Origin of the sequence: Xanthomonas dyei (assembly GCF_002939865.1) — a bacterium.
Taxonomy (GTDB): domain Bacteria; phylum Pseudomonadota; class Gammaproteobacteria; order Xanthomonadales; family Xanthomonadaceae; genus Xanthomonas; species Xanthomonas dyei.
This window is the reverse complement of record NZ_MDEE01000035.1, coordinates 1-52,922: the sequence shown is the minus strand read 5'-3', so window position 1 is coordinate 52,922 and position 52,922 is coordinate 1. Positions and strand designations below refer to the sequence as shown.

Sequence of the window (52,922 nt, the reverse complement as noted above, 5' to 3'; positions counted from 1 at the left end):
CGCATCAGGCACTGAAGATGATGACGCCTGACCAAGCCTATGCCGCTACATTAACCACCTGACCTGTGCAGAAACCGATGGGTCATTACAGTTGTTCAGAGGTTACTTAGATAGTTTGAAGTCAGCACAAGGGCGGCCGCGCCGATGCCAGCGATGATAAACACTTCGAAGTGCGCGTTGAAGGTTTGTGGTTTCATGATTTTGATCCTGTGGGTAGGTGTCTCACCGGTATAGCTGGCCGTCGTCTCAGTGTCTGAAATAGCGGCCCCGTGGCGACTGGTTCATCCACGCAGCTGCGCGGGATGCTGGGGTAGTGCGCACATAGCTGCCAAAAGTGCCATTTGGATCGATCAACCGCCCCAAAAAAACATCTCATTCTTATTCGGGCCGCTTCGCTTATGTCAATCAGATTTCGGATGTCCTGGTGAGCACCAGCTCCTCGAGCCTCATAATATGGTGGAAAGCAACTTGAACAACTATCGACATGACAATCCTAAAAACTGGGTCATGTATGGCTGCGGAGTATGCGCAGCTTGCTTTCGGGAAGGACTCCGGAACTCAGCAGACCCTCAACAATGCATCGCAAGACCGCCAGTCCAGCGCCCGGCCTGGAAGAGAGGGCATTCTCGCCGGCCTGAGGAAAACACTCATCTATTTTGCCAATGTCGAGAAATTCCCGATCGTTAGCAATTTCACAAGCCGAAGGCATGGACATGAAACCTACTTCTACGCCGGCAGCCAGTACCGCATCCACCTCATCAGTAAATGAATTGGCTAGGCGGTCAAGTCAATCCGCCCCAGAACGCGTTCTGAGGCAGCAAGACGCCGGCCCACTGACTGGTTTGCGCAATTTTCATCGTAGCTCCACGCAAGCACGTTCGCTGGAACGTCTGAGCGAGGGGCAAGTGAACCTGTTAAATCGCGTACATGAGAAGAAGGGGGAAGTGCAAAAAGTCGCAGCGAGTTACGAAAAGCTTTGCAAGGGGGCAACGATTGATTCATCCCTTCCGGCGAGCGAGCATTTTTTATTTACTAAAAATAGCGACATCGAAAATCGCTTTTCCGCCGGCCAACCAGCGTTCGTACGCTCATTGAGGTACACATCCGATGAAGAGGCTCTTACGAAATCGAGCGATGGCGGCAAGACCCTTGCCAAGCGCGAAATTGATACATTGATGAATAATGTACCGGGCATTGACATCGTGGCAACACCATCGACGCTGATTGGCTCACGATTCAAATCAAGCATCATTTCCCGGATGGAAAAGCCATATCGTCCAAAGTGGAAGGGGCTTCCGTCAGTTGTATACTTGCCGCCTGCAGTGGATGAATCATCTGGGCAAAGTCCTTTGCTAGCCAAAGGCTTGCGACGACCAGGATTCGGGGACATTTATACATATCAAACGAGCAAGGCCTTCCATTTAAATGGCTACCTCGACCGTGCTCCAAGCCTCAGTCACGCCGAAAGATTCACCGTTATTGAGGAAAACTCAAAGCGGTTCATAAAACCGGATCCGCTGCGTCCGCGGGAAGGCTTTTCTCACTCGGCTCAGGACTTGGCAAATGATCTGTCTACCCGGCAAGCAGCAGAGCCTTCCCGGATCCTGACTCACAACGAGTTCTTCGCAAAATTAGAAATTTGGGATGCAAAGGCCGTTGAAATTGGTGATGCCAAAGACGTTGCGATTGCAACGCTCCTTGAATTCAACATTGAGATGGCATTGTTGGAACGTTCCCTTTCGAGTGACGGAGCGAATGGGGAAACGTTGACGGATCATCTGCGACGACAGCTTGCATGGCCTGCCGACCCGTCAGAGACACCCCTAGGTTTGGAAAGCGTCGAAAGCCGGCTATCGACGCTCGGTGATAGTGAAAAACAGGCCTACCTTGATGGCGTGTTAGACCAACTTCGGGAACGGGTTACTCTTTGCACATACCAATATAATGAGACTGGCAGTGCGCTCCTTACCCTTGCGTTTAGCGATTTTAGTAGGGAGGACATCTTGGCAGGGATCAAGCGATATCTTGGTGCGAGGCTGCCGAACTTGTCGAGTAGGTGGCAATTGGATTTTTCTTTCGAACTCGCCAGTGGGCCAGATTGAATTGGGGCCACGACGACGCCGGCGCATGTGAGGCGTTTGCGTAGGGGCTCTGCCCCTACACCCCCAGATCAGCGCCCCCTGCTTGTTTGGATTTTTTTCGGCCAATTTTGCGGCCAAGCTCGAACAGCGAGAGGATGGCTTGGCACGCATTTTTTTCTCGCTTCGCCAGCCCAGCGCGATCGCCTAGAACCTGCCCCCGAGCTGCGCGCGCGATCCAAAGGTGATCTGCCTCGGGGAATGCGTTTCCAAGTAGGGGTTCAGCCGACATACGTGTGAAAAAAGCTCACACGATCGTATTTCATCCATTGTATCAGCGAGTTAGCGCATTTTTTGCTGTTTTTTTCCACGAATCCCCGCCGACCCTGGACAATGGCCAGTGGCTGGAACGCCATACCCGCCTGGAGCGGGAACTGACGCAGACACGCCAGCGGGCCGACGCCCAGCAGCGCGAGCGCGACGCGCTGCGCCTGACAGCCGCCGAGCACCAAGGCCTGCAGGTGCGATGGACCATAGATGTCCAAGCGCTGGAAGGCGTGCGCGCCGAACTGGCTGCGGCGCGGACCGATCTGGTCGAAGAGCGCCAGCGCCGGGAACACGCCGAGGTGGAGACCTTGCGGGCCACGGTACGCCTGAGCACGTTGGAACAACTCCTGGCGCAGCTGCGGCCACCGCGCCCCGTTGACGAACACGAAAAGACCATCGCAGCCAGTACATCGCCAGGAGGCTGATGCTCAGCCTGTTGGGGAAGGTATGGGTCATCCTCCGCCTCAATGCCTTCGTCGTCACAGCTATGACTTCGGTGAGGTGAGGCGAAGCAGCGCGCTCTCCGCCAAACTGGCTTCTACAGTCACCTATATGTGGATGATTGCAAATGCCAAACACAATATCTAGTTCAATTGCACCATCGGCCGGCAGCGAGTGGATGAAGAGTGCCGACTCCGCTGAGAGTATTCATGAGGAGGTTGTATCAAACCACGTTCATCAAGCGGTTCCCGCAGAGCTCGCTGATTTACCAAGCCGGCAACCACCTCGGTCGAAAGCAGCGCTTCAGGAAGATAACTCTATGACCTCTGGACTGGTGACGTCGTCGCTTGATTCACCAATCCTGAAGAAAGCACCCAAGAAAAGAGTAATAAAAGAAAATATAGCCGTTTTGCACACCCCGGCGTTAGAGCGAGTCCAACAGAAAAAATTACTAGTTCAGAATTTAGCGCAGTTGCAGAGAGGGATGGCTGAAATAAATAATAGAGTCGAACTCAAAGAGCTCATTGATGGATCTTCAGTCAAGGAATTGCTAATAAAAAGAAATTCACAGATTACTGAAGAGTATGGGAAAGGAAAGCCTTTAATGATTCGATCTTTACGATTTTCAAACCCACAAGAGGTGGCTAGTAAATTTGGTGCGGAAGGAAAGACGCCAGCCAAAAGAGAAGTTGATACAATTTGCAATAAATCCACGCTGCATGACATTGTCATGACGCCTGCCTCCCTTGTAAAAAAGGAAGTGCGGATGAATTTGATATCTGAAGTCCCCCGAGCAAAGGATAAACAAAAATACAGAGGCCTCCCTTCAGTCGTATATGGCCAAAGCAACCGCCGTAGTGAATCAGACTATCTGGCGTCTCGAAATGGTTTTGGCGACGTGCATTCTTTCAAATCCAACAATGCATTTAATTCCAGATACGAAAAAATATGTGGGTCGCTTAGTCATGCCGAAAAGTTGGGATTGATTGAGAGGAATCTTACTCCCTTCATAAGGCATGATCCAGATAGGATTTCCAACGATTTTGTTCACTACATTGAAGAATTGGCTGAACACCAGGTGCTGTTGCAATCAAGAAAACCTGCTAGTACTTTGAGACATAATGAATATTGTACCAAGCTTGAACTGTGGGACGCCAAAGCTATAGCAGTCGGTGAATCTCGTCCCTTGGCGGTCGCTACCTTGATTGAATTTAATTTGGAGATGTTGTCGATAGCGCAAGAGATCGATGATGACGGGCACAGGAATAAAATGGTCGCGGATTTTATCGAGCGCCAACTATCATGGCTTGGCCCACAAGTCGCATTGGATAGAAAGTCAACGCTTGAAAGGGTTTCAGCATTTAGCGCACAAGAAAGGGAATTTGTAGCTAATGAAATTAGCCAATCGTTGCGTCTGGGTGTTTCACTTTGCACTTACGATAGAGATGAAGCAGGAAGTTATATTCGCGAGATGAGTTTATTGGATTTTAGAATTGAAGAAATAATGGAGGGTATAAATATTTTTCTTTCCTCCAAGCTTTTACACGTCACAGATGGAGTCTGAATCACTCACCTGTATATCGGGGTTCAGCCGACATACGTGTAAAAATAGCTCACATGAGCGCGTTTCACCCATTGCATCAGTGAGTTAGCGGATATTTTGAGGCAACAAAACTACACCGCCAACGCCAGTTCAGTCTCATACGGTTCCAGGATCGACTCCACTTCAATGAGGTAATCCCCGAAGCGCTTGACATGGCTGGTCACGTACGGGCTGAGGACGAGGGTCGGCAGGGATTCGTGTAAAAAAAACAGCAATCTGCTACTGATAAAGATTGCGCTCCCGCCGCTTTCACGCCGCTTTCAAGGGGGCGCAGCCGGTGCCGCCTGCTCTTCAACCAAAGGAAATGCTCATGTTGCGATTGAACGGGTTACGCGTGTTGCTACGGACGCTGGCAGCAACCAGCGCTTTGCTGACAACGGCATCGGCGTCGGCCGCTTGCGCCGACATGCTCGCGGTGTCTCTGCCGTCCACCACAATCAGCAGCGCTACCGACGTACCCGCCGGTGCCTTTACGGCGCCGGACGGCACCGTGCTCGACGCACTGCCGGCATTCTGTCGTGTCGTCGGTGTGTCGCGGCCGACCAGCGATTCGGACATCGGGTTCGAGGTGTGGATTCCGTCCGCGGGCTGGAATCAAAACTACCTGCAGGTCGGTACGGTCGTTTTCGCCGGCAACATTAAATACAGGTCGCTTGGTTTCGCCTTGCGCCGCGGCTATGCGACCGCAACCACCGATGGCGGCCACCGGGCCTCGATTGGCGATGCCAGCTTTGCGCTCGGCCACCCGCAGAAAATCGTCGACTGGGGCTATCAGGCGCTGGCCACGACGATCTCCAACGGCAAGGCGCTGGTTTCCGTCTATACGCATCGTGCGCCGCGCTATTCCTACTTTTTCGGCGCCTCCAATGGTGGCCGCGATGCGCTGATCGCGGCGCAGCGCTATCCGGGCGCCTTCGATGGCATCATCGTCGATGCGCCGTCCAGCGCCTGGGTCCACACCGCGTTTTCCTGGCTGTGGTCGGAGGATGCCCAGTTCGGCAGTCCGGCGGCGACTATCGCGGCGGCCAAGCTGCCGGCCATCCAGGCCGCCGCGCTCGCCCAATGCGATGCGACGGACCACACGGCCGACGGCGTGGTCAACGACCCACGCCGGTGCCGCTTCGATCCCCGCGTGCTGTTGTGCAGCGGGGCCGAGTCCGACGCGTGCCTCACTGCGCCGCAGCTGCAGACGCTCGCTGCCATCCTTGCCGGCCCGGTCAACCCACGCACCGGCGAGCGCATCTACTACGGTTTCGAGCCGTTTGCGGTCGCCACGCCGGGGACATGGGACCAGTGGATCACCGGCAACGCCGCCGTTCCCGGCGGCGGCCATGCGGTGCTCGCCAACCAGTTCTTCGCCAACATGGTGTTCGATACCGCCAGCGCCGGGTTCGACCATACGCAGGTGAACTTCGATACCGATGTCGCCCGCGCTGAACGCAAGCCAGTTGCCGGCCAGCCGCTGGCCAGCGTCATCGATGCCACCTCCGCGGATCTGAGCGGATTTCGCGCGCGCAACGGCAAGATGATCCTGTATATCGGCTGGGAAGATCCGGTGGTTCCACCGCGAGGCGCGATCACCTATTACGAATCGGTCGTGGCCAGGCAATGGCTGGACAACCCGCAGATCCGCAGGGCCGAGGATGCGCTTGCCCAGACCCAGCAGTTCTTCCGCCTGTTCATGGTGCCCGGCATGGGCCACTTCACCGGCGGGCCCGGCACGTCGGCCTTTGGCGCGCTGTATGGGCCGCCCGCATTGGCCATGGATCCCCAGCACGACGTGTTGGCGGCGATGGAGGCGTGGGTCGAGCAAGGCATCGCACCGGAGCGCATCGTCGCAGCAAAATATACCAATGACGACCCGGCCAAGGGTGTGGTCCGCACCCGGCCGCTCTGCCACTATCCGCAATCGGCGTTATGGATCGGCCAGGGCAGCGCCGACGATGCGCAAAACTTCCTCTGTGTGGACAGTCCGCGCGGTGCCTACCTCGACGTTGCTGCGTCTGCGCGCGCACCGTTGCCAAGCGCGGCCCAAGGCCGATGAGTCGGGCGCTCGCACGCGTGAGCTTGCAAGCCGCTCGCCCGGTGGTAATGACCCACGAAGTAAATATCCCCCGGCTTTGCCGGGGGGATGAGGATGTAAGTCGGAACCCCACCCGTTGGCTGAGCTGGATGGCGCAAAGGTCGCCACTATGCAGGTGATGCGGTATCCGTAGTGGCTCCCGCTCCGACACCCTGCTACCCGAGTCGGCGGGAAAACAGTGCGGGTGGATCATAGACGGTCGGCGCGAGGCCGTGCGCCGATACACCAGGACGGAAGGTGCCATAGCGCCGCGCTCAATGCGCGTCCGGCGATGCGGCCCGTCTATTACCCACCCCCAATTTCGAGTAGCGCCTCAGCCCGTACGTGACCAGCCATGTAAAGCGTCGTCCCTGAAAAAATCCTTTTCAGTCACCAATTGTCAGCAGTGATCGGTCCACGGCGCCCCAGGATGAGGGTCGGCAGGGATTCATGTAAAAAACCTTTGCTGCCAGTGAGTTAGCTCACTTTTGGCTGTTTTTTACATGAATCCCTGCCGACCCTCAGGTTGCCCCTTGGCGGACCCCCTGGCGGGCGTCGACGATCGTCGGTTGGCACAGGATTTAAGTCGTCTGACCCCGCTTGCACGCGGCGCGGATGTATTGCGATGCCTGAGCGGGCCTGCTATCGCTAAGCGTCTATCGGGGTCCGTTCTATGTATCTTCCCCGTTTAGGGCGTGCCTGCAAGGCTCGTCATCGGATTGCGGGCCGGAACTCCTCGGCTCGGACATGACTAGTTTGCTCTGTCGAGATGCAAGCCACTTGCCAAATCGCAGGCACGACAGAAAGCGGCCACGGGCCGCCTTGCGTCTCAGCACCAGAACCGCTTACTTCATGCGGTAGGTAATACGGCCTTTGGTCAGGTCGTACGGAGTCATCTCAACCTTGACCCGATCGCCGGTCAGAATGCGGATGTAGTTCTTGCGCATACGGCCGGAGATGTGGGCGATGATTTCATGCCCGTTTTCCAGCTTGACCCGGAACGTGGTGTTGGGAAGCGTCTCGCTGACGCTGCCTTCGAATTCAATGGAGTCGTCTTTCGACATGTAATCCTGTGCAATCAAAGCTGGCCCGGAAGGGCCGTAAGGGACGGCATTTTACGCTCCATCTCCCCGTGGTGCAAATTTTATGTTAAGTGGGCTTCACCCAGCGCCGTGACGGGCCGCTCACCGTAGCGTTCGGACCAGCTACCGGCCGGTTCCACTAGGGCTACCTGGCGCTGCACGTTTTGCACAAACTCCGCGCGTGGCATGTGCTGCGCGCCCAGGCCGAGCAGGTGCGGGTTTTCCACCTGCGCATCGAGCAGCGGCCAGCCACGCGTATGCAGGTCGGCGGCCAGCGCGGCTAACGCCACTTTCGAGCCGCCGCTGGTTGCGCTGAACATACTTTCCCCGAAGAACATCTGGCCGATCGCCACGCCGTAGATGCCGCCCACCAGGCGCGCGCCGTCGAACACTTCCAGCGAGTGCGCGTGGCCGCGATGGTGCAAGTCGACATAGGCCTCCTGCATCTGCGCGGTGATCCAGGTGCCGTCCTGTCCGGGACGCGAGCTGGACGCGCACGCGGCAATGACCTGTGCAAATGCGGTATCGGCTCGCAGGGTCCAGTTGCAGTTGCGCAGCTGCCGTTTGAAGCGCGACGACAGGCGCACGCCATCGGTGCGGAATACCATGCGCGGGTCCGGGCTCCACCACAGAATCGGTTGCCCTTCCGAAAACCACGGAAAGATGCCGTGCGCATACGCGTTGAGCAGGCGTTGCGGGTGCAGGTCGCCGCCCAGGGCGAGCAGGCCGTCGGGCTCGCGCAAGGCGCGCTCGACCGGCGGAAACGGGCTGGCAGGGTCCGGTGACAGCAGGTGGGGCAGGGCGCGCGACATGGAGTGAGTCTAGCGGTGCTGCGTGCGGGCGGTGCGCATTGGGTCAGTCGCGAAACGGGCTGTGGTCTGCCAGTTCGACCGCGTGCCGCGCGACGGCCTCGCGTTCGTCGGCGCACCATTGCGCCAGCGGTTCGCGGAAGCCGGGATCGGCGATCCAGTGACGGCTGCGCACTACTGTCGGCAGAAAGCCGCGCGCAATCTTGTGCTCGCCTTGTGCGCCAGGCTCGAAGCGGCTCAGACCTTCGCGCAGGCAGTATTCGATGCCCTGGTAATAGCAGGTTTCGAAGTGCAGCCCGGGCAGGGCTTCGCCGCCCCAGTAACGGCCGTAGAGCGTGTCGTGGCCGCGCAGGCATAGCGCACCGGCAATCGCTTGCCCATCGAGGTCGGCCAGGAACATCACCAGCTGACGCGCCAGGTGTTGCGCCAGGTGGCGCAGGAATTCGGGAGTCAGTGCCGGCGAATTGCCGTACTCGTTGAAGGTCTTGAGATAGAACCCGTACATGGCGTCCAGGTCCGCCTCGCTGGCCTCATCGCCATGCACCACGCGCAGCTGCACGCCGGCGCGCTGCACCTTGGCGCGTTCCTGGCGGATGTTCTTGCGGCGTTTGTGGTCCATCGCCGCCAGAAACGTTTCGAAGTCGCTCCAGCCGCTGGCGTTGTGCCAGTGGTATTGCAGATCGTTGCGTTCCAGCCAGTCGGCATCGAATGCGGCATCTTCATCGGCCAGATGAAAATTCACATGCGCCGAAGACAAGCCGCTGCGCTCCACCAGCTCGCGCATCGCGGCCAACAAGTGCCCACGCCACTTGGGCGCGCCGAGCAGGCGCGGGCCGGTGACGGGCGAGTAGGGCACGCCGCACAGCCACTTCGGGAAATACTCCTGCCCGTAGCGTGCATACGCATGCGCCCAGGCATGGTCGAACACGAACTCGCCGTGCGAATTGTTTTTCAGGTAACCCGGCGCGGCGGCGACCAGCGTGTCGCCGGTCCACAAGGTCAGGTGCAGCGGATTCCAGCCCCAATCCGGACGCAGGCAGCCTTCGCGTTCCAGGCCTTGCAGAAATGCATCGCTGACGAAGGGATGGCGGCCGTCGTGCAGCGCATCCCAGGCACCGGCAGGAAGCTCGTCCAGCCGGCGACACCAGCGGGCCGTCACGCTCATGCGCGCGGCCCGTTGGTGCTGTCCGCGCGGCGCGGCCGGCGGTCAGCAGCCATCTCAGGCGCTCTTGTCGAGATAACGCTCGGCATCCAGCGCGGCCATGCAGCCGAAACCGGACGAGGTGATGGCCTGGCGGTAGTGCTGGTCGGCCACGTCGCCGGCGGCGAATACGCCGGCCACCGAGGTCTCGGTCGCTGCGCCGTTCAGGCCGGAGCGGATTTCCAGGTAGCCGTTGTTCATGGCCAGCTGGCCGTCGAACAGCTGCGTATTGGGGTGGTGGCCGATGGCGACGAAGAAGCCGTGCGCGTCGATATCGCGGGTGCTGCCGTCGAGGGTGGACTTGACCCGCACGCCGGTCACGCCGGCATCGTTGCCCAGCACTTCGTCGATGGCGTGGTGCCAGACGGTTTCGATCTTGCCGGCGGCGACCTTGGCGAACAGCTTGTCCTGCATGATCTTTTCCGCGCGCAGGGTGTCGCGGCGGTGCACCAGGTACACCTTGCGCGCGATGTTGGACAGGTACAGCGCTTCTTCGACCGCGGTGTTGCCGCCGCCGACCACCACCACGTCCTGGTCCTTGTAGAAGAACCCGTCGCAGGTGGCGCAGGCGGAAACGCCCCGGCCCTTGAAGGCCTCTTCGCTGGGGATGCCCAGGTACTTGGCGGTGGCGCCGGTGGCGATGATCAGCCCGTCGCAGGTGTACTCGGCGCTATCGCCGATCAGCCGGAACGGCCGCTGCGACAGATCGGCAGTGTGGATGTGGTCGAAGATGACCTCGGTCTCGAAGCGCTCGGCATGCGCCTGCATGCGGTTCATCAAGTCCGGGCCCATCAAGCCGTGGGGGTCGCCCGGCCAGTTGTCCACCTCGGTGGTGGTCATCAGCTGGCCGCCTTGCTGCAAGCCGGTGATCACCACCGGCTTGAGATTGGCGCGGGCGGCGTAGACTGCGGCGGTCCAGCCCGCCGGGCCGGAGCCCAGGATCAGCAGGCGGGAATGCTTGGCGGGACTGGCAGATGAGGCGCTCATGTATACTCGCGATCTAGGAGTGGTAGGGACGGCGCCGGTGAATTGCGCCCCCGTGGCGGCATAGAGTGGCGGTCCCCACCCGGTGAATCAAGGCGGCGCGATGGAACTGCTTGAACCGCAGATGGCATGGTCCGCCCTGATTGCATGTTCGACGCCGCCTTGTGCGGCGTTTTTCGTTGGCGGCCGGGCGCCCCGGCAGCCGGTGCTCATTCAACTGCTGAAACCGTGGCCTCAGTCGTTTATTATCAACCACTAACAGCATTTTTCTAAGGTCTGGCTACAGGTGGCAAAGCAGGTTCCCGAACGCAGCAAGCCCGCAGAGGGCAAATCGTCGTCGCGCAAGACGGCGGTGGCGGACAATCCGCGTCGGCAAAAGCTCTGGCGCGATCTGGCATTGATCGCGGTGGCGCCGTTGTTGCTGTACCTGCTGGCCAGCCTGTTTACCTATTCGGCAACCGATCCTGGCTGGTCGCGCACCGGCAATCTGGTCGCGCCGATCCACAACATGGGCGGCAGATTCGGCGCGATGGCGGCGGATGTGTTGCTGCAGCTGTTCGGTTACGTGGCCTTCCTGCTGCCGGTGATCCTGGGCGCGGTGGCCTGGATCGCACTGATCGGCGAGCGCGAGGAGCAGAGCCAGAGCGATCTGGGGCCGGCGTTGCGGCTGGTCGGCATGGTGGGCTTTCTGATTTCTTCGACCGGCTTTTTGCATCTGCGGCTGTTCCAGGGTGAGGTCGCCGAGGCCGGCGGCATTCTCGGCAAGCTGGTCAGCGGGTCGCTCAGCTCCGGCTTTGGTGCGCTGGGCGCCAATCTGTTCGTGGTAGTGCTGCTGCTGGTCTCGATCACATTGGCGACCGGGTTGTCGTGGTTTGCGGTGATGGAGCGCATCGGCAGGTGGGTGCTGGCGCTGGGCCCGTTGATGCAGCGCAAGACCCACCAGGCCACCGAGTGGCGGCAAACCCGCGTGATGCGCGAAGAACGCGAGGAAGTGCGCAAGGTCGATGCAGTCAAGCAGGCCAAGCGCGAGCCGGTCAAGATCGAACCTCCGCCGGCACCGGTGGTGGAAAAGAGCGAGCGCGCCAAGCGCGACACCCAGATTCCGATGTTCCAGGGCGTGAGCACCGATGGCTCGGATCTGCCGCCGCTGGCATTGCTGGACGATCCGAAGCCCCAGACCAAGGGCTATTCGGAAGAGACGCTGGAAACGCTGTCGCGGCAGATCGAATTCAAGCTCAAGGATTTCCGCATCGAGGCGCAGGTGGTCGGGGCCTATCCCGGTCCGGTGATCACCCGCTTCGAGATCGAGCCGGCGCCGGGCATCAAGGTCAGCCAGATCAGCTCGCTGGACAAGGACATCGCGCGCGGGCTGTCGGTCAAGTCGGTGCGTGTGGTGGACGTGATTCCGGGCAAGTCGGTGGTGGGTCTGGAGATCCCCAACGTCACCCGCGAGATGATCTTTCTGTCCGAGCTGCTGCGTTCCAAGGAATACGACAAGTCGGCCAGCCCACTTACGCTTGCGCTGGGCAAGGACATCGCCGGGCGCCCGACCGTGGCCGATCTGGCGCGCATGCCGCACTTGCTGGTGGCCGGTACCACCGGCTCGGGCAAGTCGGTGGCGGTCAACGCGATGGTGCTGAGCCTGTTGTTCAAGGCCTCGCACAAGGAACTGCGGATGCTGATGATCGACCCGAAGATGCTCGAATTGAGCGTCTATCAGGGCATCCCGCATCTGTTGGCGCCGGTGGTCACCGACATGAAGGAGGCCGCCAACGGCCTGCGCTGGTGCGTGGCGGAGATGGAACGCCGTTACAAGCTGATGAGTGCGGTGGGCGTGCGCAACCTGGCCGGCTTCAACAAGAAGATCAAGGACGCCATCGACGCCGGCCAGCCGATGATGGACCCGCTGTTCAAGCCGAATCCGGAGCTGGGCGAGGCGCCGCGGCCGCTGGAGACGCTGCCGTTCATCGTTATCTTCATCGACGAATTCGCCGACATGATGATGATCGTCGGCAAGAAGGTCGAAGAGCTCATCGCACGCCTGGCGCAGAAGGCGCGTGCGGCCGGCATTCACTTGATCCTGGCAACGCAGCGGCCGTCGGTGGACGTGATCACTGGTCTGATCAAGGCCAATATCCCGACCCGCGTCGCGTTCCAGGTCAGCTCCAAGATCGACTCGCGCACCATCCTGGACCAGTCCGGCGCCGAGGCGTTGTTGGGCAATGGCGACATGCTGTATCTGCCGCCTGGCACTGCGTTGCCGGACCGTGTGCACGGCGCTTTCGTCAGCGACGAAGAAGTGCATCGGGTGGTCGAGCATCTGAAGGCCAGCGGGCCGGTGTCGTACGTCGAAGGCGTGCTCGACGAAGTGCAGACCATGGGCGATGGCACCGTGGTGGGCGCAACCGGCTTGCCGGAGAGCAGTGGCGGCGGTGGGGATGAGTCCGACCCGCTGTACGACGAGGCACTGCGCATCGTCACCGAAACCCGGCGCGCATCGATTTCCGGTGTGCAGCGTCGCCTGAAGATCGGCTACAACCGTGCTGCGCGCTTGATCGAGGCGATGGAAGCGGCTGGCGTGGTCAGCCAGCCCGAGCACAACGGCGATCGCACGGTATTGGCGCCGCCGCCGCCCAAGTAGCGACGGTTGCTGTTGTCGCTGCGCGTTGCGGTGGAGCCAGTGGGGCGAAAGGGCCAGTGCCTGGGTGCGACTAGTCGCAGGGCGCTTTTGTCGCAAGACGCTTTTCGATCTCCCCGCATCGGCATACACACTCCAGTGCGAAACGACGCATGCCGCATCCACCTCGCGGAGTCGCCGCAACGAGCGCTGCCATCCCTACCGATGCAGCATTGTTGGAAGTCGATACCTGTCATTGCCGGGCACACCGGCTACCCTAGCGGACAAGTGCCGCTCCGGCCCGTCGTGATCGAGACCCATGCTGCGTCGTCCCTTGTTGCTGCTCGTGCTGTTGATCTCCGCTCCGCTGCTTGCCTACGCGCAACAGCGACCCGCGCCTGCTGCGGCGGCGCGTACCCAGGCCGATACCAATTACAGCTTTGCGCGTTATCGCGCCGACTATGAAGTGCGCGCCGATGCCAGCAGCGTGGAAACCGACGAGTACGAGATCCTGCTCAAGACCAAGTCGGCGATTGAGCAGTTCAGCCAGGTGCGGTTGAGCTATAGCGAAAAGATGGAGACGCTCGACGTGCTGGAGGCGTACACCGTCACCGCCGAAGGGCTGCGCCAGGACGTGGCCGCCGACAAGATCTACACCCAGGAAAGCTATTCCAGCGCCTCGGCGGCGATGTACGCCGACCGCAAGGTCAAGGTGGTGGTGTTCCCGAATCTGGCGCCGGGTGCGCGCATCGTCTATCGCGTGCGACGCGCACAGAACACGCCGTACTTCCCAGGTTATTTCAGTCTGTGGGAAACCTTCAGCGTGTTCGCGCAGTACGACGATGCGGTGGTCACCTTGGTTGCGCCCAAGTCGTTGCCGATGCATTTGTCCGCACGTGGTCTGCAGGGCAGCACCAAGCCGGTGGTGCGTGGCGATCAGGCGCGCTGGGAATGGCGCTACCAGCGCGCTACGCCGATGAAGAACCAGAACTGGAGCGCGGCGACCTGGGAATTCAGCCCCACGCTGATGGCCAGCACCTTCGACAGCTGGTCGCAGATGGGCCTGGCGTATCACGTCAAGGGTGGGCGCGCCGCCGCAGTCACACCGGCGATCCAGACATTGGCCGACCAGGTGACCAAGGGAATCGATGAGCCGCGGGCACAGGCGGCGGCGTTGTATGCCTGGGTCGCGCGCAATATCCGCTACGTGGCGGTGTACCTGGGCAATGGCGGTCTGGAGCCCAACAGTGCCGACAGCATCCTGGCCAATCACTATGGCGACTGCAAGGACCACACCGTGATCCTGGAAGCGCTGCTGGCGGCCAAGGGCATCGCCAGCACACCGGTGCTGATCGGCGCGGAGGGCGGGCCGACATTGCCGGCAATCCCGGTGCTGGGGCGCTTCAATCACGCCATCACCTACATCCCGGCATTCGATCTTTACGTCGATTCGACCAACCCGTACGCGCGCTTCGGCCAGCTGCCGGCCAGCGATCTTGGCGCGCCGGTGGTGCATACGCGCGACGGCAAGGTCACCCAGACGCCGCCGAACGATCGCAAGGTCAACCGCTACGTCGCCCGGACCGAGTACCGCTTCACGCCACAGGGCGGATTGCAGGGCCTGACGACCCTGGACAGCGGCCAGACCGGCGAGGTGGGGCTGCGCGCGATGTTCGTGCAACTCAATGCGCAGAACCGCAACCGCATCGAGGAATCGATCATTGCCCAGTCCGGTTTCGTCGGGACCGGCGATCTGCTGATTCAGGGCGATCCGTTGGATCTGGAGACGCCGTTCAACTATCGCTACAGCTTCCAGGCCAACGATGCTGTGGATTTTTCGGTGGTCGGCGGCATGACCTTGCCCGACATGCCCGGTGCCGAATCGACGCGCGGGATCTACACCACCACCTCGGCCGAAGACAATCTGACCCCGTTCTACTGCAACGACAGCGTGCGTGAGGAAACCTACGTAGTGACCTTCCCCGACACGGTGCCGATCATTGCCATCCCGCGTAGCAGCAGGTTTCGCAACACGGCTGGCGAATACGCAGTGGCCTGGTCGCGCCAGGGACAGACGGTCACTGCAGTCCATCGCCTGCAACGCGCGGCGGTGCACGGGCCGCAGGCCTTGTGCCAGCCACAGGATTACCGTGCGTTTCGCGAGCTGTATCAGCAGGTGCGACGCGGCTTTCGTGGGCAGATCGTTTACGGCGATCTGTCAAATGTGCAGACCGCGCACTGAGCCAGGCCGCCGCCGCTGCATGAACGCGTCCTTGCGATAACGCTCGCCCATTCATCTATGAAGCTTCAGAATTGGCGCACTCCTTTCTGGAAGACCGCGATGCATCGCCAGCTCCGTTATGCCGTCCTCGCCACCGCTCTGTTTGCCGGCACCGCGTTTGCCGGTGCGCGCCAGGAGCTGGACACGTTCACCCGTGGCCTCAAGGGCCTGGATGGGCAGTTCGATCAGCAGGTCACCGATGCCAACGGCCGGGTCAAGGAGCGTTCGAGCGGGCGGGTCGCATTGTCGCAACCGCGCCAGTTCCGCTGGGAATACGCCAAGCCGTACAAGCAATTGATCGTGGCCGACGGCAAGAAGGTGTGGGTGTTCGACCCCGACCTGGAGCAGGTGACCGTGCGCGCGCAGGGCAACGAAGAGCAGAACAGCCCGCTGGTGGCGTTGATCGACCCCGCACGTCTGGACAAGCAATACGACGTCAGCGAAGAGGCGGCGCCGCGCGATGGCCTGCAGTGGCTGTCGTTGACGCCCAAGGTCGACACCGAAGCCAGCTTCCAGATGGCCTCGCTCGGTTTCGGCAAGGACGGCCTGGCCAAGATGGAGGTGGTCGATGCGGTGGGGCAGCGCACTGCGATCAGCTTCAGCGGCTGGAAGCGCAACCCCGCGTTTGCGGCCGACACCTTCCGCTACACCCCGGCCAAAGGCGTGGATGTGGTGGGAGACGCGCAGTAAGCGTAACCGCGGCATGCCTGGTGGCGCCATTCATGGTGCCCTGCAGTACTGTCACGCTGCGGAAGCAGCGCCTTCCCTACGCGGGGCTGCAGTAGTGCTACGGGACCGGTTCATAAGGCGTCCATTGGCCGATCGTACGCATCGCCTCGGCCGATTGGTTGGTCTGGCGCTTGACGAAGAAATCGATCCCGCGTTCGCGGTGGTGTTTTCCCTTTTCGCGCAGGATGAGGATGGTCGGTTCCCAAATGCCTGGGTCGCCGATCAGTTCATCGAAGGCGCGATCGGTGTCGGCAGCTTGCGTTTCGCATCCGGCGGCTCGCAACAACTGGGACTGCGCACGCAACGCATCGAGGCGGGGCGCTGCCTCCGCCTGTAGCGCCCAGTCTACGATTAGCGAGGCGAACTTGTTGTCCTGCATGTAGATGCGGACCCTGTCCACGAAGTCCTTCAATTGGCGCTCTGCCACCATGTACAGCCGCTGGTCGTCGACGATGCCTTGCAGTTTGGAGATCCCGTAGTTGACCCATAACTGCCAGTTCCGCCGCACTTCGCGTTCGAATGTAGCGAAGCTAAAGAATTCGATGCCGCGATCGGTACGGACAGGATCGATTTCATTATTGAACATCCACAAGGTAGAGAATGTCGTGCTGCCGGCCGAGTGCAGTTCTCTGCTGTAGCCGAGGTCGAGCATGGACGTGGACAGCCGCGCGACGGGCGTGGGCGACGCATTGCCGCCGCTGGGGCGCGTCCACTGCTGGGCCACGATGCTGGCCGATGCGCGCGCCGCGATTTCGACCCTGGATTGCGCACTCGAATCCTTCAACACCATTGTCATGTAGCCTTCGATCGGCGTCTGCGAACGAGAGGTCTCCCGTTTTGCCTTGAGGCCGATCGAAACACCCAACGTCGCGCGCCGCGGTTGACCGTCCATGTTCCCCACACGCACACCCGCGGCGACGCCGATGCTGGATTCGGTTACCGAGGAGTTCCGCTCGGCATGTCCGATCAGGCCGGTGGTGATGCTCGGGTGGTGCGCCAGCAATTCCGCTAGAAAGTCGCGCTCGGCTAGCGGGACGCCATCGCTGCCGGATTGCTCGGCAAGCCGCAGCAGGTGCTCGAACATGGCGAGGAATTGAGCACGCTGCTCTAGTTCATGACCCTTGCCACGCCGTGGAACGCGGATCTGAATGCCGTGCTCGATGCCTGATTCCTTTTTGATGCGCCAGTCCGCCGATCCGGTGATACCCACCGGTGCGTTTTCGGTGCCGGGCAGCATGACGCCCGCACTGATGCCTGTCGTGGCCTGAAACTGCCGTGTCTTCTGCCGTCCGATCTGCAGCGACAGCCCGGTACGTCCCATGTAAATTTCCAACGTACGATCAGAACTGGTTTGACCACCCGCAGACAATTTCAGCCCTAGCCCGCTCGGGATGACCGCAAGCGCGGCGGACAGCGGCGTTGTATTGAGTCCTATCACACGTTGCTCGGTGATACGCAGCTTGTCGCGCCACTCCAGTCGTTCCATCAGGTTGCGCAGGCACTCAAACAGCGCACGTGGCGACCTGACGCGGGATGAGTCACCCTCATGCAGAAAGCGACTGGCGCTACCAACGGCCTGATGAAAATTGTGACGCGCGGCTACCGCCAGCGCCTCATGCAAGGGCGCCGTGCCGACAGGGATAACGAGCGGATGCGCAGGGTGGTCGAGCAGGCCGCGTTGGATCAAGCGCAGCGTTTCGGGTAGACGCATGCGGCCCGTGCGTAGCGCAGCCCAGGCGGAGGCGATCCCAGGATGGCAGGCCGCCAGTTGCAGATCGTGGGTCTCGCTCACGGAGGCAGCAGCCGATCGCTGGAGATGCAGGGCGCGCTGCTCGATCTTGCCCAGCACCTTGCTAGTGAAGATCAAGTCGGTTGCGTCCTGTTCGTGCGGGAGCCATTGCACGTATTCGGAAAGCGCCTGCATCGCCAGCTCATCTTGCGACGGTAGCTGCCCGTATGCCTGCTGTATCTCGCGGCGCGCTGCGAGCCAGCTGGTCAAGTGGCCTGCGGCCTCACGAAAGGCTTCGTTGGCGCGCCGCCTAGCAGTCGGCAGCGATTCGGAGGCGCCAACCTTCATTCCCAGCCCGAGTGCGTTGAAGGGATTGAGGGTGCGATCGCCTCGCATAGCGCTGCCAGCCCCGGCCCATTGCGCGAACATCTGCAGGCACGCATTGGCGCGTGCATAAGGCGAACCCGCACGGGTGGTTTCGAAGCCGTTTCGGAATGCGTGGAATGCACTGCGTTGGGCATCGGTCGCGTACTGCAAGCCCTGCTGCGGCGAGGCGCCATGCACGGCATGCCGCGCTCCCATCTGCGCATCGCCCAACCAGGCCTGTTCGGCTTGTTCTGTTTCCGGCGTCAGTGAAAGCCGGTGGCTGGCGCGCAGATGCACTTGCGCCGCCTCTAGCCATTCTTTGGATGGGGGCGTCGGCTCTTCGTGCAGCATCTGCGACAGGACCTGCATGCCGCGCGGCACGCTGACCAACAAGCCCAGGCAGGCGGCGACGGCATCCATGGACGGAACCGTCTCGGCAGCGATGGAGACCTCTGGCGGCGGAATCAGCTCGCGCAACTGCAGCGCGCTCAGGCGTTGCAGTACGGCTGCCGCTGCCGTGGCATCGCCCGCGCTGGCGATAGATAAGGCCTGCAGGGCGATGCTCAATGTGTCGAAAGGCTGCATGGCGTCGACTCCGAACGCCGCGCTGCGGACATGCAGAGTGTCTGCCCAGGCGTGTATGACGTGCCGACTCATGTGGTTGATCGTCTCGACGCGGAAGCCGGGTAGGGCATCGAGCAGGTTCGCCAGGGCTGCGGTGGCGGCATCGGGGTGAGCGGACTGAGTTTCATCGTTTGGCGACTGCATGTGCGGCGGTTGTGCGGATGCGTTTTCCACCGCGCGCTGCATTTCGTCGTGCGCGGCTTCCAGCGCGCTGACCGTCTGTTCCTGTTGCCACAGCTCGGTTGTATTGACCTGCGACGAATGCAGTGCCTGTTTCAGTTTTGCGTCGATCTGGGCGATGCGCTCCTGCAGGCGCCGCGCATGCCGCTGGCAACGCTCTGCATGCGCGCGTTGCAGGGACAGCATATTTTCGTCGCGCTTGAGCTGCATGCGCTGTGCCTCGATTTCCTGTTTGCGCTCGGCGAGAAGATGAGACGCAAGCGAGCGACGCGGCGGCGCAACTGCAGAGCTGCTTGCGTGATCTGCCTGTGCCGAGCCGTGGCCGAAGAAGACCGCCTTGGACGGTGCATCGCCGCGCGCGCGCGCTGCTTGCAGCTCGTTCTCAATGCGAGCGCCGGCGAGCTCCAGCGGCGAGGCTTTGGCCTCTTGGCGTCCGCTGGCGGGCGATGGCTCGGGGTCGGCTGCGACAGCGAGCGACTGGGGATCGCCTGGTGGCACGTCAAGCGCGGCGCGCGCAGCGGCGATCTTCGACTCGAGCTCGCGCATAGCTGCCACTACCCCGTCGGCTTGCCCGTTGCATCTATGCAGCTGTTTTAGCAACTCGGCGCCTTCGCGCGTCAGCGCGCTGATGCTGTCGCTGAGATTGCAGGCGCGCCGGGCTCCCAGCGCCAGCTTCTCTCGCGCGGCCTGTAGCGTACGTGCATGCGCATAATTTAATTCGTCGTAGCGACGCTGGGAAATGCGAGCGGCCAGGCCTCGATTTGACTGATTCAGGCGGGATATCAGTGCGGCGTTGAGATCACGTGTGGCATTCGGTAACGGTGAGGAAGGCATCGGATGATTGGCGCTGCGTTCCGGCCGAACGGTTGGCCCGTCCCGTTCGAGTTGCACCGAGGAATAGCGCAGCAAGGTTGCGTGCGGTTCCGGGGCGCCGCTAGTTATGCCCAATAGCTCTGCGGCTTTCCGGAAGGGACGCAGGAGTTTGTGTTTGCGTCTGGGAGCGGCTTTCAATCTGGGTTCGACGATACTTGCTTGCGTCGCCTGCTCCAGCAGCGCCGCAGACCAAACCAACGGGTCGTCCTGGGCCTGGATCAATTCGGCTTCGAAGGCGCATGGATCGGGGGTCGCCAACTTGTTGTGCGTCTGCCGCTTTGCCGAGGGCTTGGATGGATGAGCGATGGTCTCGGCCATTCCTGGAAGACAGGCAGCGATGGCAGAGGGTCGGAGCGAAATGCGGGGCATGTTGGAAATCCGTGCGCTGAACGTTTTGATTGCGCGAGCGCCGCTCGCGGCAGATGCAGGGTGCAGGCTAGCTATGGCTGCGCGCGCTTGCTCGTTATTAAGTAACACTATGATGCTGCTTGTTCGATGCCTTGCGGGCGCGCGAAGTAGTCGCTTGGAAAGAGAACGTCGGCGTGTGTGCAGGCGATCGTCGAACACTGCGTTGTGGAGCGGGCAGCCGACGTAGGCGGTAGAATGCAAAGGTGAGCAAACGCAAACGTCCCGACTTGGGTACTCCCGATCTCCTGCATGCTGATCGCAGCGCGATGGGGCCGCTGGCGGAGCGGATGCGGCCGCACACTTTGGACGAGATGGTGGGGCAGAAGCGTTTGCTGGCTCCTGCTAGCGCATTGCGGCGGGCAGTCGAATCCGGCCGCGTGCATTCGATGATCCTGTGGGGCCCCCCGGGCTGCGGCAAGACCACGCTTGCCTTGCTGCTGGCGCATTACGCCGATGCCGAATTCAAGGCCATTTCTGCAGTGTTGTCCGGGCTGCCCGAGGTGCGTCAGGTATTGGCCGAGGCCGCGCAACGGTTTGCCAGCGGCCGACGCACAGTGTTGTTCGTCGATGAGGTGCATCGCTTCAACAAGGCGCAGCAGGATGCATTTTTGCCGCACATCGAGCGCGGCACCATCCTGTTCGTCGGCGCGACTACGGAAAATCCGTCTTTCGAATTGAACTCCGCATTGCTGTCGCGTTGCCGCGTGCACGTGCTCGAATCGGTGTCGCCGCAGGACATTGTCGAAGCGCTGCAACGCGCATTGCACGATTCCGAGCGCGGGCTGGGACAGGAGACGATCCAGGTCAGCGACGCGTCGTTGTTGGAAATCGCCAGCGCGGCCGATGGCGATGTGCGGCGTGCGTTGACCCTGCTGGAAATCGCCGCCGAGCTGGCAGGCGGCGAGGGCGGGGAGATCACGCCGCAGACGCTGCTGCAGGTGCTGGCCGACCGCACCCGCCGTTTCGACAAGAACGGCGAACAGTTCTACGACCAGATCTCGGCACTGCATAAATCGGTGCGCAGCTCCAATCCGGATGCGGCGCTGTACTGGCTCACCCGCATGCTCGACGGCGGTTGCGACCCGTCTTACCTGGCGCGGCGCCTGACCCGCATGGCGATCGAGGATATCGGTTTGGCCGACCCGCGCGCGCAGAGCATGGCGCTTGAAGCCTGGGATATTTACGAGCGCCTAGGCAGCCCGGAAGGCGAGCTGGCGTTTGCACAGTTGGTGCTGTACCTGGCCAGCACCGCCAAATCCAACGCAGGCTACGCGGCCTTCAATCAAGCCAGGGCCGAGGTGCGCGCCACCGGCACCCAAGAGGTGCCGCTGCACCTACGTAATGCGCCGACCAAGCTGATGAAGACGCTCGGTTACGGTCAGGACTATCAATACGACCACGATGCCGAGGGCGGCATCGCGCTCGACCAGACCGGCTTTCCGGACGCGATGGGCGAGCAGGTGTATTACAGGCCGGTGCCACGTGGACTGGAAATCAAGCTCAAGGAAAAGCTCGACCGGCTGCGCGAGGCGCGTGCGCAGGCACGGGCTGACAAGGCAGGAAAGCCCACGGCATAATCGGCGATACGGGAGATGGCATTCCTCCTTGAACCGCACGCAGTCTGCGCGCTGATGATGCCTGTCCACCCCCGCCGGGGCGGCAGGCCTGTGCCCCGGCATCGCTTCTCGACTCAGGATTGATGATGCCGAACACGCATACGTTTTTTTCGAAGACCCCACTGGGCGGTTGTGGAGTACGTCCATGAACGCACCGGTGTGGTGGCAGCAATTAGTGTTGGCGATGACCGGCGGCGCATTGGGCTCCGGGCTGCGTTTTACGATCGGTGCAGCGCTGCTGCAGCGCTTTGGCGCCGGCTTCCCGTGGGGAACGTTGACGGTGAATCTGCTTGGCTCGTTCGTCGCCGGCGTGCTGCTGGTCTGGCTGGACGCACGCGGTCCGTCGAGCTGGCCACTGCGGGCGCTGCTGATCGTCGGCGTGATGGGCGGGCTGACCACCTTTTCCTCGCTGATGATGGAGTGTCTGGTGTTTGCGCGCACCGATCGCTCCACGATGATCGGCGTGTATCTGGCAGTGACGCTGGTGGCCGGGCTGGCGCTGATGTTTGCCGGTGCGCGTGCAGGCCAGTGGCTGGTGGCACGCTAGACCGCCACGTTGGCTGCAAGATTTTTATAGCGATTGAATAGTGCGGGCGTCGGTTTCTGCCCGCTGCGCTGCGCATTGCGCGCGGCGATCCTGTCCGGATGTGCGTCCTGGATCGTGCGGTAGTTCCCGCGATCGCGCCAAGAGCGTCCGCTCAACGTTCGCACGGGTGCGTATAAGCGGTGCGTTCACCGGGTGCATCGACTGGCGAATACGAATTCGCATGCGATCCAGATCCGGCCGACGGCGGTTTTCAGCCGCCCAGAAAGAAGGCGTGCTCGCGCACGCCTTCGGTCGGCTCTTCATCGCGTTCGCGAGATCGGCGCGGTGGCCGATCCCGGACGAAAACGACTTACAGCGCTTCGATGATGCCCGCCGCACCCATGCCGGTGCCGATGCACATGGTGACCATGCCGTACTTTTGCTGACGACGACGCAGGCCGTGCACCAGCGTGGCCGCTCGGATCGCGCCGGTCGCACCGAGCGGATGACCGAGTGCGATCGCGCCACCTAGCGGATTGACCTTGGACGGGTCCAGCCCGCTGTCGCGGATCACCGCCAACGCCTGTGCGGCGAAGGCTTCGTTGAGTTCGATCCAGTCGATCTGGTCCTTGGTCAGGCCGGCCTGCTTGAGTGCCTTGGGAATTGCCGCGATCGGGCCGATGCCCATCACTTCCGGGCGCACGCCTGCCACCGAGAAGCTGACAAACCGCGCAAGCGGAGTCAGCCCGTAATCCTTGATCGCCTGCTCGGAGGCCAGCAGCACCGCGCCGGCGCCGTCGCTCATCTGCGAGGAGTTGCCCGCGGTGACGCTGCCGCCGAACTGCCCGTTACGGAACACCGGACGCAGCTTGGCCAGGCCTTCCAGCGAACTGTCCGGACGCGGGCCTTCATCGGTGTCGACCAGACGCTTACGCAGCGCGATGACGTTGCCGGTCAGGTCGGGCTGGTGCGAGAGGATTTCGTAAGGGGTGATTTCATCGCGGAACTCGCCTGCGGCAATGGCCGCAATCGCCTTCTGATGCGAGGCCAGCGCGAACGCGTCCTGATCTTCGCGCGAGACCTTCCATTCTTCGGCGACCTTTTCGGCGGTGATGCCCATGCCATAGGCAATGGCCACGTGGTCGTCGGCGAAGACGTTCGGCGACATCGCCACCTTGTTGCCCATCATCGGCACCATCGACATCGACTCGGTACCGCCGGCCAGCATCAGGTCGGCATTGCCCAGGCGGATCTGGTCGGCCGCCATCGCCACGGCCTGGATGCCGGACGAACAGAAGCGATTGATGGTCTGGCCAGCCACGGTATCGGGCAGGCCGGCCAGGAGCACGCCGATGCGCGCCACGTTCATGCCTTGCTCGCCCTCGGGCATCGCGCAGCCGATGATGGCGTCGTCGATCCGCGACAGATCGATACCCGGCGCCTGCGCTACCACCGCACGCAGCACGTGCGCCAGCATGTCGTCGGGACGGGTGTTGCGGAACACGCCCTTCGGCGCCTTGCCGACCGGCGTACGGGTGGCGGCAACGATGTAGGCTTCTTGAATCTGCTTGCTCATTGAATAAGGTCTCGAATGGCGGGAAGTTAGCGGTTCGGGACCGGGGACCGGGGACCGGGGACCCGGAAAAGTCAAAAGCGCGCGCTGGCTGCTCCTGCTTTCCCGAGTCCCTGGTCCCGGGTCCCCGGTCCCGGCTTCAATCAGTTCCTCAACGGCTTGCCCGTCTTGAGCATGTGGCCGATGCGCGCCTGGGTTTTTTCCTGCTGGGCCAGTTCGACGAAGTGCTTGCGCTCCAGCCTGAGCAGCCATTCTTCGTCCACCAGCGCGCCGCGATCGACTTCGCCGCCGCACATCACCGTGGCGATACGGGTGGCGATTTCATAGTCGTATTCGCTGATGAAGCGGCCTTCCAGCATGTTGACCAACAGCATCTTGAAGGTGGCGATACCGACGTCGCCGGCGACCTGGATGCGACGTGCCGGCAGCGGGGCGCGGTAGCCGCCCTCCGCCAGTGCACGCGCTTCGGCCTTGGCGATGTGCAGCGCCTCGAAGCTGTTGAACACGATCTTGTCGGTGGCGCGCAACAGGCCCAGTTCCTGGGCGTTGACCGCCGAATTGGAAACCTTGGCCATCGCGATGGTTTCGAAGGTCTTCTTCAGTTCGGCGAACACGTCGCCGCCCGGACCTGCAGCGATCGAGGCACGCACCGCGATCTCCTTCAACCCGCCGCCGGCCGGCAGCAGGCCGACGCCGGCTTCGACCAGGCCGATATAGCTTTCCAGCGACGCGACGGTCTTGGCGCTGTGCATCTGGAACTCGCAACCGCCGCCCAGTGCCAGGCCGCGCACGGCCGAAATCACCGGTACCTGCGCATACTTGATGCGCTGGCTGGTGGCCTGGAAGTTGGCGACCAGCGCTTCGAACGCGTCCACCTTGCCGGCCTGCAACAGGCCCAGCGCGCCAGCCAGATCGGCACCGGCGGAGAAGGGCTCCTTCTGCTGCCAGATCACCAGACCGGCGAAGTCCTTCTCGGCGCGGCCGACGACTTCCTGCAAGCCGTTGAGCACGTGGTCGGACACGGTGTTCATCTTGGTCTTGAAGCTGACCACCGCGATGTCGTCGCCGTCATGCCACATGCGCACGCCGTCGTTTTCGAATACGGTCTCGCCCGGCGAGAACTGCTCGCCCAGCAGCGGATCGGGGAAACGCTGGCGCTTGTAGACCGGCAGTGCCGAACGCGGCAGCTTGGCGTCGTGTGCCGGGCTGTACGAGCCTTCAGCACCATGCACGCCGTCGCGGCCATCGAACACCCAATTCGGCAACGGCGCGCTGCTCATGCTCGTGCCGTTGGAGATGTCTTCGGCAATCCACTGCGCCACCTGCTTCCAGCCGGCGGCCTGCCAGGTTTCGAACGGCCCCAGCGACCAGCCGTAGCCCCAGCGGATCGCCAGATCCACATCGCGCGCGGTCTCGGCGATGTCGGCCAGGTGATAAGCGCTGTAGTGGAACAGGTCGCGGAACGTGGCCCACAGGAATTGCGCCTGCGGGTGCTGGCTTTCGCGCAACTTGGCGAACTTCTCGGCCGGGTTCTTGATCTTGAGAATCTCGACTACGTCCGGTGCGGCAGTGCGATCAGCGGTTCTGTAATCCTGTTTCTGCAGGTCCAGCACCACGATGTCCTTGCCGACCTTGCGGAAGATGCCGGCGCCGACCTTCTGGCCGAGCGCGCCCTTGCCGATCAGCGCGTCCAGCCACTTCGGCGACTTGAAATACTGGTGCCACGGGTCGTCCGGCAGCGTGTCGCCCATGGTCTTGATCACGTGCGCCATGGTGTCCAGGCCGACCACATCGGAGGTGCGGTAGGTTGCCGACTTCGGGCGGCCGACCAGCGGGCCGGTCAGGCCGTCCACTTCATCGAAGCCCAGGCCGAATTCCTGGGTGTGATGGATGGTAGCCAGGATCGAGAACACGCCGATGCGGTTGCCGATGAAGTTGGGGGTGTCCTTGGCGTACACCACACCCTTGCCGAGCGTGGTGACCAGGAACGCTTCCAGGCCTTCCAGCACGGCCTTGTCGGTGCCCTTGGCCGGAATCAGCTCCGCCAGGTGCATATAGCGCGGCGGGTTGAAGAAATGCACGCCGCAGAAACGGTGGCGCAATTGCTCCGGCAGCACGTCGGAGAGCTTGTTGATGCCCAGGCCCGACGTATTGGAGGCAAGTACGGCGTGATCGGCCACGAACGGGGCGATCTTCTTGTACAGGTCCTGCTTCCAGTCCATCCGCTCGGCGATCGCTTCGATGATCAGGTCGCAATCGCGCAACTGTTCCAGGCCGCTCTCGTAGTTGGCCGGCGTGATCGCCTCGGCCAGCGCCTTGCTGGCGAGCGGGGCAGGGCTGAGCTTGCCGAGATTGGCGATGGCCTTGAGCACGACACCGTCGGCCGGACCTTCCTTGGCAGGCAGGTCGAACAGGACGGTGTCGACGCCGGCATTGGTGAGGTGCGCGGCGATCTGCGCGCCCATGACGCCGGCACCGAGCACGGCGGCGCGACGAACTAGCAACGGATTGGACATAGCAATTAGCCTCTTGTGGAGCGTTTACGGTGTGGAATGAGCGCGGAAACCAGGTTCCGCGAAACGAATGAGTTCGCGCGCGGCACGCGCACGGTGGTCGGCCTCGCTGACGCCGGCCGGGCGCTTGATTAGCCCGAAGTCGGCCATGGCGTAGGTGAGCGCACCGGCCAGGAAGTCCAACCGCCAATAGAGCTCCTCCTTGCTCAGGCCCGGTACGCAGCCGGCGATGGCCTTGCCGAATTCGCGCAGGACATGGCCGTAGTGGTCGGACAGGAATTTGCGCAGGTTGTCGTTCTTTTCCGCGTAGGCGCGTGCGATCACCCGCACGAAGGCGCCGCCGTTCTGGCGGTCCTGCGCCATCGCCAGCGCCGGCTCGACGAAAGCGGCCAGCACCGCGGTGAGTTCGCCGGGCTGCGATTTCTTCGCCGCCTCCAGCTGTTGCAGGCGCGCAGCGGTCATTTCGTCCATGCGACGGCGGAACACCTCGTTGACCAGGTTTTCCTTGGAGCCGAAGTGGTAGTTGACTGCGGCGATGTTGACGTCGGCCTGGGTGGTCAGCTGCCGCAGCGAGGTGCCGGCAAACCCGTGCTGGGCGAACAGCTCCTCGGCGGCACCGAGGATGCGGTCCTTGGTGGAGAAGTGGGCGGGCTTGGGCATGCGCTGGGGTCGGACTCAATCAAACGATTGTTTGAGTCTACGGGTTTGGTTGCGAGCCGGTCATGCGGCAATGCAGCACGATTCAGGGGGTGGTGTGCAAACACGGTGGCGAAGAGATAGAATTGGCTATCGCAAAGAAGCCTAAGCCCGCGTTTTGACGCGGGTTTTTTTCATGATAACCTCGGGTCTTCAGTGGCCCGCCCAACGGAGAATTCCCAATGGCGCTGGAGCGCACCCTGTCCATCATCAAGCCCGACGCCGTCGCCAAGAACGTCATCGGTGAAATCTACAGCCGCTTCGAGAAGGCTGGCCTGAAGGTCGTGGCCGCCAAGTACAAGCAGCTGTCGCGCCGCGAAGCCGAAGGCTTCTACGCCGTGCACCGTGAGCGTCCGTTCTTCAACGCGCTGGTCGAGTTCATGATCTCCGGCCCGGTGATGATCCAGGCGCTGGAAGGCGAAAACGCCGTTGCCGCACACCGCGACCTGCTGGGCGCGACCAATCCCAAGGACGCTGCGCCGGGTACCATCCGCGCCGACTTCGCCGATTCGATCGATGCCAATGCCGCCCACGGCTCGGACTCGGTCGAGAACGCTGCCAACGAAGTCGCGTATTTCTTTGCCGCCACCGAAGTGGTCTCGCGCTGAGGCCGAGAGAGTCGAATCGTGAATGAGGTCGTGATCCCCTCCGTGTTACAGGACGTTTCTGTCCGTACCACGGAACTGCGCAAGCAGAACCTGCTCGACCTCGATCGCGAGGGACTGGAGCGCTTCTTCGCCGACACGCTCGGCGAAGCGCGTTACCGTGCCCATCAGGTGATGAAGTGGATTCACCATCGCTACGTCACCGATTTCGACCAGATGACCGACCTCGGCAAGGCATTGCGTGCGAAGTTGCACCAGCATGCCGAGGTACTGGTTCCAAATGTCGTCTTCGACAAGCCGTCCACCGATGGGACTCATAAATGGCTATTGGCCATGGGCACCGACGGCAAGAACGCCATCGAAACGGTCTACATCCCCGACAAGGGCCGCGGCACGCTGTGCGTGTCCTCCCAGGTCGGCTGCGGGTTGAACTGCACGTTTTGTTCGACCGCCACCCAGGGCTTCAATCGCAACCTCACCACCGCCGAGATCGTCGGGCAGGTCTGGGTGGCGGCGCGCCATCTGGGTAACGTTCCGCACCAGCAGCGCCGCCTCACCAACGTGGTGATGATGGGGATGGGCGAGCCGTTGATGAATTTCGACAACGTCGTGCGCGCGATGAGCGTGATGCGCGACGATCTGGGCTACGGCCTGGCCAGCAAGCGGGTGACGCTGTCGACCTCCGGCCTGGTGCCGATGATCGACCGGCTATCCACCGAAAGCGATGTCTCGCTGGCGGTCTCGTTGCACGCCGCCAACGACACGCTGCGCGAGAGCCTGGTGCCGTTGAACAAGAAGTACCCGATCGCCGAGTTGATGGAGTCCTGCGCGCGCTATCTGCGTGGCAACAAGAAGCGCGACTCGGTGACCTTCGAATACACCTTGATGAAGGGCATCAACGACCAGCCGGAGCACGCGCGCCAGTTGGCCAGGCTGATGCGGCAGTTCGACAATGCGGTGCAGTCCAAGGACGCCGGCAAGGTCAACCTGATTCCGTTCAACCCGTTCCCCGGTACGCGCTACGAGCGCTCGGGGGAAACGGAGATCCGCGCATTCCAGAAGATTCTGCTCGACGCGCAGGTGCTGACGATGGTTCGCCGTACGCGTGGCGACGACATCGATGCGGCGTGCGGGCAGCTCAAGGGGCAGGTCATGGACCGCACCCGTCGCCAGGCGGAATTCCGCCGCACATTGGAAGGGCAGGCCGATCGAGATGCGGCAGCGTGAACTTGCGTTAATGGCGGCCGTGGCGATCGCGTTGTGCGCGGTCGGCTGCGGTGGTCGCAATGCCAAGGGCGGTTCGGCCAAGCGCGTGGAAGAAGTCGCTCCGGTCTATTCGTTCCGCGACAACAAGGCCACCAAGGATCGCCTGGCGGTGCAGGAAAAGCTTGGCTTGGCCAGTAACCGCATGCAGACCGGCGACTATGCCGGCGCCGAAGAGCAGATCCGCGCCGCGCTGAAGAAAGATCCGCAATCGGTGGACGCCATCGGTATGTTGGCTCTGATCCAGGGTGGTCGCGGCGATGTCGCAGGCTCGGGCGCGTCCTATCGCCGTGCCGCCGAGCTGGCGCCGCAGCGCGGAGATGTGTTGAACAATTATGGCGCGTGGGTATGCGCCAATGGGTCGCCCGCCGAATCGCTGATCTGGTTCGATCGCGCACTGGCAGACCGCACCTACGCATCGCCAGCGTCTGCACTTGGCAATGCAGGTGGTTGCGCACTCAAGGCGGGGCAGCCCGAGCGAGCGGCGAGCGATTTACGCAAAGCGCTCGAGATGGATCCGAGTAATCCCTATGCCTTGGAGTCGATGGCGCGGCTGGAAGCCGGGCGTCGCAATTATTTCGAAGCACGCGCTTTTATCGAACGACGGCTTGCGGCTGCACCGGCAACGGCTTCCGTGTTACAACTCGCCATTCAGATTGAGCAAGGGCTAGGCGACAAGGTAGCTGCCAGCCGTTACCAACAGCGGTTGGTCAAGGAATTTCCTGACGCAGCGACCGCTAACCCCGGGGCTAATGCATTGTGATCAGTGATTCCAATCCGAACCCTTTCGAGCAGGAAAAGGGCTGCGGGCCGCAGTTACGCGACGCACGCGAAGCGGCAGGCCTGAGCATCGACGATGTCGCCGGCAAGCTGCGTATGCCGGTGCACGTGGTGCGATCGCTGGAGCAGGAAGACTGGCAGCGCCTGGGCGCTCCGGTTTTTGTGCGCGGTCAGTTGCGCAGTTATGCGCGGCTGCTGCATATCGATCTGGAGCCGTCGCTGCAGCAGGCCAGCATCGCGCCGATCGAACCGGTGAAGCTGGTCAGCCACAACCACACCCCGCGTGCACGCCGCATTCTCGAAAGCACTGCACGTAAGGCGATGTATGTCGTGATCACCGGCGTGTTTGCAGTGCCTGTCTGGTATGCGACACGTTCGCATCTGGACGGCAAGGGGCCGAGCACGGTGTCGCTGGACAGCATGCCGGTCGCGGCGAAGACCGGCGCGCCGACCAACCCTGCAGCGCAGCCGGCCGTAGCGCCGCGCGAGCAGCCGGCACCGTACATTGCGTCGATGACGCCGGTGCCGCGTGCAACGCCGGAAGCCGAGGCAGCACCGGCAGTGGCGGGCGCCGGCAAAAGCCTTTCGCTGAGTTTCAGTGGCGACAGCTGGGTGCAGATCCTGGCACCGGATGGCAGTGCGGTGGAAAAAGCGCTGATCCGCGCCGGCGAGCGCCGCAACTATTCGCCAGGGCAGGTGGGCCGCATCGTACTGGGCAATGCGTCGGCGGTAGAGGTTCAGCAAGGCGGCAGTATCGTCGATGTGAAACCGTTCCAGCGCGCTAACGTGGCACGTTTTGCGGTATCCTCCGACGGCTCCGTGGTACCTGCTTCCGAGTGAAGCGGACTGCGGTTTTTCATTTTTCCCTTTTGATGTTCCGCGCCTCCGGGACGACGGAGCGAGAGTACGCATGGCGATCGACGATCTGCTGGACGAACACGAACAAGGCGAACGCGTTCGTTCCTGGTTGAGAAAGAATGGCGCGGGACTGGTGGGGGGCGTCCTGCTCGGACTGGCCCTGATTCTGGGCTGGCAGTGGTGGCAGAAGCACACCAACACCGAATTGGTTGAAGCCAACGCGCGTTACGAAGCGGTGGTGAAGTCGATCCAGGGCAAGGACCTGGACAAGGCGGCCAAGGACATCGTGGCGCTCGACGACGGCAAGGGCGGTATCTACGCCGAGTTGGCCGCACTACGTCTTGCCAAGGCACAGGTCGATGCCGGCAAGAATGCCGAAGCGATCAAGACGCTACGCGACGTGCCTGCACAAGGCGAGCTCAAGCACATCGTGCAGCAGCGTCTGGCGCGCGTGCTGACCGAAAGCGGCAAGCCCGACGAGGCGATCAAGCTTCTGGCCGATGCGCAGGATCACACCAGCCTGGAGATCCGCGCCGATGCGCTGGTCGTGCAGGGCAAGACCGACGAAGCGCGTGCGTTGTACGCCAAGGCATTGACCACGGTGGATGTGGCCTCGCCGCAGCGCCGGTTGCTGGAAACCAAGCTGATGGATGTGGGCGGCAAAGCGCCCGATCCGGTGGAGCAGATTTGATGAAGCAGGACACCATGTACAAGCGCATTGCGTTGATCGCCCTGATGGGCATGTCGTTAGCTGGTTGCAGCACCGTCAAGGGCTGGTTTGCCGGTAAGGATGCTGCTGCCAAGAAGGCGCAGGAACCTGCCGAGCTGGTCAAGTTCGAGCCGTCGGTCAAGGTCGACAAGATCTGGTCCACCGGCATCGGCAAGGGTGAAGGCCATATCGGCGTGCGTCAGCGCCCGGCCGTGGCCGATGGCAAGGTGTATGCCGCAGCGATCACCGGCGGCGTGCAGGCGCTGGACCTGCAGACCGGCAAGCGCGTGTGGGAGTACAAGCCCAAGAAAGAAGAACGTAACGATCGCAAGTTCAAGCAGCGCCTGTCCGGTGGCCCAGGTGTTGGCGAAGGCCTGGTGGTGATCGGGACGCTGTCTGGCGACGTGATTGCGTTGAACCAGGCCGACGGTACCGAGAAGTGGCGCGCCAAGGTGCCCAACGAGGTGATCGCCGCGCCTGCCATTGCACAGAGTCTGGTACTGGTGCGCAGCAACGACGGTCGCGTCAGCGCCTTCGATGCGGCGACCGGCGAGCGTCGCTGGTTTCATGCCGAAGAAGGCCCGACCCTGTCGGTCCGTGGCAATGCGCCGATCGTGACCGGCCCGGGCGTGGTGTTCGTCGGCAACGATAGCGGCACCTTGAGTGCGCTGGCGCTGCAGGATGGTCGCCCGTTGTGGGAGCAGGCCATTGGCGTGCCGGAAGGCCGCACCGAGCTGGAGCGCATGTCCGACGTGGACGGCGCACCGGTGGTAGACGGCACTACGCTCTACGCCACCAGCTTCAAGAACGAAACCCTCGCCCTGGAGGGCCCGAGCGGCCGTCCGCTATGGACGCGCGATCACGGCGGCGCCGGTGGCGTCGGTGTGTCGTCGGCGGTGGTGGTGGTCTCGGACAACGCCGGTTCGGTGTGGGGCCTGGACAAGAGTACTGGCGCGGCGATGTGGTCGCAGGCTGCCTTGGCGCGTCGCTCGCTGACCGGCGTGGCCATCCAGGGCGATTACGCGGTGGTTGGCGATTACAAAGGGTATCTGCACTGGCTGAAACTCAGCGATGGTGCACTGGCCGCGCGCGCTCGCGCTGGACGCGACACGCTGCTGGCGCAGCCGATAGTCGTCGATGGCATTCTGCTGGTACAAAACACCGACGGCGATCTCACCGCCTTCCGGTTGGCACAATAAGGACCTTGCGATGCTGCCCCTGGTCGCCCTGGTTGGACGGCCCAATGTCGGCAAGTCCACCATTTTCAATGCGCTGACGCGCACCCGTGACGCGCTGGTCCACGACCAGCCCGGCGTCACCCGCGACCGCAACTACGGCGTCTGCCGTCTCGACGAGGAGCGCCCCTTCATCGTTGTCGATACCGGTGGTATCGCCGGCGACGAGGAAGGTCTGGCCGGTGCGACTGCGCGTCAGGCACGCGCTGCCGCAGGCGAAGCGGATCTGGTGCTGTTCGTGGTCGATGGCCGCGAAGGCGCCTCATCGCTGGACGATGAAATCCTGGCCTGGTTGCGCAAGCTTGCGCGGCCGACCGTGTTGGTCATCAACAAGATCGACGGCACCGACGAAGAGACCGTGCGCTCGGAATTTGCGCGCTACGGCTTCTCCGATGTGGTCGCGCTGTCTGCTGCGCACCGCCAGGGCATCGACGAGTTGCTCGAGGAAGTCGGTGCGCGTCTGCCTGCGGAAGGTGCCGGCGAGTTGCTGGATACCGATCCGGCACGCGTGCGTATCGCCTTTGTCGGTCGCCCGAACGTGGGCAAGTCGACGCTGGTCAATCGCCTGCTCGGCGAAGAGCGCATGATCGCCTCGGAAGTGCCGGGCACTACGCGCGATTCGATCGCGGTAGATATGGATCGCGACGGTCGCCAATACCGCTTGATCGACACGGCAGGCTTGCGTCGCAGGGGCAAGGTCGAAGAGGCGGTGGAGAAATTCAGCGCGTTCAAGACGCTGCAGGCGATCGAACAATGCCAGGTCGCAGTGCTGATGCTCGATGCCGGCGAAGGCGTCACCGATCAGGACGCGACCATTCTTGGTGCAATCCTGGACGCTGGCCGTGCGCTGGTCGTGGCGATCAACAAGTGGGATGGGCAGAGCGACTATCAGCGTGCGCAGGCCGAAGACCTGTTGTCGCGCAAGCTGGGCTTTGTCAGCTGGGCCGAGGCGGTGCGGATTTCCGCGCTGCATGGCTCGGGCATGCGCGAGCTGTTCCAGGCGATCCACCGTGCGCATGCATCGGCCACGCATGAGTTCAGCACCAGCGAAGTGAATCAGGCGCTGGAAATCGCCTACGAAACCAATCCGCCACCGAGCATTCGTGGTCACGTGTCCAAGTTGCGCTATGTGCATCCGGGTGGCGCAAATCCGCCGACCTTCATCGTGCACGGCACGCGCTTGAAGGTGCTGCCGGAATCCTACAAGCGCTATCTGGAAAACTTCTTCCGCAAGCGCTTCAAACTGGTGGGGACGCCGGTGCGTTTCATCTTCCGCGAAGGCGCCAATCCGTACGAGGGCAAGAAGAACACGCTTTCGGACCGTCAGGTTGCGCGCAAGCGGCGTTTGATGCGGCACGTCAAGGGCAAGTAAGTCTTTGCCGTATGCCATGGCGCCTGGGCGCCGTGGCATCGATGGATTGCAGCAGCATGTGTTGGGTAGCGAGCGGCGGGTAATGCGCCCGCATGCGGCATCTGGATGACAGGCCTACGCGGTAGGCCCCGAGCAGTGATGGCACGCTGGTATCCTTCATGCCATGAACGACTATCCCACCCGTATTGCTTACGCGCAGGCGTTGCAGATTCTGCACGCCGTCGCCGGTGCCAATCGTCCGCCCGACGAAACCATTGCCACCGCGCGTGCCGATGGTCGCATCTGTGCCGCCGACCTGATTGCGCCACTGGCGTTGCCGCCATTCGCCAACAGTGCGATGGATGGCTTTGCGTTGCGGCATGCCGATCTGGCTGGCGCGCAAACGCGCCTGCAGCTTGTCGGCGAGCAGTTTGCCGGCGAACACTGGGACGGCACGCTTGCCGAAGGGCAGTGCCTGCGGATCACCACCGGTGCTCTCCTGCCGGCGGGCGCCGATACTGTGGTACCCAAGGAGGACACTGAGGAGCGCGACGGCTTCGTGACGATCCGGTCGGCGCCGAGTGCGGGTGCATCGGTGCGCTTGGCCGGCAGCGATGTGCGTGCAGGCGATCTGGTGATCCAGACCGGGCAGGTGCTGACTCCCGCACGTATCGGCCTGGCCGCGGCGCTGGGCATGTCGCGGCTGGCGGTAGCGCCGCGGCCGACCATCGCGGTGCTGGCCACCGGCGATGAGTTGGTGGAGCCGGGTATGCCGCTCGGCCCCGGCCAGATCTACAACAGCAACCGCGACATGCTGATGGCGCAGCTGCGGGCGCTGGGCTATGCGCCGACCGCGTGGCCGACCTTGCCGGACGATCCGCAGCGCATCCTCACCATGCTGGAAGATGTGGCGGCCGCCTTCGATGTGGTGATTACCTGCGGCGGTGTGTCGGCCGGCGAAAAGGATTACCTGCCGGGACTGATCCAGGAACTGGGGCAGATCCATTTCTGGCGCGTGCGCATGCGCCCTGGCATGCCGGCGGTGTTGGGGCAGATCGGCCGCTGCCTGGTGTTGGGCCTGCCCGGTAATCCGGTGTCGGTCCTGGCAACGTTGATCGCCTACGGTGTGCCGTTGCTGGATGGACTGCAGGGGCGCAGCGAGCCGCGCCCGGTGTGGCACGCCGCGCTGGCCAGTCCCTGGGAAAAACGTCACGAACGGCTGGAATTCCTGCGCGGCCGATTGGAATGTGGTGCCGATGGACGCCTGAGCGCGCAGCCGCATCGTGGCGACGCCTCGCATCTGCTGCGTGGCGCGGCCGATAGCAATGCCCTGATCGTCTTGCCGGAGCAGGCGCGTCGCTTCGAGGCGGGCGAGATCGTGCGGGTGATTCCGTACGCGCTGTAGGCATATGACCAAGAGCGGCTAACAAAACCTGGCGAGCAGTCGTCAAGTGTGTGTAGACGGCGCGCTCAGAATCCGTGTGTACGAGTGATTCCGAGCATGCGCCGCGCCTGTCTGGCGGCTGCAACGTCGTTTTCTGGCTGCTCTAAATGACTCGTCTGCGCGGCGACGCTGCTGTCGCGAGGGCAAGAAGTAAGCGGCGCGGAGCACGTGTGCCGCTCACTTCTCCGTGCTGGAAAAGCAGCCTTGGTACGCAGGAGCTTCAGGCGGATCCGCGCGATGAGCTAGCGTTTCAACCGACGTTGATTGGCCGCCGAGTCGCGCCGGCGGATTAGCGTCGCTATCGCGATCAGGGCGCTGATCGGACGTTGCAGACCTGCAATGTCGCTTCGAAAGATTCACTCAACCGACTGCGCTGCCGCAAAAAGACGCGTAGTCCGCATAGCCGGGAAATGCGACACCCGGCGCGCACACCGGGCAGTGCGGATCTGGCGGCAGACGGATCTCGCGAAACCGCATCGATAGCGCATCGAAGCTGAGCAGGCGGCCGCTCAGGCCGTCGCCGATGCCGAGCAGCAACTTGAGCGCTTCGGTGGCTTGCAATAGCCCGATCACCCCGGGCAGGACGCCGAGCACGCCGGCTTCCGCGCAGCTGGGCGCGAATTCCGGCGGCGGCGGTTCGGGGAACAGGCAGCGGTAGCAGGGCGCCTGCCCGCGATGGCGGCCGGCATCGAATACGCTCACCTGACCTTCGAATTGTTGCACCGCCCCGTACACCAGCGGCTTGCCGAGTTTGACGCAGGCATCGTTGAGCAGATAGCGCGCCACAAAGTTGTCGGCGCCATCGACCACCACATCGACATCCTGCAACAACGCTTCCACGTTGTCGGCGGCGACGCGTGCCTGTACCGCCTCGACGTGTACGCGCGGATTGAGCGCGCCGATGCGCTGCGCCGCCGAGTCGACCTTGGCAATGCCGACGCTGTCTTCGGTGTGCAGGATCTGGCGCTGCAGATTGCTGCGATCGACGACATCGTCGTCGGCCAGGCGCAGGTGGCCGACACCTGCGGCAGCGAGATAAAACGCAGCCGGCGAGCCCAGCCCGCCAGCGCCGATCAGCAGCACGCGCGCACGTGCCAGCCGCTGCTGGCCTTGCAGGCCGACCTGCGGCAAGCGCAAATGCCGCGAATAGCGCTCAAGGAAATCCTGCTCGTCCGCCGGCAGGGTCGGGCGCACCAGCGGCAGGCCATGGCTCGTCCATGCCGTGGTCCCGCCCAGTACCGATGCAACCTGGGTGTATCCCTGTGCACGCAAGACCTCTGCCGTGTGCGCGGAGCGTCTGCCGCTCTGGCAGATCAACAGGATTTCGCGTGCATGGTCGGGCAAATGCTCGGTGGGTGCGGTTTCAAGATCGTGTTGGGCAATCGCCAACGCGCCTTCGGCCTGGCCACTGGCGCGCTCATGCAGTTGCCGGATATCGATCAGCAGGGCGCCTTGCAGGGCGCGCGCGCGCGCGTCGGCGGGGGGAAGGTCGTGGCTGCTCATGGCGCTATTGTCGCGCAAATATCGGGGTTTTGATGCGTGTTGGCTGACTGTGGAATTGGACGCATGCAGGCCGATCCTGCCGCCGTTAAGCCCCGTCACCAAGCGCGTCTTACAACGTTGACTTGCGTATGACCGTCCGACGACCGCCCGCAGTTGGCGCGGAGACTGTGTGGGGAGCCCTGATAATTTCGGAGGGCATGTCAGGGCAGAGCACCCAGACTCACGAAGTGGCTGGAGGTGACGTGCAATAACGAGCTCAACAAGACAGCGCTGCTTTGCGAGGCGGCCAAACGGCGGTGAGCTTCGACCAACAACCACGTCCTGTCCTGGTCGTGGAGATGTCAGGTGCGAGATCGCATTGCCGGCACGGCTTCGCACCCTGGTTTTCGTTCGCGCCTATGACGTTGCATGGGAGCATTTGTCATCGGCCTCACCGAGGCAGCGGTAGCGTGCAGGCATGGCGATGCGGTGGATGCGCCTCAGCCGGTGTGGCCGATCTCTGAAATGCGCGTGATTGCGTCAACGTCAACGCCGTTTGGTCTTACTTGATCCTGGACGCGCAGAGCGTGAAGAACGCGGACACGGCGGGTCAGAAGGGCGATGACGCAGGCAAGAAGGTGTCGGGGATCAAGCGGCATATCGCGGTAGACACCCAGGGTCTGCCACACGCCATTACGGTAACGACGGCATAGGTGGCCGATCGACGTCCACCGCCTTGAGCAGCGGAGCCTCTTCAAGGTCGGCCAGCGTGGCCACGGCCCCGCTGCCTTCGCAAAGGCGCGTGCCGTATCCAGCCCGCTGCCTGAGCCGGCGCCGGTGACGAGGGTGACCTGTCCCGTGAAATCGTAGGTAACGCTCATGACTGCCTCCTTGGAAGTCAGGCCGCCAATGAAGCGTTGTCGATCACGAAGCGGTACTTCACGTCGCCTCTGAGCAGGCGTTCGTAGGCTTCGTTGATTTCATCGGCGCGGATCATTTCGATGTCCGAGACGATCCCGTGCTGGGCGCAGAAATCGAGCATCGCCTGGGTCTCGGCGATGCCGCCGATCATTGAGCCGGCGATCACGCGGCGCTTGAAGATCAGGCTGAACACTTCGGGCGATGGATGCGGCGAGGCCGGCGCCCCAACCAGCGTCAAGGTGCCGTCGCGCTTGAGCAGGGCCAGGAAGGGATCGAGGTCGTGTGGTGCCGCTACGGTGTTGACGATCAAATCGAAGCTCTTGGCGTGCGCCGCCATCTCCTCGGCGTTGCGCGACACCACCACTTCGTCGGTGCCCAAGGCATTGGCGGCCGCGCGCTTGGACTCGGAAGTAGTGAAGGCCACCACGTGCGCGCCCATGGCGTGTGCGAGCTTGATACCCATGTGGCCCAGGCCACCTATGCCCACAATGCCGACCTTCTTGCCCGGGCCTGCATTCCAGTGGCGCAGCGGCGACCAGGTGGTGATGCCGGCGCATAGCAGGGGCGCCACGGCGGCCAGCTGCGCCTCGGGGTGGCTCACGCGCAGCACGTAGTGTTCATGCACGACGATCTGCTGGGAGTAACCGCCCAGGGTGTGGCCTGGCGCGTCGGGCGTGGGGCCGTTGTAGGTGCCGACCATGCCGTCGCAGTAGTTCTCCAGTGCTTCGTCGCAGTCGGCGCAGTGCTTGCAACTATCGACGATGCAGCCGATGCCAACCAGATCGCCGCTCTTGAAGCCCTCTACATAGACACCCACCGCCGATACCCGGCCCACGATCTCGTGGCCCGGCACGCAGGGATACACAGTGCCCGCCCATTCGGCACGCACCTGGTGGAGGTCGGAGTGGCATACGCCGCAGTAGGCGATGCCAATCTGCACGTCGTGTTCGCCTACCGCGCGGCGGGCGATCTCCAGGGATTGGAGGGGCTTGTCGCCGGCATAGGCGCCGTAGGCTTTGATTGTCATGTGCGTTTCCTTTGATTGGCTCAGCCCTTCAGATACTTCAAGCGTCGTGCCTTGGACGAAGCCCTTGAGGGCGGTTCGCCGCTGAATATTCATGGTTCCCATGGGTGGCTTGGTTCATGACTTTTTCCTTTGCCGTAGATGGTGGATTTATCCGGTAGGCCTCAGCTGTACGATGCGAGCCTTTCGCCGTCGGTGTCGGGCTTGCTGATGCCCAGGTTCTGGTTGGCGTAGCGTTGCAGGTCCTTCACGAGGTCGGCCAAGAAGCGGCCGATGCTCGCGCGCGAGGTTTCTGTGCGCTTGAAGACTTCGCTCTTCTGCGTCAGTTGGAACACCTCGGTCGGCTCGTCGGTCAGCCACACCGGCCCCAGCGCCTCGGCGACGAGTTCCTCGTTCGCTTAGGGGTCATAGACCCCGGCAGTGTCGAAGAAGCGGATGCCGCGATCGTAGGCATCGCGGATCACGCGGATGCTGATCGCGCGGCCCATGCCCGGGCCACAGTGTCCGGGGCTGTTGCGCATGCAGCCGAAGCCCAGTTCCGAGACTTTCAGCTTGCCCAGCTTGCGCTTGCAGATGATGTACGACTGGCCACTGCTGTCACGGGCCTGCGTGGTCTGTGCCGAGGGCGAATTTGCCAACGATGCGCCACCGATCGGCAGCGCCGCGCACGCAGCCGCAATGCCTGCCGCCTTCAGGAAGCCGCGCCCGGGGGGGCGTTGGACTCTTCTGTGGTCTCGCGATCATTGATGTTTGGCGTGCTCATGCTCGATGGCTTTCAAGTTGAATGTGGATGAGGGGATGGATGGCTCTCGGCGCGGAGACGGTCAGTCGGGCATGCGCTCGATCCTGACCTGCAGCGGCCCGGGGCGTTGCAGCGCGAGCAGTCCGATCTCCACTGCGCCGAGGCGAATAGGTGGAGGATTGGAGGCGATGCTGGCGCTTCGAAGATCAGGTGTAGGCCAGAAGTCGGCCGGCGAAGGTCACGCCCGTCCATGCGATCAATGACACGCTTGCCCCGACGCGGGCGGCGAAAGGGGGCGCGGCGGCATCCGTCCACTCATTGACGCGGCGGTAGATACCGCAGTGGAACACGAGCACGTTGGTGCAAGCCAGGATCAACATGCCGAACTTCCAAGGCGCAGCTCCAGTACCAGCGACGACGGTCGCCTGTGAGCTGAGCAGTGCGACGCCCGTGAGAACGGCGATGGCAAAGCCGATGTGGGAGACGGGAAGCAGACTGCGCGCAGCCGTGGTGACCGATACGACGCGGTGTCCGACTCCCAGTAATCGGAGGTCGAAGGTAAAGGCTGGGCCGACAAGGAGCGCGATCCCAAGGATGTGGCTGGCCTCAAGCACGGGATAGAGGTATTCGGCGCTGCGCACCGCCTCGCCGAGCGCAGAGCCCTGCAACAGCTTCAGCAACGCGTTGAGCAGTTCAGGCATAGCTCATTCAATTCCGTCGGGTGTGATGGCGTAGGTGGCGTAAACCGCGCGCATCTGTCGCAGAAGCCTTATTTCGGCAGCGGCGCTCTTACCGGCAGCGTGTTACCTAGCACCTGATTCACAGGCACTGCGTCATTCCCGTACCAGAACACGACTGGCCGAAACAGGCCGCCGTCTGTTCGATTGATGTAGCCGACCGCCTGAAAACGCTCCCCGATCTTCAGCGCGCGACCCAGGCCCCACCTGCCCGACCAAGTTGGCGGCGCGATGATGATCTCCAGTTTCTGGTTTGGGCCTTTGTACGAGGGCGCGGCATTGACTCGGGTGCTGTCCTCGGGATCTTGCAACTCCTTTGGAATCGCCAGTCTGGGAGTGCGAGCGGGCAGATTACTATCCAGGGTGACATCGAAGAGCGAGTGCGGATTGCCCCACACACCATCCGAAGAGACCGTTCCCGCGATATAGATGAGATGGTCGGTGTCGAAGCCGGACCACCCGTGATGCGCGAACGCCGGCAGGGCCGGCAGAAGCGAAGCCGCCGCCAGCGCGACAGCGCCGAGGATCATGCGCCGGCGGCCGCGCGATACGTTTTGATTTTTGTGGATGTGTTTCTGATCGGTATTAGCCATCTTCAATCTCTCCACTTTCATCGGTTGCAACGGGAGGCCAGCGTGCGTCTTGGCCAATCCAGAGGCACGCGTGTTTAGCTTTGCATGTCACGAATTTTGGCGGGCGGAAGTCAACTTGAATAGCTAATTAAATCTTAAATAGCATATTATTTTCACTAATCAATCCTCCATGGGAAACTGCTGCCGTGGTCAAGCGCAACCTCAAGGATCTCCTGTATTTCGTGACGGTGGCGCGGGAAGGCAGCTTCACTCGCGCCGCTTCGCTGCTGGGCGTCACGCAATCGGCACTCAGCCAGGCCATCAGCGGCCTGGAGGCGCGGCTAGAGATCCGGCTGCTCACGCGCACCACGCGCAGCGTGTCACCCACGGCGGCCGGAGAGCGCCTGCTCAATGCCATCGGCCACCGTTTCGACGAGATTGACGCGGAGCTGGATGAACTGACGGAGATGCGTGACAAGCCGGCAGGCACGGTGCGCATCACGTGCGGCGAGCACATCCTTCGGACTACGCTGCTACCCAAGCTCACTCCCTTGATGCTCCAATACCCAGACATCAAGATCGAGTTCGACATCAACTACGGATTCCGGGACATCGTGGCCGACCGCTTCGACGCGGGTGTGCGGCTCGGCGACACCATCGACAAGGACATGATCGCGGTGCCGATCGGCACGCAGTTGCGCATGGCCGTCGTGGCTTCGCCTGCGTACTTCGAGATCCATCCGATCCCCAAGACGCCACGCGACCTGATCAAGCAGAACTGCATCAACATGCGCATGCAGTCCGCAGGAGGCCTCTACGTCTGGGACTTTGAGCGCAGGGGTCAGCAATTGAATGTGCGGGTGGACGGACAACTCATCTTCAACACATCACTGAGCATGGTTGAGGCGGCCGTTGCGGGGTTGGGCCTCGCATTCCTGCCGGAAGAAGAATTCGCACCACACCTGGAGGATGGCCGGCTGGTACGTGTGTTGGGCGACTGGTGCCCGCCGTTCCCCGGCTACTACCTCTACTACCCGAGCCGACGTCAGCCTTCGCATGCTTTTTCGTTGGTGGTCAACGCACTGCGCGTGACGCCTCAACCAGGCCCGAAGCGGCGTTAAACCCTCGTGGCATGCTCCAGTGCGGCATCTGGCGACCCCTCCTGCCGGGAGCCACATAGCCCACCTCGTGACGCGCCGCTCCCTGACGAAAATACACTGCCGAGAACCATGCTTCAGCTTCCGCGTCCATCTATTGATCACACGCTGTTATCCCTGATGGCCTGCGTGTTTGTCGTGTTTCTCGTTACGGGCGCAGCACTGCCCGCATTGCCGCTGCATATCCATGGCGACCTTGGCTTCAGTGCCTTCGTCGTTGGTCTGGTCTCGGGCGCGCAGTTCGCCGCGGCGCTGCTTTGCCGCCTATGGTCTGGCACGATCTCGGATCGGCGAGGCCCCAAGTTTGCTGTGGTGGCAGGGGTCGCGCTTGCGGCGCTCGCCGGATTGCTTTATGTCGCCTCGATGCTGGCCGCCGGCAACCCCATGTTGTCGATCATGATCCTGTTAGCCGGCCGACTGGCGCTCGGAGGCGCTGAGAGCTTCATCATGATTGGCGCGCAGAGCTGGTGCCTGTCGCTCGCAGGTCCCGGCAACGTCGGCAAGATGATCGCGTGGATCGGCACGGCGATGTTCGTCGCTCTGGCCTTGGGCGCGCCGCTGGGGAGCATGCTGTATACGACCTTCGGCTTTGCGTCGATCGGCTGGGCAACGCTTGCCGGTGCCATGGCCACTTGGCTGATGATCGTCTTCATTCCCGCCGTCCAACCCGCGCCAAAGTGTCCCAAGTCCACCAGGCAGGTTCTCAAGGCGGTTTGGATACCTGGGCTGGCGATGGCTTTCTCCAGTGTGGGCTACGGCATCATGACTGCATTTGCCGTGCTGCTGTTCGTACAGAAGGGCTGGCAACCCGCTTGGCTGTCCTTCACAGCCTTTGCCGTCGCCCTGATGGTGGCGCGTGTCTTCTTCGGCCCCTTGCCGGATCGCCTGGGCGGCGCGCGAACCGCGATGATCTTCATCGTCATCCATAGCGCGGGGCTGGCCCTCATCTGGCTTTCCCCTTATGCGTGGCTTGCCTTTCTCGGGTCTGCCATCGCAGGCTTCGGGTACGCACTGGTGTACCCGAGTCTCGGCATGGAGGCCGTTGCAAGGGCGCCGGCCGAGGCGCGCGGCCTCGCCATGGGCGCCTATACGGCCTTCATCGACCTGGCGCTTGGCCTGTTCGCGCCGCTTCTTGGGCTGCTCGCCAATGTGATCGGACTGCAGCAGATTTTCCTCATCACCGCGCTGCTCGCGCTTTGCGCCGTGCCGATTGCGGCGTGGCTCGGTTCACATCCGGCCCGCAGGATCACGCCGGATCTCGCATGTACACCGACAAGCAAGTGCCATTGAGGGGCCAGGTCAGCCTGCGTACTCAGCCAGAATATCCAGCGGCACATGCAATGTGCTGTTGCCGGCAAATGCTTCAAGCAGGTAATCCACGACGACCCGCACGCGAGGAGCGATCAGCGCGCGATGCGGGTACTGGATCACCATCTCATAGCTCCCCGGATGATGTTGCCGATGCAGTACGACCTTCAATCTGCCGGACACGAAATGCTCCCAGGCAAGATGGACGGCGACCTGGGCCACGCCAATGCCATCGCATGCGGCCTCGACCAGGGTCTCCGGTGCGGAGAGCGTCAAGACCGCCGAGTCCGTCGGATCGAGCGTGGTGATGCTGCCGTCGGAAGCTTGAAAACTCCAGGCATCGACCGCGCCGCTCAGGAAGCGCCGAGCAACCAGTCGGTGTTGACGCAAGTCCTCGACCGTGCGCGGCAGGCCTTGGCGAGCGAGGTAGTCGGTCGATGCGACCAGCACCGTATTGAGGTGACACACCGGACGCGATACCAGCGCTGAGTCCCGGATGTGGCCACCCCGCAGGCCCAGGTCATAGCCGTCACGAACCAGATCCACCACGCGGTCGTCGAAATCCACCGCAATCGACAGCCCAGGGTAGCGCGCCAGGAGGCCAGGGAGGATGGGCATCAACTGCTCTCTACCGAATGCGGCGCTGGTCGAGATGCGCACCCGGCCATTCGGTTCGGCGCGCTGGGCCGCGACAGCATCGACCGCGGCATCGAGTGCTTCGAGGGCGACCCGTGCCTGCCGAAGAAACACATTGCCTTCATCCGTGAGGTTGAGGGTTCGCGTCGTGCGATTCAGCAGACGAACCCCCAGTGCGGCTTCCAGGCTGGCGACGTTCTTGCTGACGGCGGCGGATGTCACCCCCAGCACGCGCGCGGCCGCCGCAAAGCTGCCGGTATCCACCGCCTGGACGAACGAAAGGATCGCTCTGACCCGATGTGATGAATCCATGTGTTCTCCCCGAGCGGCCGACCATCCTAGCGGTGGCGGACTTCATCAATTGTCAACTTAATATTGAGAGTAAAACAACCAACTATCTACTTCTAGTTAATTGTAAGGATCGGCACCATGCAAACCAGATTCTGAAAAGGAGAGATCCCATGTCTGTTTGCATCATCTACGACAGTGGCACCGGCCACACCAAGAAGCAGGCCGAAGCCATCGCCGAAGGTGTCCTCAGCGTTCCCGGCACCGAGGCCCGCCTGCTGGCCGTGGCCGACGGCCCGATCGATTGGGAGGCACTGGCTGCCAGCGACGCCATCGTCTTCGGCTCGCCCACCTACAACGGCACCATCAGCGCGCGTTTCAAGAAGTTCATGGAGGACTCGACCCGGACCGCCTGGGTGCCGCAGACCTGGCGCAACAAGATCGCTGCCGGCTTCACCAACTCCGGCTCGATGCACGGCGACAAGCTCAATTCGCTCGTCACCCTGGCGCTGTTCGCGGCCCAGCACGGCATGGTCTGGGTCGGCCTGGACCTGTTCCCGGGCAAGAGCGACGACGAGCTTAACCGCGTTGGCGGCTGGCTAGGCGCGATGGCGTTCTCCAAGGACGAATCGCCGGATCTGTCCCCCATCAGGAGCGACCTGGACACGGCCCGGCACCTGGGCAAGCGCGTCGCCGAGCTAACCCAACAGTTCGTCGCCGGACGCAGCTGACACCAGAGAGGACTTCACCATGAACACCTTGGGATATGCAGCACAATCCGCGACCGACGCGCTGACCCCGTTCCAGTTCGAGCGACGCGAACCGCGGCCCGATGACGTCGTGCTTGACGTCCTGTATTGCGGCGTTTGCCACACCGACCTGCACATCGCGCGCAACCACGGCGGCTACACGCGCTATCCGGTCGTGCCCGGGCACGAAATCATCGGGCGGGTCAGGCAAGTCGGCAGCGCCGTGACCCGCTTCAAGGTCGGCGACACCATCGGCGTCGGCTGCATGGTCGATTCCTGCCAGCATTGCAATCCGTGCCAGCACGGCTACGAGCAGCACTGCATGGAAGGCGCCGTGTTCACCTACAACGGCACCGACCGCCACGACCACCTGCCGACTTTCGGCGGCTACTCGAAGCAGATGGTCGTGTCCGAAAAGTTCGTCCTGCGCATCCCGGACGGACTGGACATGGCCGGCGCGGCGCCGCTGCTGTGCGCCGGCATCACCACCTGGGAGCCGCTGCACCAGTGGGGCGCGGGTCCCGGCAAGAAGGTCGCCGTCGTCGGCCTGGGCGGGCTGGGCCACATGGCCCTGAAGCTGGCCAAGGCTCTCGGCGCCGAGGTCACGCTGTTCACCCGTTCGCCTGGCAAGGAAGAAGATGCGCGCCGCCTGGGTGCCGATCACGTGGTGCTGTCCAGCGATTTGCAGCAGATGGCGGCCGTCGCCGGCCAGTTCGACCTCATCGTGGATACCGTTCCCTACGAGCACGACGTCAACCCGTACCTGCCGACACTGACCTTCAACGGCACGCTGGTACTGGTGGGCTACATGGGGCCGCTGAACGAGCCGGTGGCGGACGGGGCATTGGTGTTCGGCCGCAAGGCCATCGCCGGCTCTTTCATCGGCGGGGTCGCGGCGACCCAGGAAATGCTCGATTTCTGCGGCAAGCACAACCTCGTCTCGGACGTCGAGGTGATCTCGATCCAGCAGATCAACGAAGCCTACGAGCGCATGCTCAAGAGCGATGTGAAGTATCGGTTCGTCATCGACATGGCATCGCTACAGCCAAAGAAGGCGTGAGATGAACACGACGGCCTGTGCCGCGGCACAGGCCCTGGCAAGAAGAGGCACGAAACATGAGCAACCCTGACGTCCAACAAACCGATCCACTGTTTCGGATGATCGGTGCCGTCGCCTCGGTCCTATTGCCCTACACCAAGGATCGAATCGTCGATGAACTCTGGAGCCGGCCGGATCTTGCGCCACGGGAACGCGCCCTCGTCACGGTCGCGATCCTGGTGTCGCGCAACGCCGGCGGCGCCTATCCCCACTACATGAACAAGGCGCTGGACAGTGGCCTTGAGCCAGCCGAACTGTCCGAGCTTCTCGCACACCTGGCGTTCTATGCCAGCTTTGCCTACGCATTCGGGGCGATCGGCGTGCTCAAGGGCATCTTCGATGAGCGCGGTATCGGCGTCTATCAGTTGCCAGGTACTTCGCCCACGCTGCTGGCGACGGAAGATGTCTTGCCCGACGCGGCTGAGCGCACTGCGTTCCTGGCGGCCAACGTCGCACCGGCTTCCGAGGCACTGAGGCACTTCACCGAAGAACCGCTGCATGGCGAAGTCTGGCGTCGTCCGGGCTTGGCAGCGCGTGACCGTTCGCTGGCGATGATCGCCTCTTTTGCCGCCCAAGGGCAGTTGGCGTCGCTGCCGACCTACCTGGCACACGCGCTGACCCTCGGAGTGACCGAGCAGGAGGTCGGTGAGCTACTGGCCCATGTCGCTTTCTACAGCGGATGGGGCAACGCGATTCAAGCAGCAGGGGTCTTGACGCGGTACTACGAAATTCGCCGATCAGTGTGAAACCAGAACTGCCTCATTCTTCCCGAGAGAGATGGGGGGATCCATCGCATCTACAAAAAAGAAGGCCTGTCACTGCGGCATTGTCGGCCGCGGCGCAGCCGCAGCAGCCTTCGCCGGCAACCGATCAAGATCGCGGCAGCGCCCAACGCTCTATGGGGCATGGGTTTTGTCAGTGATGCGTTGTTCGACGGCGGTCGCTTTCGGCTGTTGCCGGTGCTGGACCAATTTACGCATGAGTGCTTGGATATCGTTGCAGACCAGTCCATGCGCGCTGACGATGTGGCCGAGGCGGTGACGCGCTTGGTCGCCCAACGCGGCAAGCCGGCCGCGATCAAGGTCGATAACGGCAGCGGGTTTGCCGGCAAAGTGATGTACCGCGGGCCTACGAAAACGGCGTCGAGCTGGACGTTTCTCGACGCGGGACGCCGACGGATAACGCCATGGTGGAAAGCTTCAATGGCCGGCCGCGGCAGGAGTGCCTAAACGAGCACTGGTTCTGTCCGTGGCAGATGCACTGAGCAAAATTGAAGCGTGGCGGCGCTTCTACAACGAGGAACGTCCCCACAGTGCATTGGCATGGAAAACCCCTGAAGAAATCGCCCCAAATTAAGGGTCCCAAGCGAATTCCCAGGAGCCAAATCAGGCCGAAACCTCTACTAGCTAATGGCCCTGGAATCGAGGGTGGGTCACATCAACTCCGGACTCTAAAACCGATCACTACTTAGGGCGGGGGGACGTCGGATGCTCCAAAGCTCCAAAGCTCTTGGCGTTGCTAATCGCGGCTAACAAAGACGTAGCAAGCAGTCGTCAGGTGAGTCTGGAAGGCACGCAGGAACCGGAGTGTACGAGTGGTCCATGCTGATTCCGAGCACCGGCCGCGCCCACCTTGCGGCTGCACAGTAGGTTTGTTAGCTGCTCTTAGTCGATACGACCCAGACGACGATGCTTGATCCACTGACGGCGTCGCGGTGACGCGACGAGCGGCGCTGTACCGGCCACACTGCAGGCCGGTATCCTAGCCAGGTCATTTATCGGTCGGCAATGCATTGCTCATGATCAGCTACGCCCAAGCACTTGCCATCGTGCATCAACAGGTCGCCACGCTGGCCAGCGAATGGGTGGATAGCACCGATGCCGAAGGCCGTGTGCTTGCACGGGCGTTGTCGAGCCCGGCCGAGTTGCCTCCGTTCGATAACAGCGCCATGGATGGGTTTGCCATCGCCACACGCGGGCTTGGTGCGGCAGCAGGCAGCGAGCATGTGGTGGCTGGCACTGTTGCAGCAGGGATCGATGCGGATGCGGCGGAGCCGGGTGCGGCGTGGGAGATCATGACCGGCGCCGGGGTGCCTGCGGACGCCGATGCAGTGGTGCCGATCGAGCAGGTGGAAGTGCTTGCGCAGCATGACGCACGGCCCAGCCGTATCCGTCTGCGTGCCGATGTGCGTGCGGGGCAGCACATCCGCCGCCGTGGGGAAGATGTGCGCCTGCATGATGTCGTGATCGCAGCGGGGACTGTGTTGCGTGGTGCGCATTTGATGGTGCTGGCCGGTCTGGGATGCGCGCAAGTTCAGGTCATGCGGCGACCACGGGTTGCGCTGATCGCGACCGGCCGCGAGTTGATCAGCGACCCCACGCAACCGCTGCAACCCGGACAGATCCGCGATGGCACCAGCAGCTATCTGCGCAGCCAGGTGCACGCAGCGGGCGCAGAGTTGGTGTGGCAAGGGCAGGTCGGTGACGACGATGCGGCGTTCGACGCCGCACTTGCACAGGCGCGCAACGCTGGCGCCGATGTGGTCCTGAGTACCGGTGCGGTGTCGCGCGGTCGCTATGATTTTGTCCCCGATGCATTGGCACGGCACGCAGCGCGTCTGCTGTTTCACAAGGTCGCGGTACGACCGGGCAAGCCGGTGTTGCTGGCACGGTTTGCCGACGGCGTGTTGTATGTCGGCCTGCCGGGCAATCCCATGGCAAGCGCGGCCGGGCTACGTTTTTTTGTCGAACCGGCGTTGCGCGGATTATTGGGCATGCCAGCCGAGCGCAGCCTGCGCGTGACCTTGGAGACGCCGCTGCAAGCGCGGCCGATCTGGCGCCAACATCTGCGTGCGCGCTTGTATTGCAACGCGCTGGGCGCGCTGCGTGTGCAGATCCTGCCGCAGCAGGAATCGTTCCGGGTAGCGCCGTTGCTGCAGGCCAATGTGTGGGCCGTGCTGGAGCCGCAAGACGCTGCTGATGCGCCATGCATGACGGCGGACGTGTTCGGATTGGGCCATCTGCAACCGGCAGCCCCGGTGTTGATGGCATGAACCGCTACGCGGGCCACACAGGCGTGTGCACGGCATGAGCGCCGCATCTCCATGGACTGGCGTGGTGCTGGCCGGCGGCCGCTCGTCGCGGATGGGGCAGGACAAGGCCATGCTGCCTTGGCGAGGGCGTCCATTGATTGCGCAGATGCAGGCGCTGCTACGCGATGCGGGTGCGCAGGATGTACTGATCAGCGGCCAGCGCCCGGACTATGATGGCATCGCCGACGCGCAGCCGGATCTGGGGCCGCTCGGTGGTTTGGTCAGCGTGATCGATCAGGTCGCCGATCTGACCACGCTGGTGGTGGTGCCGGTGGATATGCCGCTGCTTTCCACGCAGTTGATCGCGCGGTTGCTGGCACCCGCGCAGCAGCGCTGTGTCGCCTTCGATGAGCAGATGTTGCCGATGCGGCTATGCATCGATGCCACCGTGCGTGAAGCGTTGTCGACGTTGATGCATGGTGCTGCAGCGTCACGCTCGCTGCGCGTCCTGCAGCGTTCACTGCAGTGCCATCGCGTGACTGTCACAGACAGCGAACGCGCCGCGTTCGTCAATTGCAATACGCCCGAGCAGTGGAGTCAGCTCATTCATGAAAATCCAGATTGAAGGTCAGCAGGTGCGGTTCCGTATCGACGAAGACGAACTGGCTGCTTTGCTTGCCGGGCGCAGCGTCGACAATCTCAGCCGCCTTCCAAGCGGGCAGGGCGCGCGGCTAGTGCGGCATAGCGTCAGCCTGACCGGCGGTCACGCTGCGTGCAATTGCGCCACCGATCACTGGCAATTGCTGGTGCCGCGCGACGCGCTGGAATACCACGCCCGCCAGCTTCCGAGCCGCGACGGATTGAGCTTCAGTTTCGATGCGGGCGCCGGGCATGCAGAACACATGGCGCTGCACGTAACCTTCGATATCGATGTGCGCGACAGTGCGCGCAAGCGGTTTCCGAAGCAGTGAGTTGACTTCTTAGATGCGCCTTTGCTGCATGCGCGTGATGGGCCGACACAGGGATGGAATGCGGTAAGCGCTCGTCCTGCGGTCTGGCCAGCACCGCCCCGGCTGCAGTCTGCTTGTGAATCAGAGCAGCTAAAATGTAGCGAGTCGTCGTCAGGCGGGTGGGGACGGCCCACAGGAAGCTGAGTGCATTGGCGATACACACGCACTCAGAGCACCGATCGTGCCCGCTTGGTAGGTGCGTAGTCGTTTCTGTTAGCCGCGCTCAGTCAGGGCGTGAGCCGCTTGCACCGTTCGGTGCAAATGCCAGGTACGCGCTCGCAGGCCAGTCCGCGTTCCTGCAGTGCGGCTTCGATCGGGGCCGCTGCCATAGCGCAGTAGCCGGTGCCGCTGCGCAGCACGACCACATGCAGGCCTTGGCTTGCCAGTTTCAGCAGCAGCGCATGTTGTGCCTGCGGCTCGGGCGGTAGGGCGCGCCGCGAGGCGTCGCGGCGCGCCAGTTCGAGGATCGCGTCCGGCACGTCCGCGCCAACCAACAGCACATCGGCCAGATTCATCGCACGCAAGGCCTTCAACGTCAGCAGTCCCGGATCGCCGGGGCCGGTGCCGACCAGCTGCACGCTGCCACGCGCCGGGACGGTATCAGCATCGTTCAATGCCGCGTTGAACGCAGCGTCGGCTGCGGCATCGTCGCCGGCCTGCAGCAGCAACGGCACCTGCCCATCGATCACGCGATCGAACCAACGCCTGCGCCGGTTCATATCGGGAAACTGGCTGCGGATACGCTCGCGATAGCGCGCAAACAAACCAGCGAAGCGACCCACCGATGCATCCAGCTCGCGCTCGAGCCGCTCGCGCAGCCAGCGTGCCAGCATCGGCGCCGCACCGGCCGATGAAATGGCGATGACCAGCGGGTCGCGATCCACGATCGCCGGCACCTGGTACGTCGACAGCTCGGCATCGTCCACCACGTTGACCAGCCGCTGACGCGCCCCCGCGGCCGCACCGACGCGTTGATTCAAGTCGGTGTCGTCGGTGGCCGCGACCACCAGCCACACCGTGTCGATCCATGCCGGATCGAACTCGCCGCCCAGCTGCTCGAAGCGCCCGGCCTGCATCAACTCCGCAAGCTCGGGCGACAGCGCGTGCGCATACAGTCGGATCTGCGCGCCTGCCTTGAGCAGCGCGAGCACCTTGCGCGTGGCGACCTCGCCACCGCCGATCACCAGCACGGCACGCCCCTGCAGATTTGCGAACAACGGGAACAACGGCATCAGGTTCACTCCGAAAGATGACTCGCACCGACGGCATGTTGCATGGCACCAGCGGGCCACGTCCACACGCCTCGCTGCCGCCAATGCGTGTTTTGCTGGTCAACGATACCGAAAAGCCCATTGGCGAACTGCGCCAGGCGCTGACGCGCGCCGGCTACACGGTGCTCGACGATGTGGCATCGGTAAGTGCATTGCTGCATGCGGTGCAGAGCCAGCAGCCGGATATGGTGGTGATCGACGTAGATTCGCCTTTGCGCGATACGCTGGAGCACGTGTCGATGCTGCATGCGCATGCGCCGCTTCTGGTGGCGATCGCTGATCGACCGGTCACACGGCTCGGATGCGGCACACACCACGGGCGTCGGCCGCGCGGCGGTGGCTTGAAGCCAGTACCTGCGATGCATTCAAGACGATCCTGCGGGTGGGCCGCATCAAGCAATGGCGCTGCGTGCTGTCGGCGCATCCTGTGCATGCGCCAGCCACCCGGTACGGCGGGGTGCAGCACCGAGTACATCGCTACGAAATGTGCACCCCGCAGACAATGCCGTTCCCCAAAGATGTATGGGTGCATGCCACGAGGTGGACGACAAGTCTTGGACAGCCATGGCGCTCTCACTGGTAGCGCTATCTATCTCACGATGCGAGACGGCATTTCCTGCAAGCAAGGTGTGCAAGATTTGCGCAGCGAGCGCAGCTGTTTTTTCCTGCATGTGTTCGTTTGCCACCATTTGGCCTGTGTTTAGGGTTGGCACGAATGTTGCGTTAAGCCCCTCACCGAATGACGTACCCGATGCATCGAGAGGAGGCACAGTGGAAGACGGACAGAACAGTACTCGTAGCCGGCGCGGCTTCGCCGCGTTGGACCCGGAGAAGCGTCGCGTGTTGGCCAGTAGCGGTGGCAAAGCTGCGCACGCCAGCGGCAACGCACACGAATTCACCAGCGACGAGGCACGCGAAGCAGGTCGGAAGGGTGGCCAGGCAGTGAGCCGCGACCGCGATCATATGTCGCGCATCGGCAGCAAGGGCGGGCGGTCCAAGCAGGCCAAGCCGCAGGAAGAATCCGCGTAATCAACGGCACGGCACGCAATAGTGTGCCGTCAGTGATTCAGGGGACGCAGGCTCTGCGCTGTGATGGCGCAGGGCCTGCTGTTTTTCAGGCATACGCCCCGCCAACTGCGTGCGCCAACCAGCAATCGATTGCACCTGGATGACCTCGGTGGAGGCGACTGGTAAGGAATCTGCACGACTGGGCCCATAACTGTTTGAAGCACAACGCATTCCTAAGGAACCTCTGAACAAAGCACGGCAGATGCGCGACACTACCCGCCTCGTGTTGAGGAATCATCCATGCAACTGACGTTCGGCGACGCT

The 52,922-nt window shown here is 62.6% G+C and carries 43 protein-coding genes, 2 other RNA genes, 4 pseudogenes and 1 riboswitch; of the genes and pseudogenes, 31 read left to right on the top strand and 18 right to left on the bottom strand.

The features are described from left to right. Positions 1 to 511 precede the first annotated feature (511 nt). From XdyCFBP7245_RS18495 to XdyCFBP7245_RS18480, 5 genes and pseudogenes are all read left to right on the top strand, one after another. On the top strand, positions 512 to 769 hold the full coding sequence (locus XdyCFBP7245_RS18495) for a hypothetical protein (protein ID WP_104616945.1): 258 nt from the start codon (positions 512 to 514) through the stop codon (positions 767 to 769). Beyond that, entirely contained in the window at positions 663 to 2,102 is a 1,440-nt protein-coding gene (gene avrBs1 / locus XdyCFBP7245_RS23870; RefSeq protein ID WP_342352097.1) for an AvrBs1/Avra family type III secretion system effector, read from the top strand. Before XdyCFBP7245_RS18495 ends, avrBs1 (XdyCFBP7245_RS23870) begins: the two co-directional genes overlap by 107 nt. A gap of 365 nt (positions 2,103 to 2,467) precedes the next feature. Then, positions 2,468 to 2,830: pseudogene (locus tag XdyCFBP7245_RS18490) on the top strand (DNA-binding protein); the annotation flags it as partial. A 194-nt stretch (positions 2,831 to 3,024) separates the two neighbouring features. Continuing rightward, positions 3,025 to 4,410, top strand: a complete 1,386-nt coding sequence (avrBs1, locus tag XdyCFBP7245_RS18485) for an AvrBs1/Avra family type III secretion system effector (protein ID WP_244907854.1) — start codon at positions 3,025 to 3,027, stop codon at positions 4,408 to 4,410. 445 nt (positions 4,411 to 4,855) lie between these two features. After that, complete coding sequence (locus tag XdyCFBP7245_RS18480) at positions 4,856 to 6,493, top strand: tannase/feruloyl esterase family alpha/beta hydrolase (RefSeq protein ID WP_211287743.1); 1,638 nt, start codon at positions 4,856 to 4,858, stop codon at positions 6,491 to 6,493. A gap of 863 nt (positions 6,494 to 7,356) precedes the next feature. On the opposite strand, the gene infA is transcribed toward XdyCFBP7245_RS18480, so the two are convergent. The 4 genes from infA to trxB form a co-directional block, all read right to left on the bottom strand. Next, on the bottom strand, positions 7,357 to 7,575 hold the full coding sequence (infA, locus tag XdyCFBP7245_RS18475) for a translation initiation factor IF-1 (protein ID WP_002813418.1): 219 nt from the start codon (positions 7,573 to 7,575) through the stop codon (positions 7,357 to 7,359). A gap of 80 nt (positions 7,576 to 7,655) precedes the next feature. Next, complete coding sequence (gene aat, locus XdyCFBP7245_RS18470; protein WP_104616943.1) at positions 7,656 to 8,405, bottom strand: leucyl/phenylalanyl-tRNA--protein transferase; 750 nt, start codon at positions 8,403 to 8,405, stop codon at positions 7,656 to 7,658. Positions 8,406 to 8,448: 43 nt separating this feature from the next. Further along, entirely contained in the window at positions 8,449 to 9,567 is a 1,119-nt protein-coding gene (locus XdyCFBP7245_RS18465) for a GNAT family N-acetyltransferase (protein ID WP_104616942.1), read from the bottom strand. Between the two features lie 54 nt (positions 9,568 to 9,621). Beyond that, positions 9,622 to 10,590 carry a thioredoxin-disulfide reductase gene (gene trxB / locus XdyCFBP7245_RS18460; protein ID WP_104616941.1) on the bottom strand — a complete coding sequence of 323 codons (969 nt, stop codon included), beginning with the start codon at positions 10,588 to 10,590 and terminating at the stop codon, positions 9,622 to 9,624. A 283-nt stretch (positions 10,591 to 10,873) separates the two neighbouring features. Between trxB and XdyCFBP7245_RS18455 the strand changes: the two genes are divergently transcribed. The 3 genes from XdyCFBP7245_RS18455 to lolA all read left to right on the top strand — a co-directional run bounded on the left by XdyCFBP7245_RS18455 (position 10,874) and on the right by lolA (position 16,175). After that, positions 10,874 to 13,228: a DNA translocase FtsK gene (locus tag XdyCFBP7245_RS18455; RefSeq protein WP_104616940.1), complete on the top strand. Its 2,355-nt coding sequence runs from the start codon at positions 10,874 to 10,876 to the stop codon at positions 13,226 to 13,228. 295 nt (positions 13,229 to 13,523) lie between these two features. Continuing rightward, entirely contained in the window at positions 13,524 to 15,446 is a 1,923-nt protein-coding gene (locus tag XdyCFBP7245_RS18450; RefSeq protein WP_104616939.1) for a DUF3857 domain-containing transglutaminase family protein, read from the top strand. Positions 15,447 to 15,503: 57 nt separating this feature from the next. Continuing rightward, positions 15,504 to 16,175: an outer membrane lipoprotein periplasmic chaperone LolA gene (gene lolA / locus XdyCFBP7245_RS18445; protein ID WP_170068708.1), complete on the top strand. Its 672-nt coding sequence runs from the start codon at positions 15,504 to 15,506 to the stop codon at positions 16,173 to 16,175. Between the two features lie 97 nt (positions 16,176 to 16,272). Here lolA and xopZ read toward each other — a convergent pair whose 3' ends face one another. Continuing rightward, positions 16,273 to 20,304, bottom strand: a complete 4,032-nt coding sequence (gene xopZ, locus XdyCFBP7245_RS18440; RefSeq protein WP_386261675.1) for a XopZ family type III secretion system effector — start codon at positions 20,302 to 20,304, stop codon at positions 16,273 to 16,275. A gap of 293 nt (positions 20,305 to 20,597) precedes the next feature. Between xopZ and XdyCFBP7245_RS18435 the strand changes: the two genes are divergently transcribed. Together XdyCFBP7245_RS18435 and crcB are read left to right on the top strand one after the other, a co-directional pair. Continuing rightward, positions 20,598 to 21,971: a replication-associated recombination protein A gene (locus XdyCFBP7245_RS18435; protein WP_104616937.1), complete on the top strand. Its 1,374-nt coding sequence runs from the start codon at positions 20,598 to 20,600 to the stop codon at positions 21,969 to 21,971. A gap of 2 nt (positions 21,972 to 21,973) precedes the next feature. After that, positions 21,974 to 22,042, top strand: a riboswitch (Fluoride riboswitch). 113 nt (positions 22,043 to 22,155) lie between these two features. Next, a complete protein-coding gene (gene crcB, locus XdyCFBP7245_RS18430; RefSeq protein WP_104616936.1) occupies positions 22,156 to 22,557 on the top strand; it encodes a fluoride efflux transporter CrcB in 402 nt (133 codons plus the stop codon). Positions 22,558 to 22,906: 349 nt separating this feature from the next. Here the strand turns inward: crcB and XdyCFBP7245_RS18425 are convergent, their stop codons facing one another. From XdyCFBP7245_RS18425 to XdyCFBP7245_RS18415, 3 genes are all read right to left on the bottom strand, one after another. Continuing rightward, on the bottom strand, positions 22,907 to 24,112 hold the full coding sequence (locus XdyCFBP7245_RS18425) for an acetyl-CoA C-acyltransferase (protein WP_104616935.1): 1,206 nt from the start codon (positions 24,110 to 24,112) through the stop codon (positions 22,907 to 22,909). 140 nt (positions 24,113 to 24,252) lie between these two features. Beyond that, complete coding sequence (locus XdyCFBP7245_RS18420; protein WP_104616934.1) at positions 24,253 to 26,625, bottom strand: 3-hydroxyacyl-CoA dehydrogenase/enoyl-CoA hydratase family protein; 2,373 nt, start codon at positions 26,623 to 26,625, stop codon at positions 24,253 to 24,255. A 24-nt stretch (positions 26,626 to 26,649) separates the two neighbouring features. Further along, positions 26,650 to 27,282: a TetR/AcrR family transcriptional regulator gene (locus tag XdyCFBP7245_RS18415; protein WP_007963815.1), complete on the bottom strand. Its 633-nt coding sequence runs from the start codon at positions 27,280 to 27,282 to the stop codon at positions 26,650 to 26,652. A gap of 218 nt (positions 27,283 to 27,500) precedes the next feature. On the opposite strand from XdyCFBP7245_RS18415, the gene ndk reads away from it, so the two are divergent. The 8 genes from ndk to XdyCFBP7245_RS18375 all read left to right on the top strand — a co-directional run bounded on the left by ndk (position 27,501) and on the right by XdyCFBP7245_RS18375 (position 35,524). Further along, positions 27,501 to 27,926 carry a nucleoside-diphosphate kinase gene (gene ndk / locus XdyCFBP7245_RS18410; protein ID WP_002812972.1) on the top strand — a complete coding sequence of 142 codons (426 nt, stop codon included), beginning with the start codon at positions 27,501 to 27,503 and terminating at the stop codon, positions 27,924 to 27,926. 18 nt (positions 27,927 to 27,944) lie between these two features. Further along, positions 27,945 to 29,150, top strand: coding sequence for a dual-specificity RNA methyltransferase RlmN (rlmN, locus tag XdyCFBP7245_RS18405; RefSeq protein WP_104616933.1), 1,206 nt, complete (start codon positions 27,945 to 27,947; stop codon positions 29,148 to 29,150). Positions 29,151 to 29,160: 10 nt separating this feature from the next. After that, positions 29,161 to 29,949: a type IV pilus biogenesis/stability protein PilW gene (gene pilW / locus XdyCFBP7245_RS18400; RefSeq protein ID WP_104616932.1), complete on the top strand. Its 789-nt coding sequence runs from the start codon at positions 29,161 to 29,163 to the stop codon at positions 29,947 to 29,949. Then, on the top strand, positions 29,946 to 30,806 hold the full coding sequence (locus XdyCFBP7245_RS18395) for a RodZ domain-containing protein (RefSeq protein ID WP_104616931.1): 861 nt from the start codon (positions 29,946 to 29,948) through the stop codon (positions 30,804 to 30,806). The genes pilW and XdyCFBP7245_RS18395 overlap by 4 nt, the downstream gene beginning before the upstream one ends. Positions 30,807 to 30,876: 70 nt before the next feature. Next, positions 30,877 to 31,515: a YfgM family protein gene (locus XdyCFBP7245_RS18390; RefSeq protein ID WP_104616930.1), complete on the top strand. Its 639-nt coding sequence runs from the start codon at positions 30,877 to 30,879 to the stop codon at positions 31,513 to 31,515. Beyond that, positions 31,515 to 32,732, top strand: coding sequence for an outer membrane protein assembly factor BamB (bamB, locus tag XdyCFBP7245_RS18385; protein ID WP_170068707.1), 1,218 nt, complete (start codon positions 31,515 to 31,517; stop codon positions 32,730 to 32,732). The genes XdyCFBP7245_RS18390 and bamB overlap by 1 nt, the downstream gene beginning before the upstream one ends. Positions 32,733 to 32,742: 10 nt before the next feature. Continuing rightward, entirely contained in the window at positions 32,743 to 34,140 is a 1,398-nt protein-coding gene (gene der / locus XdyCFBP7245_RS18380; protein WP_055854351.1) for a ribosome biogenesis GTPase Der, read from the top strand. A gap of 163 nt (positions 34,141 to 34,303) precedes the next feature. Beyond that, positions 34,304 to 35,524: a molybdopterin molybdotransferase MoeA gene (locus XdyCFBP7245_RS18375; protein ID WP_104616928.1), complete on the top strand. Its 1,221-nt coding sequence runs from the start codon at positions 34,304 to 34,306 to the stop codon at positions 35,522 to 35,524. Between the two features lie 16 nt (positions 35,525 to 35,540). On the opposite strand, the gene XdyCFBP7245_RS18370 is transcribed toward XdyCFBP7245_RS18375, so the two are convergent. Beyond that, positions 35,541 to 35,622, bottom strand: a non-coding RNA gene (locus XdyCFBP7245_RS18370) — sX9 sRNA. 301 nt (positions 35,623 to 35,923) lie between these two features. Further along, positions 35,924 to 37,066, bottom strand: coding sequence for a molybdopterin-synthase adenylyltransferase MoeB (moeB, locus tag XdyCFBP7245_RS18365; protein WP_104616927.1), 1,143 nt, complete (start codon positions 37,064 to 37,066; stop codon positions 35,924 to 35,926). 545 nt (positions 37,067 to 37,611) lie between these two features. On the opposite strand from moeB, the pseudogene XdyCFBP7245_RS18360 reads away from it, so the two are divergent. Next, positions 37,612 to 37,755 (top strand): annotated as a pseudogene (locus XdyCFBP7245_RS18360) (transposase); the annotation flags it as partial. 188 nt (positions 37,756 to 37,943) lie between these two features. Here XdyCFBP7245_RS18360 and XdyCFBP7245_RS18350 read toward each other — a convergent pair. From XdyCFBP7245_RS18350 to XdyCFBP7245_RS18330, 5 genes are all read right to left on the bottom strand, one after another. After that, a complete protein-coding gene (locus XdyCFBP7245_RS18350) occupies positions 37,944 to 38,993 on the bottom strand; it encodes an NAD(P)-dependent alcohol dehydrogenase (protein ID WP_104616926.1) in 1,050 nt (349 codons plus the stop codon). 161 nt (positions 38,994 to 39,154) lie between these two features. After that, positions 39,155 to 39,352, bottom strand: a complete 198-nt coding sequence (locus tag XdyCFBP7245_RS18345) for a Rossmann-fold NAD(P)-binding domain-containing protein (RefSeq protein ID WP_211287740.1) — start codon at positions 39,350 to 39,352, stop codon at positions 39,155 to 39,157. A 36-nt stretch (positions 39,353 to 39,388) separates the two neighbouring features. Beyond that, positions 39,389 to 39,628, bottom strand: a complete 240-nt coding sequence (locus tag XdyCFBP7245_RS18340) for a hypothetical protein (protein WP_104616924.1) — start codon at positions 39,626 to 39,628, stop codon at positions 39,389 to 39,391. A 310-nt stretch (positions 39,629 to 39,938) separates the two neighbouring features. Further along, positions 39,939 to 40,433 carry a hypothetical protein gene (locus XdyCFBP7245_RS18335; protein WP_104616923.1) on the bottom strand — a complete coding sequence of 165 codons (495 nt, stop codon included), beginning with the start codon at positions 40,431 to 40,433 and terminating at the stop codon, positions 39,939 to 39,941. Positions 40,434 to 40,501: 68 nt separating this feature from the next. Beyond that, positions 40,502 to 41,062, bottom strand: coding sequence for a hypothetical protein (locus tag XdyCFBP7245_RS18330; protein WP_104616948.1), 561 nt, complete (start codon positions 41,060 to 41,062; stop codon positions 40,502 to 40,504). 185 nt (positions 41,063 to 41,247) lie between these two features. Here XdyCFBP7245_RS18330 and XdyCFBP7245_RS18325 point away from each other — a divergent pair, with 185 nt between their 5' ends. Beyond that, positions 41,248 to 42,162 (top strand): LysR family transcriptional regulator, encoded by a 915-nt coding sequence (locus tag XdyCFBP7245_RS18325; RefSeq protein WP_104616922.1) that lies wholly within the window; start codon positions 41,248 to 41,250, stop codon positions 42,160 to 42,162. A gap of 108 nt (positions 42,163 to 42,270) precedes the next feature. Beyond that, positions 42,271 to 43,488: an arabinose transporter gene (locus XdyCFBP7245_RS18320; RefSeq protein ID WP_104616921.1), complete on the top strand. Its 1,218-nt coding sequence runs from the start codon at positions 42,271 to 42,273 to the stop codon at positions 43,486 to 43,488. A 9-nt stretch (positions 43,489 to 43,497) separates the two neighbouring features. On the opposite strand, the gene XdyCFBP7245_RS18315 is transcribed toward XdyCFBP7245_RS18320, so the two are convergent. Next, a complete protein-coding gene (locus XdyCFBP7245_RS18315; protein WP_104616920.1) occupies positions 43,498 to 44,454 on the bottom strand; it encodes a LysR family transcriptional regulator in 957 nt (318 codons plus the stop codon). A 149-nt stretch (positions 44,455 to 44,603) separates the two neighbouring features. Between XdyCFBP7245_RS18315 and XdyCFBP7245_RS18310 the strand changes: the two genes are divergently transcribed. The 5 genes and pseudogenes from XdyCFBP7245_RS18310 to XdyCFBP7245_RS24940 all read left to right on the top strand — a co-directional run bounded on the left by XdyCFBP7245_RS18310 (position 44,604) and on the right by XdyCFBP7245_RS24940 (position 47,634). Further along, positions 44,604 to 45,161 (top strand): flavodoxin family protein, encoded by a 558-nt coding sequence (locus tag XdyCFBP7245_RS18310; protein ID WP_104616919.1) that lies wholly within the window; start codon positions 44,604 to 44,606, stop codon positions 45,159 to 45,161. Positions 45,162 to 45,180: 19 nt separating this feature from the next. Then, on the top strand, positions 45,181 to 46,239 hold the full coding sequence (locus XdyCFBP7245_RS18305; RefSeq protein ID WP_104616918.1) for an NAD(P)-dependent alcohol dehydrogenase: 1,059 nt from the start codon (positions 45,181 to 45,183) through the stop codon (positions 46,237 to 46,239). Between the two features lie 56 nt (positions 46,240 to 46,295). Next, positions 46,296 to 47,024: a carboxymuconolactone decarboxylase family protein gene (locus XdyCFBP7245_RS18300; protein WP_104616917.1), complete on the top strand. Its 729-nt coding sequence runs from the start codon at positions 46,296 to 46,298 to the stop codon at positions 47,022 to 47,024. A gap of 15 nt (positions 47,025 to 47,039) precedes the next feature. Further along, complete coding sequence (locus tag XdyCFBP7245_RS18295; protein WP_342352098.1) at positions 47,040 to 47,507, top strand: DDE-type integrase/transposase/recombinase; 468 nt, start codon at positions 47,040 to 47,042, stop codon at positions 47,505 to 47,507. Further along, a pseudogene (locus tag XdyCFBP7245_RS24940) lies at positions 47,465 to 47,634 on the top strand (integrase core domain-containing protein). Before XdyCFBP7245_RS18295 ends, XdyCFBP7245_RS24940 begins: the two are co-directional and overlap by 43 nt. A gap of 170 nt (positions 47,635 to 47,804) precedes the next feature. On the opposite strand, the gene XdyCFBP7245_RS18280 reads toward XdyCFBP7245_RS24940, so the two are convergent. After that, positions 47,805 to 47,881: non-coding RNA, sX9 sRNA (locus tag XdyCFBP7245_RS18280), on the bottom strand. Between the two features lie 195 nt (positions 47,882 to 48,076). Here XdyCFBP7245_RS18280 and XdyCFBP7245_RS18275 point away from each other — a divergent pair. Genes XdyCFBP7245_RS18275 through XdyCFBP7245_RS18265 form a run of 3 tightly spaced genes read left to right on the top strand, consistent with a single transcriptional unit; the run spans position 48,077 to position 50,280 of the window. Further along, the gene (locus XdyCFBP7245_RS18275) at positions 48,077 to 49,330 is read left to right on the top strand and encodes a molybdopterin molybdotransferase MoeA (RefSeq protein WP_104616914.1); all 1,254 of its coding nucleotides are present in this window, start codon (positions 48,077 to 48,079) and stop codon (positions 49,328 to 49,330) included. Between the two features lie 34 nt (positions 49,331 to 49,364). Further along, a complete protein-coding gene (locus XdyCFBP7245_RS18270) occupies positions 49,365 to 49,934 on the top strand; it encodes a molybdenum cofactor guanylyltransferase (RefSeq protein ID WP_104616913.1) in 570 nt (189 codons plus the stop codon). Further along, positions 49,918 to 50,280, top strand: coding sequence for a hypothetical protein (locus XdyCFBP7245_RS18265; protein WP_104616912.1), 363 nt, complete (start codon positions 49,918 to 49,920; stop codon positions 50,278 to 50,280). Before XdyCFBP7245_RS18270 ends, XdyCFBP7245_RS18265 begins: the two co-directional genes overlap by 17 nt. 266 nt (positions 50,281 to 50,546) lie before the next feature. On the opposite strand, the gene XdyCFBP7245_RS18260 is transcribed toward XdyCFBP7245_RS18265, so the two are convergent. Continuing rightward, a complete protein-coding gene (locus XdyCFBP7245_RS18260) occupies positions 50,547 to 51,551 on the bottom strand; it encodes an NAD(P)-dependent oxidoreductase (protein WP_104616946.1) in 1,005 nt (334 codons plus the stop codon). An 83-nt stretch (positions 51,552 to 51,634) separates the two neighbouring features. Here XdyCFBP7245_RS18260 and XdyCFBP7245_RS18255 point away from each other — a divergent pair. Together XdyCFBP7245_RS18255 and XdyCFBP7245_RS18250 are read left to right on the top strand one after the other, a co-directional pair. Further along, a pseudogene (locus tag XdyCFBP7245_RS18255) lies at positions 51,635 to 51,850 on the top strand (response regulator); the annotation flags it as partial. A 511-nt stretch (positions 51,851 to 52,361) separates the two neighbouring features. Then, positions 52,362 to 52,619, top strand: coding sequence for a KGG domain-containing protein (locus tag XdyCFBP7245_RS18250; RefSeq protein WP_005990975.1), 258 nt, complete (start codon positions 52,362 to 52,364; stop codon positions 52,617 to 52,619). Positions 52,620 to 52,922: the final 303 nt, after the last annotated feature.

Coding starts and splice junctions, on each gene's coding strand:
- XdyCFBP7245_RS18420 (WP_104616934.1), bottom strand. CDS start 26,625: ATGTCCAATCCGTTGCTAGTTCGTCGCGCCGCCGTGCTCGGTGCCGGC.
- aat (WP_104616943.1), bottom strand. CDS start 8,405: ATGTCGCGCGCCCTGCCCCACCTGCTGTCACCGGACCCTGCCAGCCCG.
- ndk (WP_002812972.1), top strand. CDS start 27,501: ATGGCGCTGGAGCGCACCCTGTCCATCATCAAGCCCGACGCCGTCGCC.
- XdyCFBP7245_RS18270 (WP_104616913.1), top strand. CDS start 49,365: ATGAGCGCCGCATCTCCATGGACTGGCGTGGTGCTGGCCGGCGGCCGC.
- crcB (WP_104616936.1), top strand. CDS start 22,156: ATGAACGCACCGGTGTGGTGGCAGCAATTAGTGTTGGCGATGACCGGC.
- XdyCFBP7245_RS18480 (WP_211287743.1), top strand. CDS start 4,856: ATGCTCGCGGTGTCTCTGCCGTCCACCACAATCAGCAGCGCTACCGAC.
- avrBs1 (WP_342352097.1), top strand. CDS start 663: ATGTCGAGAAATTCCCGATCGTTAGCAATTTCACAAGCCGAAGGCATG.
- XdyCFBP7245_RS18335 (WP_104616923.1), bottom strand. CDS start 40,433: ATGCCTGAACTGCTCAACGCGTTGCTGAAGCTGTTGCAGGGCTCTGCG.
- bamB (WP_170068707.1), top strand. CDS start 31,515: ATGAAGCAGGACACCATGTACAAGCGCATTGCGTTGATCGCCCTGATG.
- XdyCFBP7245_RS18275 (WP_104616914.1), top strand. CDS start 48,077: ATGATCAGCTACGCCCAAGCACTTGCCATCGTGCATCAACAGGTCGCC.
- XdyCFBP7245_RS18315 (WP_104616920.1), bottom strand. CDS start 44,454: ATGGATTCATCACATCGGGTCAGAGCGATCCTTTCGTTCGTCCAGGCG.
- XdyCFBP7245_RS18415 (WP_007963815.1), bottom strand. CDS start 27,282: ATGCCCAAGCCCGCCCACTTCTCCACCAAGGACCGCATCCTCGGTGCC.
- der (WP_055854351.1), top strand. CDS start 32,743: ATGCTGCCCCTGGTCGCCCTGGTTGGACGGCCCAATGTCGGCAAGTCC.
- XdyCFBP7245_RS18390 (WP_104616930.1), top strand. CDS start 30,877: ATGGCGATCGACGATCTGCTGGACGAACACGAACAAGGCGAACGCGTT.
- trxB (WP_104616941.1), bottom strand. CDS start 10,590: ATGAGCGCCTCATCTGCCAGTCCCGCCAAGCATTCCCGCCTGCTGATC.
- XdyCFBP7245_RS18425 (WP_104616935.1), bottom strand. CDS start 24,112: ATGAGCAAGCAGATTCAAGAAGCCTACATCGTTGCCGCCACCCGTACG.
- XdyCFBP7245_RS18260 (WP_104616946.1), bottom strand. CDS start 51,551: ATGCCGTTGTTCCCGTTGTTCGCAAATCTGCAGGGGCGTGCCGTGCTG.
- XdyCFBP7245_RS18265 (WP_104616912.1), top strand. CDS start 49,918: ATGAAAATCCAGATTGAAGGTCAGCAGGTGCGGTTCCGTATCGACGAA.
- XdyCFBP7245_RS18465 (WP_104616942.1), bottom strand. CDS start 9,567: ATGAGCGTGACGGCCCGCTGGTGTCGCCGGCTGGACGAGCTTCCTGCC.
- XdyCFBP7245_RS18320 (WP_104616921.1), top strand. CDS start 42,271: ATGCTTCAGCTTCCGCGTCCATCTATTGATCACACGCTGTTATCCCTG.
- moeB (WP_104616927.1), bottom strand. CDS start 37,066: ATGAGCAGCCACGACCTTCCCCCCGCCGACGCGCGCGCGCGCGCCCTG.
- XdyCFBP7245_RS18305 (WP_104616918.1), top strand. CDS start 45,181: ATGAACACCTTGGGATATGCAGCACAATCCGCGACCGACGCGCTGACC.
- lolA (WP_170068708.1), top strand. CDS start 15,504: ATGAAGCTTCAGAATTGGCGCACTCCTTTCTGGAAGACCGCGATGCAT.
- xopZ (WP_386261675.1), bottom strand. CDS start 20,304: ATGGCCGAGACCATCGCTCATCCATCCAAGCCCTCGGCAAAGCGGCAG.
- avrBs1 (WP_244907854.1), top strand. CDS start 3,025: ATGAAGAGTGCCGACTCCGCTGAGAGTATTCATGAGGAGGTTGTATCA.
- XdyCFBP7245_RS18375 (WP_104616928.1), top strand. CDS start 34,304: ATGAACGACTATCCCACCCGTATTGCTTACGCGCAGGCGTTGCAGATT.
- XdyCFBP7245_RS18350 (WP_104616926.1), bottom strand. CDS start 38,993: ATGACAATCAAAGCCTACGGCGCCTATGCCGGCGACAAGCCCCTCCAA.
- infA (WP_002813418.1), bottom strand. CDS start 7,575: ATGTCGAAAGACGACTCCATTGAATTCGAAGGCAGCGTCAGCGAGACG.
- XdyCFBP7245_RS18450 (WP_104616939.1), top strand. CDS start 13,524: ATGCTGCGTCGTCCCTTGTTGCTGCTCGTGCTGTTGATCTCCGCTCCG.
- XdyCFBP7245_RS18330 (WP_104616948.1), bottom strand. CDS start 41,062: ATGGCTAATACCGATCAGAAACACATCCACAAAAATCAAAACGTATCG.
- XdyCFBP7245_RS18300 (WP_104616917.1), top strand. CDS start 46,296: ATGAGCAACCCTGACGTCCAACAAACCGATCCACTGTTTCGGATGATC.
- pilW (WP_104616932.1), top strand. CDS start 29,161: ATGGCGGCCGTGGCGATCGCGTTGTGCGCGGTCGGCTGCGGTGGTCGC.
- XdyCFBP7245_RS18495 (WP_104616945.1), top strand. CDS start 512: ATGGCTGCGGAGTATGCGCAGCTTGCTTTCGGGAAGGACTCCGGAACT.
- XdyCFBP7245_RS18310 (WP_104616919.1), top strand. CDS start 44,604: ATGTCTGTTTGCATCATCTACGACAGTGGCACCGGCCACACCAAGAAG.